Below are 57,671 nucleotides of genomic sequence, written 5' to 3'. Positions count from 1 at the left end.
TTCACATCGGCTGCCATCAGCCGGTTGCGTTCGTTCAGTTTGGCATTGCTCTGCTTGAGTGTGGCCACCTCTTTTTCCAGTGTCGCCACATGACGCAGACTGCCCTCACCAAACCACAGCCGGGCCTGCAGGCCAACAAATACCAGAGCCAACAGAGCAATCACAATCTGACTGGCGGGAGACAGCTGCATGGCCTCCCGCTTGCCAGATTCCGTCCCTGCCCTGCTGGTTCTGGTATCCGGCATCATTTAACCGAGGAACTTGAACTCTTTGCGACCATGGTAGGCAGCACGCCCCAGTTCCTGCTCGATGCGGATCAGGCGGTTGTACTTGGCCACCCGGTCGGAGCGGCACAGAGAACCGGTTTTGATCTGCCCGGCGGCCGTAGCCACAGCCAGGTCGGCAATGGTGCTGTCAGCAGTTTCACCACTACGGTGGGAAATCACGGCGGTGTAACCGGCATCCTTGGCCATCTTGATGGCATCCAGAGTTTCGCTGAGAGAACCGATCTGGTTGAACTTGATCAGGATGGAGTTGGCCACACCCTCATCGATGCCTCGCTTGAGGATTTTGGTGTTGGTTACGAACAGATCGTCGCCTACCAACTGAATCTTTTTACCCAGCTTATCGGTGAGGATTTTCCAGCCATCCCAGTCGGATTCATCCATGCCATCTTCAATGGAGATGATCGGGTAACGGTCGCACAGCTCAGCCAGATAGCTGGCGAACTCTTCAGAATCCATGCTGCGCCCTTCACCGGCCAGCACGTATTTACCGTCTTTGTAGAATTCGCTGGCTGCGCAGTCCAGGGCCAGGGTCACGTCATCACCGGCCTTGTAGCCAGCAATCTCGATGGCTTCCATGATCGCTTCCAGAGCCGCCTCGTTGCTGGGCAGGTCCGGGGCGAAACCACCTTCGTCACCCACTGCGGTGTTCAGACCACGCTTTTTCAGCACGCCTTTCAGGGCGTGGAAAATCTCGGCGCCATAGCGGATTGCTTCAGCCACCGTGGGAGCCCCCACCGGCTGAATCATGAACTCCTGGATATCCACGTTGTTATCCGCGTGCTCGCCACCGTTGATGATGTTCATCATCGGTACCGGCAGGGAGTATTCGTTGTCATCGTCCTGCAGGTCGGAAATGTACTCGTACAGGGGCTTGCCCTGATCCACTGCAGCGGCTTTGGCTGCAGCCAGAGACACTGCGAGAATGGCGTTGGCGCCGAACTTGGCTTTGTTCTCGGTGCCGTCGGCATCGATCATGGCCTTGTCCAGGGCCTTCTGGTCGCCGGCTTCCATTCCTACCAGCAGTTCCCGGATGGCGGAGTTCACATTGCCAACGGCCTTGGTAACGCCCTTGCCCAGGTAACGGGCCTTGTCGCCATCACGCAGCTCCAGCGCTTCGCGGGAACCGGTAGAGGCACCACTGGGGGCACAGGCACTGCCGGAGGCGCCGGATTCCAGAATCACATCAGCTTCGATGGTGGGATTGCCACGGGAGTCGAGAATTTCGCGGGCTTTGATGTCAACGATCTTGGACATGACAGTCAATCTCTCTTCAATCAGTTGTTTTCAAAGGCAGGCAGTGCCTTGACGGTATTATCCAGGGTTTGCATTCGTGTCAGGAATGGCTCCAGACGGTCCAGACGCAGGGCGCAGGGGCCATCGCATTTGGCATTGTCCGGGTCCGGGTGGGCTTCCAGGAACAATCCGGCGATGCCCTGGCTGATGCCGGCAAGACCGAGTTCAGCCACCTGAGCACGACGACCATCGGCGCTGTCCGCACGACCCCCTGGCTTCTGTAGGGCATGGGTCACGTCGAAAAACACCGGGTAGTTGAATTGTTTCATGATGCCAAAGCCGAGCATGTCCACCACCAGGTTGTTGTACCCGAAGCTGGAACCACGCTCACAGAGGATAAGCTGGTCGTTACCGGCATCCTCGCACTTGTGCAGGATATGACTCATTTCGTGGGGAGCCAGGAACTGGGGCTTCTTGATGTTGATGATGGCCCCGGTCTTTGCCATGGCCACCACCAGATCCGTCTGCCGGGCCAGAAAGGCCGGCAACTGGATGATATCCGCCACCTCGGCCACCGGTGCCGCCTGATAGGGCTCATGCACATCAGTGATCACCGGACAATTGAAGGTTTGCTTGATCTCTTCAAAGATCTTCAGCCCCTCTTCCATCCCCGGCCCCCGGTAGGAGCTCAGCGAGGAACGGTTGGCCTTGTCGAAGCTGGCCTTGAACACCCAGGGAATGCCCAGCTTGCTGGTCACTTCCGCATAGGCTTCCGCCACCTGCATGGCCAGATCACGGGATTCCAGCACATTCATGCCGCCGAACAGAGCCATGGGCTTGTCGTTGGCAAATTCCAGCTCGCCTAGCTTGATGGTCTTCTGCATAACAGGTCCTTAGTGTGCTTTCTGTTCCGCCAGGGCCGCAGCCACATAGCCCCTGAACAGACCATGCCCATCACGAGGCGTGGACGTAAACTCCGGGTGGAACTGACAAGCCACAAACCAGGGGTGGTCTGCCACCTCGATCACTTCCACCAACTCGCCATCCGTTGAACGGCCAACAATCTTGAGGCCGGCGGCTTCCAGTTGCGGCAAGTAATTGTTGTTCACTTCATAGCGATGACGATGGCGCTCGATAATACTGGTATCACCATAGCACTCGGCGGCACGGCTGCCCGCCTCCAGAATACATTCCTGGCCACCCAAACGCATGGTGCCACCCAGATCGGATTCCTTGGAACGCTGTTCCTTGCGACCGTCTTCCGTGGTCCACTCGGTGATCAGCCCTACCACCGGGTCCGGCGTATCCGGACGCAGTTCGGAGGAATGCGCGTTTTCGATACCGGCCACGTGACGGGCGTATTCGATTACTGCCAGTTGCATACCCAGGCAGATGCCCAGGTACGGCACCTTGTTTTCACGGGCATAACGGATGGCAGCGATCTTGCCTTCCGTGCCGCGATCGCCAAAGCCACCGGGGACCAGGATGGCATCCAGGTTTTCCAGCACCCCAGTGCCTTCGCGTTCAATATCTTCCGCATCCAGATAAAGGATATTCACCTTGGCCCGGTTGCTGATGCCAGCGTGGATCAAGGCTTCATTGAGTGACTTGTAGGCATCGACCAGCTCGATGTACTTGCCCACCATGCCGACGGTGACTTCGCTTTCCGGATTCAGCTGGGCTTCTACCACACGATCCCATTCGCCCAGATCCGGCTCCGGCAGATCCAGGCCGAACTTCTCCACCACAATGTCATCCAGGCCCTGTTCGTGCATGCCACGGGGCACCTGATAGATGGTTTTGCAATCCGGGGAGGAAATCACCGCCCGCGCTTCCACATTGGTAAACAGGGCAATCTTGTCGCGGGCACTCTGCGGAATCGGGTCATCTGCCCGGCACACAAGAATATCCGGCTGCAGGCCGATGGAGCGCAGCTCCTTCACGGAATGCTGGGTGGGCTTGGTCTTGATCTCACCTGCAGTGGCGATATAGGGCACCAGAGTCAGGTGCACCAGCAAGGACTGGCTGGAGCCCAACTCCACACGCATCTGCCGTGCCGCTTCCAGGAATGGCAGGGACTCGATATCCCCGGCGGTACCACCGATTTCCACGATGGCAACGTCCGCATCCCCCGCCCCTTCGCGGATCTTCAGCTTGATCTCGTCGGTAATATGGGGGATCACCTGCACGGTGGCACCCAGGTACTCACCGCGGCGCTCCTTGTCCAGCACGTCCTGATAGACACGGCCGGTGGTAAAGCTGTTGCGACGACTAAGGCGAGTGCGAATAAAACGCTCGTAGTGACCCAGGTCCAGGTCGGTTTCGGCGCCGTCTTCGGTCACGAATACCTCACCGTGCTGGTAAGGGCTCATGGTGCCGGGATCCACATTAATATACGGATCCATTTTGATCAGGGTGACGTTGAGGCCGCGGGCTTCCAACAAAGTGGCCAGGGATGCTGAAGTGATCCCCTTACCCAAAGACGACACCACACCGCCGGTGACAAAGATGAAACGTGACATGCACTCACCAGATTGCTAGTGGGTTGGTAGCACTCTCACCAGTGTAACCGGCACCAATAAAAAAACACCCTGCACGCATGACACGGGCAAGGGGCTTTCTGAATCGGGTTGGCCAGCTACGCAAGTGATGGTTGAACACCTGAAAATTCAGGGGCTTGCGCTACATCAGGACGGGAGAAAATGTTAACAGAAGGCGCCCCTCGCCTCAATCGGAATCGCTCTCGGGAGCGTAAAAAGTGGTGCCGGCTGATGCACGGCGCAGGACTATCCTGAAGGACTCAGTCGTTATTTCATCTACCGGTGCCACTTTCGATGCTCAAGGAGTTGCGGGTGCGGGTTGCGAAATGGGAAACCGGCCCGGCCTTTGGTAACTCGCAACTGCCATCCTGGGCAGGTCTGAATTAGCCAGGCTGCGCCAGGTGATCGGAATTCCCCCCCGTGCCCCCGGTGTCAGTCGCCCTTACAGGCGGCCAGCACCTCGGAAAACGGCGCCCCCATCTGTGAGCCGAACGACGGGTGTCGGGCCAGGCGGGCTCGGCTGGCTCTGGGGCTGGTGATGCCGCAGAGAAAGCGGGCCAACTGCCGGGGCGTGGTCAGGGCCTGGTGGTTTTCCTCACGCATGGCGTGAATCACTGCCGGGTCCGGTGCACGGTGGCGACGGGACGGCAACTGCGGCTGTTCGCCGAGGCAGGCGCTGCACTGGCCGCAGGGCTGCGCGAGAGTCTCGCCGAAATAGCCGACCAATGCCTGCTGGTGACAATCACCACTCCCCGCCCAGTCACACACCTGCTGCAAGCGCTGGATATCGCGCTGCTCACGCAGGGCAAACTGCTCCTGCATCCGCACGATCAAGGGCTCACTTTCCGCTGGCGGGTTGAGCATTCGATACCCCTGACGCACACCGGCCACCCGTAGCTCGATCATCTGCTGCTGTTCCAGATAGTTCAGGGCATTGAGGATCCGCAATCGATCATCGCCCAGTGTCTGGGCGGCGTCGATGGGCCGCAAGGTCAGCCAAACTCGACCCTCCTTACCAGTGGCAAACAGGCGATCCAGAAAAGCGGCCCGCTCCGGGTTGAAGCCGGCAAGAATCTCTTCCCTCGAACCCTGGAAAGCCACCTTGTATTCGGTATAGAACGGCGCCGTAGCGCGGATCACCCCTTCCAGTTCCAGGTAGGTCAGCAAGGTGTTGATGACCAGAGGCCGCACATCGAACTGCCCGGACAACTCATGAACGGCAAGGTCGAATTGCCCCGGCTGCGACAACAGCCAGCGAATCAGGGCAGCCAGCGACTCACCGTCCGGTGTATCCCCATAGGTGAAATTCTCCAGCACCGTCAGGTCATCCCGGTTGGCAAGCAGATGGCAATGGGAGGATTGTCCGTCGCGACCGGCCCGGCCAATTTCCTGCATATAGTTTTCCAGGGATTTGGGCAGGTTGTAGTGATAGATCGCGCGAATGTCGGCCTTGTCGATCCCCATGCCGAAAGCGATGGTGGCAACCACGATGTCGGTCTCCCCGGCCATGAACGCCTCCTGCACCTGATGGCGGGGCTCATCTTTGAGCCCGGCGTGGTAGGCCTGGGCATTAAATCCCTGTGCCTGCAAAAAGGCCGCCACCGTCTCGGCGGTCTTCTGCAAAGTCACATACACGATAGCGGGTTCAGCAGGCCGACTGGTGAGCTGATCCAGCAGGTACTGATCACGCTCGGCAGTACGGCAAGGGCGCACCGCCAGGGCCAGATTGGGACGAAAAAAACCGGTCTGAATATGATCCGCCCCGGCGATGTCGAAACTATCGCAAATCTGCTCTGCCACCTGCGGGGTGGCCGTGGCGGTCAGCGCCAGCACCCGGCCCACCTTGAGATCCCGGGCCAGCTGCGCCAGCTTCAGATAGTCGGGTCGAAAGTTATGCCCCCACTCGGACACACAGTGCGCCTCATCCACTGCCATCATGCTGATAGACAGGCGCTTCAACCGGGCCAGGAAACGCTCATTGGCGAGACGCTCCGGCGCCACATAGAGCAGCTTGATAGTGCCTTCGTCGAGACCTTGATAGATGGCCTGCAACTCTCCGGCGTCGACACTGGAATCCAGTCGTGCTGCCGGAATATTCAGGCGATTGAGCTGGTCCACCTGATCCTTCATCAGCGCAATCAACGGCGACACCACCAGCGTCAGCCCATCCAGCATCAATGCCGGCAACTGGTAACAGAGGCTTTTACCGCCGCCGGTAGGAAACACCGCCAACGCCGAGCGGCCAGCCAGCAGCGCGTCGATGACTGCCTGCTGACCGGGACGAAAGGTCGGGAGCTTGAATGTTTGTTGCAGTAATTGTTGCGCGTCTTGCATGGATACTCTTTTGGCTAATCAGGCGAAGTTCGGGGCACGCTGGCCAGGGTCATGGCTGCCTGCTTGCAGGCCCATAATCCAAAGGTACAGACCTGAAGTCCCCTGCTATATCAGTCAGCGTTGATCAAATCTGTAGGACATTGGCCAATCTGGAACGCTTCGTAGGGTGCACTGAGCCTAAGGCGAACTGCACCGTAAAACAGGCTGAAGGCCTCGCGGAGCAACCATCACTTCACATGGCTAACGAGAGTCCGGCAACAAAAACCATTCTTCACAGCTTGCTGCCTCTTCGCCATCCGCCAACCCTACCAGCGGCACCGATACCAGCGTCTCGCCCCGGTATAACAGTGGCCACTGATGACGCTGCCAGGGAGGCACGCCGGCCGCTCGCCACAGTTCCTTGATGCGCTGGTGCATGCCATTACGCAACAGACGGGCGCCACCAGTGAAGGGGCGCAGGGTGAGGTCACCAGGCGGGCGCATCAGGCTTACCCCGCCCTCCTCGGCCGTGGTCGCCAATCGCCAGAATGGCAGCGGGGGCGGGGGCGAGTCCGCCGACCAGAGCAACTCGCCCTGCCAGGGCGCCAAGGCGTCGCGGGGAAGCAAATACAAGGCCCCCTGAAACAAGCGCACTGCCCAGTGCCCCCATTCCACCCTGGCCTGGCTGTCTTGGGCGGCACCCCGCAGGGCCAGCAACTCGGCCAACACAGCTGCACTGGGCGCGCTGGCACCGCGACGATGAAGCCACCAACGTAACAGGTTTCGCTGCCGGGGCGGGCCTAATGCTGCCAGTGCCGCCAGTGGAAACTGTTCACTAACCCCACCGGCGTCAGCATCCTGTTGCGCCCTTTCGTCCAGCAACTCACGGGCATCGCCCATGTGCTGGGCAGTTCGGGCCAGAATTTCATCGGCCCCGCGCCAGCGCTGACGCAGGGCCGGTAAAATGCTGTGGCGCAGATAGTTACGGCGCAGGGATTGATCCTGATTGCTGGGATCATCCTGCCATTGCAGCCCCTGCTCATGGGCATGGCACTCCAAAACAGATCGGGGTTGGTCCAGCAGGGGACGCCATACGGCTATTCCCTGACGATGATCCAGGGCACGCATGGCGGCAAGCCCTTGCACACCCGCGCCACGCAGCAAGCGCAGCAGCAGGGTCTCGGCCTGATCATCGCGGTGGTGGGCGGTAATCACGGTGGCACCATCCCGGTGGGCGTCAGCAAACAGGGCCTGGTATCGCGCTTGCCGGGCCCCGGCTTCAATGCCCTTGCCGGCCTCCACCCGCACAGCGATTACCTCACAGGGCAACCCCATGGCTGAGACGACCTGCTGGCAATGTGCCGCCCAGTCACCGCTGTCAGGCTGTAATTGATGGTTGATATGAACCACTCGCAGGCGCGAGCCAAAACCGGCTTCCACCAGCAGGTGCAATAATACGGTGGAATCCAGGCCGCCACTGAAGGCAAGCAACAACGGCCCCGGTGGGGCCTGCTGTGCCAGATCAGAAATCAGGGGAAGGTTTGCCATTGGGAATCAGATTATCACGCTTGCCGGAACCGGGTTTTAGCAAAAAGGCGCCGCCGCCTTCGCTATGCAAACCTAGCTTCCCACAGCAGCGTGACGGGCGGCTAGAGGACGGCCGGCAGACGGTTATTCGTCGGCGGTAGCGCTGACGACATTGCCGTAGCTCATCAGCCGGTCGTAGCGGCGCTCCACCAGTGCTTCAACCTCCAGAGTCTTGAGCTCATCGAGTTGCTTGACCAGCGCCTTGCGGATGGCATCCGCCGCCTGGTCATAATCACGATGAGCGCCACCCAGCGGCTCCTTGATGACCTGATCGACGATACCCAACTCGTGGAGTCGGCCCGCGGTGAGGCCCATGGCCGCCGCGGCTTCCGGGGCCTTGTCGGCGCTGCGCCAGAGAATAGAGGCGCAACCTTCCGGGGAAATTACCGAATAGGTAGAGAATTCCAGCATCTGCAGGTGGTCACAGACACCGATGGCCAGCGCCCCGCCAGAGCCGCCCTCACCTACCACCGTGGCGATGATCGGTACTTTCAGCTGGGACATGACGCGCAGGTTGCGGGCAATGGCCTCGGACTGGCCGCGCTCTTCCGCATCAATTCCCGGGAACGCCCCGGGAGTATCGATAAAGGTAAGAATCGGCATTTTGAAACGCTCGGCCATCTCCATCAGACGCAGGGCCTTGCGGTAGCCTTCCGGCTTGGGCATGCCGAAATTGCGACGCACCTTCTCCTTCACTTCGCGCCCTTTCTGGTGACCGATCACCATCACCGGCTGACCGTTCAGGCGGGTAATGCCACCAACGATGGCCGGATCATCGGCAAAGGCACGGTCCCCATGCAGTTCATCGAAATCAGCGAAAATCCGCTTGATGTAATCCAGCATGTAAGGCCGTTTGGGGTGACGGGCCAGTTGCGAGATCTGCCAGGCACTGAGGTTGCTGAAAATGTTCTCGGTAAGCGAAATACTCTTTTCCTGCAGCTTGGCCACTTCCTCGGAAATGTTGACCTCGCTGCCACTACCTACCAATCGTAATTCCTCGATCTTCGCTTCCAGATCTGCGATGGGTTGTTCAAATTCGAGGAAGTTCGGGTTCATATCTCTGAGCCTGTTTATGGTGTTTTGCTGGCAACGCCGGGAAAAATCGCCCTCTCTGGCGCATGGCTGGCAGAATCGTCATCCCTGATCCCGCCGGAATTGGCCTGCACAAGTGTAGCCGTAACCGGATGACAAGGTCGAGACGCGAAGCCCACGGCTAGGTTGCAAACTGTTTCAGGGAATAAATCAGCTTCTAGCTTTTAGCTCGCAACTAGAGGCTAGTAGCTAGAAGCTGCTGTTAATACTCCATCCGCACTGCATCTTCGCCGAACTGCACTCGCAGCTCCTCTACCAGGGACTCGTGGGGGCTGATTTTCCAGGCCTCGCCCATCCAGAAGCTGGCAGCGGCGATGGGATGGTCCAGATCCAGCAGCACCGGGGTGCTCCCTCCCTGGTACGGAGCCAGCGTCTGTTGCAGGCGTCGGGGCAGCCCGTCGGATACCGGCACCGCCACACGCAGTCGCCGGGCGAAGGTTTCCCGGGCCTGGCGCATGTCCATGATTTCATCGGCGATGAGATTGAAACCGCCAGTATAGTCATCGTTACGGACACCGCCCTTGAAGATCAACAGGGCATCCTTTTGCACAAGATCCCCGTATTCAGCAAAGGTCTTGCCGAACACGGAGACTTCAACACGCCCGGTCTTGTCATCCAGGGTGACGAACGCCATACGCTCGCCGCTGCGCTTGCTGCGGGTTATACGCAAAGCCACCACCAGGCCGGCCACCGTTGCGGCCTCGCCTTTACCGGTGGGTAGCAGCGAGTTGAGCCTGGCGGAAACGAACTGGCGCACTTCGCTCTCATACTGATCAATGGGGTGGCCGGTGAGAAACAGCCCCAGGGTGTCACGCTCGCCGTTAAGACGAGTGTCGTCGTTCCATGAGCGGGCCGGTTTCCATTCCACGGCCGTGGCTGGACTTTCGTCCACCGCACCGAACATATCCATGATGCCGGCGGCCTCATTACGGGCATCCTGGTCGGCGGCGGCGATGGCATCGGGCAAGGTCGCCAGGATCGTGGCGCGGTCATGGAAGCTGGATCGCTTGTCGGAGGAAGGGGGGCCCAGCTTGTCCAGCACCCCGGCTCGCACCATGGCTTCCAGGGAGCGACGGTTGATCTTTTTCAGGTCGATACGGCGGCAGAAATCGAACAGGTCCTTGAAGCCACCACCGTCGGCGCGGGCGGACACAATGGCCTCGATAGGCCCCTCGCCCAGTCCCTTGATGGCGCCCAGACCGTAAACGATGTCGCCTTCCGGGTTCACCGTAAAACGGTAACCGCAGGAGTTCACATCCGGCGGCAACACCTGCAAGCCCATGGTCTTGCACTCGTCGATGAAGGTCACCACCTTGTCGGTGTTCTGCATATCGGCCGAGATGGTAGCGGCCATGAATTCCGCCGGATAGTGAGCCTTCAGCCAGGCGGTCTGATAGGCCACCAGTGCATAGGCAGCCGAGTGGGACTTGTTGAAGCCGTAGCCGGCAAATTTTTCCACCAGGTCGAAGATCTTCATGGCCAGGTCCGGGTCAACGCCCTTGCCCTTGGCACCCTCTTCAAAGATGACCCGTTGTTTGGCCATTTCTTCCGGCTTTTTCTTGCCCATGGCCCGACGCAGCATGTCCGCACCACCCAGGGTGTAGCCAGCCAGCTCCTGGGCGATCTGCATCACCTGCTCCTGATACAGGATGACCCCGTAGGACGGCTTGAGAATCGGCTCCAGCCATTCGTGCTGGTACTGCGGATCCGGGTAAGCCAGCGGCTCGCGGCCGTGTTTACGGTTGACGAAGTTGTCCACCATGCCGGATTCCAGTGGCCCCGGCCGGTACAGGGCCACCAGTGCAATGATGTCTTCAAAGACGTCGGGCTTGAGCTTCTTGATCAGCTCCTTCATGCCCTGACTTTCCAGCTGGAATACGGCGGTGGTATCGCCTTTCTTGAGCAGGTCGAAACTGGGCGAATCATCCAGCGGAATATGGTCGATGTCGAGATCATCCAGCCCTTCCCGCTGACGTTTGACGTTGGCAGCCTTCACCGCCCAGTCAATGATGGTCAGGGTCTTGAGGCCGAGAAAGTCGAACTTCACCAGCCCGGCGGATTCCACATCGTCCTTGTCGTACTGGGTTACCAGGTTGGTGCCGTCTTCCTCACAATAGAGCGGCGCGAAGTCGGTCAGCTTGCCCGGTGCAATCACCACGCCCCCGGCGTGCTTGCCCACGTTCCGGGTCAGGCCTTCCAGTTTCAACGCCATTTCCCAGATTTCGTTGGCGGAGTCCTTGTCGGAGTTCTCGTCGCTTTCCAAAAACTCGCGCAGGGTTTCTTCCTGCTCAAACGCCTTTTCCAGGGTCATCCCCGGGGTGGGCGGGATCATCTTGGAGAGCCGGTCTGCCAGGCCATAAGGCTTGCCCTGCACCCGCGCCACGTCGCGCACCACCGCCTTCGCCGCCATGGTGCCGAAGGTGATGATCTGGCTCACCGCATCACGGCCGTACTTGTCGGCCACGTAGTTGATCACCCGGTCGCGCTTCTCCATGCAGAAATCCACATCGAAGTCAGGCATGGATACCCGTTCCGGGTTAAGGAAACGTTCGAACAGCAGGTCGTAGCCAATGGGGTCGAGATCGGTAATCTTGAGGGCATAGGCCACCAGCGAGCCGGCACCGGACCCCCGCCCCGGCCCAACCGGCACCTCGTTGTCCTTACCCCACTGGATGAAGTCGGCAACGATCAGAAAGTAGCCGGGAAAGCCCATCTGGTTGATGATATCCAGCTCGAACTTGAGCCGGTCGTCATAGTCTTTGCGCTTGCTCGGGTACTCCGGGTCATTTCTGTCCAGCAACACCGCAAGGCGGTCTTCCAGGCCATCCCGGGAAAGCTTTTCGAAATATTGCTCAATGGTCATGCCATCCGGGATCGGGAAGTCCGGCAGGAAGTTTTCGCCCAGGCGAATATCCAGGGTGCAGCGACGGGCGATTTCGACGGTGTTTTCCAGCGCTTCCGGCAGATCGGAAAACAGCGCCGCCATCTCATCTTCCGATTTCAGGTACTGCTCTTCGGAATACTTCTTGGGCCGGCGCGGATCCTCCAGGGTGTTGCCATCATGGATGCAGACGCGGGCCTCATGGGCCTCGAAATCCCCCCGGCGAATAAACCGTACGTCATTGGTCGCTACCACTGGCAGAGCCAGTTCTGCCGCCAGAGCCACGGTGGCGTGCAGGCAATCTTCATCCCCCGGCCGGGAGGTGCGCTGGACTTCCAGGTAGACACGATCACCATAAACAGACTGCAGCCAGCGAGCCTGCTGGCGCGCCAGGTCGGTTTTTTCGGCCAGCAACAACTGCCCCACTTCACCCTGGCTGGCGGCGGACAGCACGATTAACCCCTCATGGAGTTCTTCCAGCCATTCTGCCTTGACCAGAGCCCTGCCCCGGTCCTGATTGGTCTGCCAGGCGCGGCTGATCAGCAAGGTCAGGTTCTGGTAGCCCTGTTCGTTCTGTACCAGGAAAGACAGCTTTGCCGGCTCTTCGATATGGGCGCTTTCCACCCACAGATCCGCCCCCATCAACGGCTTGACCCCAGCATTCATGGCTGCGGAGTAGAACTTGATCATGGCGAACAGATTGGAATCATCCGTCACGGCCACCGCCGGGATGGCCTGGCTGGCACAGGTCTTGATCAGTTCCTTGACCCGCACGACCCCGTCCACCAGGGAATAATCGGTGTGCAGGCGCAGGTGGACAAAACGGGGGTCACTCAATGGGGTGTTCCTCAGTGTTGCTGTGTTCGTAACGTATTTCGGCAAGCCGCCCCGGTCAGTGCCAGGTCAAACATGGACGCCGAGAATTCTGGCCACCGGCGCAAAGGAGCGGCGGTGTTGAGCCAGAGCACCATGTTGTTCCAGCGCGGCCAGATGCACCTTGGTTGGGTAACCCTTGTGGCGATCGAAGCCATACTGGGGATGTTGCTGGTGAAGCTGCTGCATTTCCCGGTCGCGAGCCACCTTGGCCAGAATGGAGGCTGCGGAAATGGCTGGCACCCGGCCATCACCTTTCACCACCGCCTCTGCCGGACAGACAAGCTCGGGGACGCGGTTACCGTCCACCAGCACGGCGTGCACGTCAAGAGGCAAGGCAAGTACCGCACGCTGCATGGCCAGCAAGGTGGCATGGAAGATGTTCAGCTCATCAACTTCTTCCGGTTCAGCGCGCCCCAGCGACCAGGCCAGAGCATGAGACTTTATCTCAACTTCCAGCTGCAACCTTTTCTTTTCACTGATTTTCTTGGAGTCAGCCAGACCGGGGATCGGGCGCGCAGGATCCAGCACCACTGCGGCGGTCACCACCGCTCCCACCAAGGGACCGCGACCGACCTCATCCACACCGGCCACTCGCATACCCGGCTGCCAGCGAAACACGGAAGGAATGAAAGGCTCGGCCAGGGCGTATTCGGAAAACGGATCCATCAGCTGCGCTCCAGCAGTTGGCTGACCGCATCCGCCGCTTTTTCACTGGCACCACCACGCAGCTGTTCGTGCACGGCACGGAAGCGGGACTTGAGGGCATCAGCCTGATCCGGGTTATCGAACCAATGGCCCACGGACTGCACAATGGCGTCGGTGGTCAGGCCGTCCTGGATCAGCTCGGGGACCATTTGTTCGCGACAGAGCAGGTTGGGCAGCGACACGAATTCGCTCTTCACCAATCGACTGGCGATGGCATAGGTAATGCTACCCACCCGGTAGCCCACTACCATGGGTTTACCCACCAACAGGCCCTCAAGGGTCGCTGTACCAGAGGCCATCAGAATCACATCTGCCGCCGCCATCACGGTACGGCTTTGCCCGTCTACCAGGGTGACCGGCAAATCCGTCGCTGTATCCAGCAATGCCTGAATCTGTTCACGGCGGGCACTATTGGCTGCGGGAATCACAAAGTGCAGATCCGGCCGCCGAGCATGCAGGGCCAGCATGGCATCCAGAAAGGCGGGCATCAGCTGCCCCACTTCCCCGCCCCGGCTGCCTGGCAAGACTGCCAGAATGTCGGCACTTTCCGGCAGACCAAGCTCGGTACGCGCCGCCGGGGTATCCGTTTCCAGGGGTACACGGTCCGCCAGGGGGTGGCCCACAAACGCCACCGGCACCTGGTGTTGCTCGTAAAAGCGCGCTTCGAACGGCAGCAAGCAGAGCATCAAGTCGATGCTGCGCTTGATGCCCTTGATTCGGCCCTGCCGCCACGCCCACACCGAAGGGCTCACGTAATGGACGGTTTTCAGACCCTGTGCGTGGAGGCGTCGTGCGATGGGGAGAGTGAAATCCGGCGAATCAATGCCGATGACCACATCCGGGCGCTGTTCGAGCAGGAAGCTCACTAGCTGTTTGCGCAGGCGCAACAGTTCCGGCAGATGCGCCAGCACTTCGGTAATTCCCATCACCGAGAGCTTTTCCATGGGAAACAGGCTGGAGAGACCAGCGGCGGCCATTTCCTCGCCACCGACACCGATAAATCGGGCCCCCGGATAACGAGCCTGCAGGCCCTGCATCAATCCTGCACCAAGAATATCGCCGGAGGCTTCTCCGGCGATCAGGGCAACAAGCGGAGCGTCCTTGCTGGCTTCCATCTCAGCGGGTGATACCGCGTTCGGATGCCTTGAGCGAATCAATAAGCAGTTGCAGCTCGTCGGAGGCTTCCATGGCTTCCATCTCTGCCAGAGCCTGCTCCAGGGTCAGCCCCTGGCGATACAACACCTTGTAGGCGGTACGCAGAGACGCGATGGTCTGTTTGGACCAGCCACGGCGTTTCATACCCTCGAAATTCATGCTGCGAGCCTGGGCCGGGTTTCCGGACACCATCACGTAGGCGGGAATATCCTTGAGTACCAGAGAGCAACCGGAGGTCATGGCATAGGAGCCAATCTTGCAGAACTGATGAACCCCTGTCATGCCACCCAGAATCACGCCATTACCCACATGGGCGTGCCCGGCAATAGAGGCATTGTTGGCGAAAATGCAATCATCACCCACCATGCAGTCATGGGCTACATGCACATAGGCCATCAGTAGATTACGGCTGCCGATCCTGGTCAGGGAATTGTCCTGAATGGTACCGCGATGAATGGTCACCGACTCACGGATCACATTGTCATCACCGATTTCCAACCGGGTTGGCTCACCCTTGTACTTCTTGTCCTGGCAGTCTTCACCCACGGACGCAAATTGGAAAATATGGTTGTTCTTGCCAATGGTGGTCGGTCCCTTGATGACCACATGAGAGGCAATGACGGTACCGGAACCGATTTTTACATCGGGGCCGATGACCGTATAGGGGCCGACCTGCACATCCTCTGCAAGCTCCGCGGCCGGATCGATAAGGGCGGTCGGATGTATCATGGAATTTTCGCTTTATTCTGCTGTAAATACAGGGAGTATACGCCAAACCGTTATGGCATATGCCGCCCGACTCAGACCTTCTGTTCAGCCACAAGCATTTCGGCACTGGCGACGATCTTGCCGTCAACCTTGGCCTCACAGGCGAACTTGAGGATGTTGCGTTTGGTCATGATGAACTCGGCACTAAGGTGCAGCGTGTCACCCGGCACCACACGACGCTTGAAGCGCGCGCGGTCAGTGCCAACCAGCAAATAGATAAAACCGTCGCCAGGTTTCTTGTTCTCGGTAACAAAACCGAGGATTCCCGCCGCCTGAGCCATGGCCTCGATGATCAGCACACCCGGCATGATCGGTTCATGGGGAAAATGACCATTAAAGAAGGGCTCGTTAATGCTCACGTTCTTGATCGCTTCAATGCGCTTGCCGGGCTCCACATCAAGAACACGGTCAATCAGCAAAAAAGGGTAACGGTGCGGCAGGTATTCCCTGACCGCCTGAATATCCATCATCATGTGTTCCACACAGGCAAGTGCCGCAATACGCGGTCGTTAATCGCTTGAACGTTCCAGTTTGCGCACACGGCGAGCCAGATCATCAAGATTTCGGAAGCGAGCCACATTTCGACGATAGCGACTCTGGGTATCCACGGGTAACGCTGAGCCATAAGTACCAGGCTCTTTGATGGAACTCGACACCAGTGACATGGCCAGTATCTGCACCTTGTCACAGACTTCGATATGCCCGGCAATCCCGGCAGCCCCGCCGATCAAGCAGTAGGCGCCGATTTTGGCAGAACCGGCAATACCGGCTTTACCCGCGATAGCCGTATGGTTCCCGATCACCACGTTGTGGGCAACCTGGATCTGATTATCCAGAATCACACCATCACCAATCACAGTGTCTTCAATGGCACCCCGATCCACGGTGGTACCGGCGCCGATTTCCACATCTGCGCCGATGATGACACCGCCGACTTGATGCAGCTTGGTCCAGCCGCCGCCATTGAAGGCGAAGCCGAAACCATCGCCGCCAATCACGCAATTGGCATGTATGATAGTGCGCGGGCCCAGTGTCACACCATGATAAATTGTAACATTTGGCCAGATCTTGCACTGATCCCCGATCACCGAACCGGCGCCCACCACGGAATTGGCCATGATCACGGCCCCCTCGCCTACCGTTACACCGGCATCGACCACCGCATTGGGGCCGATGGAGGCGGAATCGGCAATCCGGGCCTGCGGATCCACCACGGCAGAGGGATGAATGCCCGGGGTTGCTACCGGCGCGGTTTCGAAAAAGGCACTGGCCCTGGCAAAACTCAGATACGGATCTTTCACGATCAACGCAGCCACCGGGCAGAACTCCCGCTGGGACTCGGGGATCAGCACCGCAGCAGCCCGCGTCTGCTCCAGGAAGCTGCGATATCGGGGATTCGCCAGAAAGGTCAGCTGGCTGTCCGTGGCAGATTGTATTGTACCCAGACCGTCCACCGGCTGGTCGGGATCTCCGACCAGCTCGGCGTCCAGCTGCCGGGCCAGTTCACCGAGAGTCAGCATTACTTCATCTTGTTCAGTTGTTTGGTTACCGCTTCAGTGATATCCAGATCCGGCTTGGTGTAAATCACTGCCTGGGCGCTGACAACCAGATCCAGGTTTTCTTTCTTGGCCACTTCGGCAACGGCACTTTGCAGCTTCGGCTCCATTTCCTGCAGCAGTTCACGCTGGGCATCGTTGGCACGCTTTTGCAGTTTGCGCTGCAGGCTCTGGATCTCGATCATTTTCTGCTGACCTTCGGTCTGCATCTGCTCTTGCTGCTCGGAAGACATGGTCATGCCTTCTTTCTGCATTTTTTCCTGCATCTTTCCCACTTCCTGACGCAGGCTGTTGAGACGCTGCTCATCGGCACCCAGCTCTTTTTCCAGTGCACTCATGCGGGATTTCACGTTGTCAGCAGCCTGCAGCGCACCGATGGGGTCAATCACGCCCACACGACTTTCAGCCATGGCGAGTGCCGGCAACATTACAGCAAAAACAGCAATCCATTTTTTCATCATTATTAAACTCCTAAAAAGTCTGTCCCAGAGAAAATTGGAAAACTTCCGTATCATCGCCGGACTGGTCATTCAGTGCCTTGGCGAGGTTGAAACTGAGCGGGCCAATCGCTGTCAGCCAGGTCAGGCCTACCCCCACGGAAGTACGCAGGTCTGTAGCTTCGAAGTCGGCCACAATGTCACTGCGTTCGGTTTCAAACACGTTGCCCGCATCGGCGAACAGGAAGGTTCGCACGCTTCGGGATTCCGGCGCAAACGGCGTCGGGAAGATCAGCTCCAGGCTGGCCTCGGTGAGCAAGTTGCCACCGATGGGATCCGGGTCCGGGTCACGGGTGCCGTTGAGGAAAAACGCCAGCCCTTCAGAGCGCGGGCCCAGGGAACGCGATTCATAGCCCCGCACCGAACCGATGCCACCGGAGTAATAGTTCTCGAAGAACGGCAATACGGCATCGTCACCGTAACCATCCCCGTAAGCCACATCTGCCCGGGTACGCAATGTCCATCGCTGAGTGATCGGGAAATATTTCTGGCCGTTCCAATTCAGTTTATAGAAGCCATAGTCCGAGCCGGGGACGGCAACTTCCAAGCCAAGGCTGCTGGACCAACCGCGATCCGGCAACACACCTCTGTTCAGCGTGCTGGTCTGCAAGGAGGCATTGAGCTTGTACTCGTTAAACTCGGTACCTTCCTTCTCCAGGAAGTTGAAAATATCCACGGCAACGAAATCACCGGTGGTGATATCGGTTTGCTCATAGGTGCCACCGAAACTCAGCCGTGAATATTCAGAAATCGGATAACCGAAGGTCACCGAGCCACCCAGACGATCGGCCGCGTAGGAGGCTACCGAGGTTTCATCAAAATCAATTTTGGAATAGAACAGGCTGAAACCACGGCTCACACCGTCCAGGGTGTAGTACGGGTTGTAATGGGAAAAGCTGTAGGAATCGCGGATATCCGAACGGCTCAGTGCAAAAGACACCCGGTTACCGGAGCCACGCCAGTTGTTCTGGGTGACATTGGCACCAAAGATAAACCCGGAGGCATCGGAGAAACCCACATTGGCGCCGATGGAGCCAGAAGGCTGCTCTTCCACCTTGTATTCCACATCTACCAGGTCTTCGGAGTTCGGCACACGGGGAGTGTCAGCTTCCACCACACTGAAGTAGCCCAGACGCTGCAAGCGCTGCCGAGACAGGTCCACCAGGGAGGTATTCGCTGGCGCCTGTTCAAACTGGCGAAGCTCACGACGCAGCACTTCATCATCGGTTTTAGCGTTACCGCTGAAGTTGATACGGCGCACGTATACCTTGCGCCCAGGCTCCACATAGAACGTCACGTCGACGGTGTTGTCTTCATCGTTGGCGTTGTGGTCACGGCCGTTGACCTCGGCAAAGGTATAACCCTCATTGCCAAGACGGCGCTTGAGCAGATCATTGGTGTAGGTCACCAACTGCTGGCTGAACACCTGCCCTTTTTTGACGATCAAGAGGGGCTCGAGCTGCTCCTCGCCCACCACCAAATCACCTGCCAGGCTCACTTCATTGACGGTGTACTGCTCACCTTCCGCCACATTGACCGTGATAAACACGCTGCGACGGTCCGGAGTCACGGACACCTGGGTGGATTCGATAGAAAAATTGATGTAGCCACGATCAAGGTAATAGGAGCGCAACCGCTCCAGGTCACCGCTCAGTTTCTGCCGGGAGTATTTGTCATCACCCTTGATGAACGACCAGAAGCCGGTGGAATTCAGTTCGAAATCTTTCAGCAGTTCCTCGTCATCGAACAGATCGTTGCCGACGATATTGATATCGCGAATACGAGCGGCCTTGCCTTCGTAAATCTCGATCTTGAGTCCGACCCGATTACGAGGCAGCGGCACCGATTCGGTCTTGATATCGGCACCATAACGACCCTGGCTGACGTATTGGCGCTCCAGCTCACCGGCGATCGCCTGCAATGTGGAGCGCTGGAACACCTCGCCTTCGGCAAGACCGGCTTCGGTTAGCCCCTTGCGCAGGTTTTCCTCGTCGATGGACTTGTTGCCTGATAGTTCGATGCGGGCAATGCTGGGACGCTCCGCGACCACCACTACCAGATCATCGCCATCGCGACCCAGCTGAACATCCTCGAAGTTGCCAGTGGCAAACAGACGCTGAACCGCATCAACGATCTGATCGCGGTCCACCGTGTCACCTGCCTGAATCGGCAATTCCGCATAGACCCGCTCCACCGGCAGGCGCTGAAGCCCTTCCACACGTACATCGTGCACCTTGAACGGCACCAAGGATTCCGCGTTCACCCAAGGTGCCAGACACAGGCAGGCTACCGCCAACAGGCCCTTCAGGGGGCGGTTTAGTTTGTCCCCAAATATCATGAAAACTGCTTCACCAAGTCGTTGTAAATGGCCAGTAGCATAAAGCTGATCACTAGCGTCAGCCCTACTCCTTGCGCGGCCATAAGAAACCGCTCCGGTAAACTGCGACCGCGAATCATTTCAATGATTCCAAAGAAAATCCAGCCGCCGTCCAGCATGGGTACCGGGAGCAGATTGATAATACCGAGTGTGATGCTCAGATAGGCCAGCAGCGCCAGAAAACTGGCAATGCCATAGGAAGCACTCTCCCCAGCCACCTGCGCAATGGTAATGGGGCCGCCCAGATTATCCAGGGACAACTTGCCAGTCACCAATTTTACCAGGCTTGCCCAGACCACTTCGCTCTGTTCCACAAAACGTTCGGAGGCCGCCACAATGGCACCGCCCGGGCCGAATTGCTGCTGGTAAATTCCGCCCATGGCTACGCCGATACGGCCGAAACTCCGCTCTCCTTCTGTCACTGTTTCCGGGGTGACAGCAAAACGCCGTACTGCCCCGTCTCGCAGCACAGTGAGCTCCAGAGTCTGCCCTGCAGACGCCATGATGGTTTCCTGCCAGGCCTGCCAGCCGCTGAGCGGCTCGCCGTCCAGTGCTATCACCTGATCACCGACCAGCAAGCCGGCCTGATCTGCAGCACTACCCCCGACAACCTCGCCAATCAACACCGCCTGACTGATGCCAAGTGCATCCAGTGGCAGCTTTTCCAGGTCCGCAGACCAGGGCGACGTATCCAGCTCGCGCACCGCCGTATCACCGGATGCGGTGGCTACTGTCACCGGAAGTTTTTCCTTTTCTCCCAGATGCAGGATTAATTCGTTGTAGAAAGGACGCCAGCCCTCAACAGCGGTACCACCCGCCTCCAGAATGCGATCTCCAGGGGCAAAGCCGGCCTGTTCCGCCACCGTCCCCGCTGCCACCGGCCCCACCACCGCCTGCATGCGACTCTGGCCGAAGCCGACCATCAGCAGCCAATAAATGAGCAGGGCTAGAATAAAATTGAATACCGGGCCAGCGGCATAGGTAATCACCCGTTGCCAGGCCGGTTTGCTGGAAAACTCGCCCGGATCACCTTCGGCAGTTTCATCTTCACGAGCATCCAGTGGCTTCACGTAGCCACCCAGAGGGATCCCGCTGACGACCCATTCAGTCCCTTTTTTGTCAGTAAACCGGAACAGCTTGGGGCCAAAGCCCACAGAAAAAGTCAGCACACGAACGCCAAAAGCACGCATGGCCAAAAAGTGACCCCACTCATGGAAGGCCACAATAATGACGATGGTGACTACAAAAGCCAGAAGCGTCAGCATTCGCGTTCCTTGATCAGTCGGCAGGCCATTTCACGAGCCTGGCGGTCGATTTCCATCACAGCATCCACATCCGTACAGGCGGGTGAAGCCTGCTTTTCCAGTGTCAGTTCCACGACCGCCGGGATGCCCATAAAGTCCAGCCTGCCAGCCAGGAAAGCGGCAACAGCTTCTTCGTTGGCCGCATTCAATACTGCCGTGGCTGTGCCTCCGGCGCGCATGGCATTCCTCGCCAATCCCAGGCAGGGAAAACGCTGCAGATCCGGCGCCTCGAAATTCAGTCCGATGAGGGCAGAAAAATCCAGGCGCTGGGCGCCGGATTCCACCCGCTCTGGCCACGACAAACCGCAGGCAATGGGTGTTCTCATATCCGGTGTACCCAGTTGAGCCAGCACCGAGCCGTCCCGGTAGGCCACCATGGAATGCACCACGCTCTGCGGATGCACCACCACATCGATCATGTCCGGGGACACGTCGAACAACCAGCAGGCTTCAATGAATTCCAGGCCCTTGTTCATCAGGGTGGCGGAATCCACCGAAATCTTTGGGCCCATGTCCCAGTTTGGATGCTTCACTGCCTGCGCCGGCGTCACCGCCGCAAGCTCGGCGGCACTGAATTCACGGAACGGACCGCCGGAGGCCGTCAGCAACAGACGCTCCACACCGGCATTAACGCCCTCATCCGGCAAACACTGGAAGATGGCGTTGTGTTCGGAATCCAGTGGCAGCAGCGTGGCTCCGTGACGCTTTACCGCATCCATAAACAATGAGCCGGTGACCACCAAGGCTTCCTTGTTGGCCAACAACACTCGCTTGCCGGCCTCCACCGCCGCCAGGGTGGGCCTGACCCCAGCCGCCCCGACGATGGCGGCAACCACCGTATCCGCATCGGGATGGGCCGCCAGATCCGCCAGAGCCGTGGGCCCGGACAATACTTCAACTTGAGACCCGGCCTCGGCCAGATGGTTCCTGAGCGCCGCCGCCGCTGCCGGGTCAGACATGGCGGCAAAACGCGGCTGGACTGTCTGGCACAGCTCGGCCATCAGCTGCCAGCGGGAACTGGCCGTGAGGGCAAACACCTCATAGCGTTCCGGATGTCGGCCCACCACATCCAGGGTCTGCTGGCCGATACTGCCAGTGGCACCAAGAATAGTCAGACGCTGTCTGGCAGAGGGTGTCACAGACTGCCTCCCGGCAGGGAAAACCAGTTGAAACCGGCCAGAGCAATGGGCAGGGCCGCAGTCACACTGTCGATGCGGTCCAGCATGCCGCCATGGCCGGGCAGGATGGTGCCACTGTCCTTGAAGCCGCGCTCACGCTTCACCATGCTCTCGAACAGATCACCCAAAGCGGATGCCAGCACCGTCAGCAGGGCCACAATCATCAGTGGCAGCAACTTGGCATCGAGAAGACCGGCCGCATAGACACCCGCCACCACTGCCAACGCCAACGCCACACCACCGGCAAGTCCTTCAATGGTCTTGCCGGGGCTGACCAGTGGCGCCAGCTTGTGTTTACCGAAGGCTCGGCCGGCAAAATAGGCGCCGGTATCCGCGGCCCACACCCAGAGCAGGATGAACATCAGTGCCCACGGGCCCGCCAGACCCAGCGCACCCTCGTCCTGGAGTTGTACGATTGCTGCCCAGGAAGGCACCAGCAACAGCAACCCGACCAGAGCCATAAGGGCCGGGCGGTACCAGACACGGGCATTGCCCGGGTAACCGATAACCAGAATCAGGGCCAGCAACCACCAGACAGGAATAGCATTGAGTAACCAGGCAGGGCGATAGATCTCTGCCAGGGCCATCACCACACCAAGACCGATGACCCAACCGCTACGAACCGCGGCTGACACCTTTCCCATCATGGCCGCCCATTCCCAGCCGGCCATCAGGAAGAACACACCGGCCACCAGAGCAAACGGCAATCGGCCAAGCCCGAAGACGGCGCCCAACACAATGGGCAGCAGGATCAGCGCTGTAATCACGCGCAGTTTCAACATTCTTATTCTCCTTTCAATCCGGCCACTTCTTCACCAGAGCGTCCAAAACGACGCTGGCGGCCGGCATAATCCTGCAAGGCGGCAGCAAAGGCGTCCGCATCGAAATCAGGCCATAACAACGGGGAAAAAAACAGTTCGCTGTAGGCCAGTTGCCACAGCAGAAAGTTGCTGATGCGCTGGTCGCCACCAGTGCGGATCAGCAGGTCGGGCAGAGGTAGATCGGCCATGGCCACATGCTGCCCAAGGGCTTCGGCCGTGATTTGGTCGGACGTGATGCTGCCCTGCTCCACCTGAATCGCCAGCTGACGGGCCGCCTGGGCAATATCCCACTGACCACCGTAATTCACCGCGATGACCACCGTCATGCGAGGGTTATCACCGGTCAGCGCCTCGGCTTCTGCCATGCCCTTCTGCAGGTCCTCGGCAAAAGCACTGCGATCACCGATAAAGCGGATACGCACACCGTGGCCATGCAGCTCTTCCACTCGACCGCCCAGGGCCTTGAGGAACAACGCCATCAGGTGGTCCACTTCCCCTTGGGGGCGACGCCAATTCTCCGAGCTGAAGGCAAACAGGGTCAGCGCTTCGATACCCCGCTCAGCCGCACTGCGGATAATAGTCTGCACCGTGGCTTCACCGGCACGATGCCCTTCTTCCCCCGGCAGCCCCTGCTTGCGGGCCCAGCGATTGTTGCCGTCCATGATAATGGCCACATGCCGGGGGAGTTCGCCTTGATGGGAATCGATATCCGGGGCACTGGAGTGGATGTTTTCGCTGGCCATACTGCATCCGCCAAATAACAAAAAGCGGGCTGACGCACACCTGAATCCTTGGCTTCAGGTCACAGCCCGCATCCGTGAACGATGACCGGTTGTATTAAACGGTCATCAATTCCTCTTCTTTCTCTTTCAGCACGCGATCCACTTCCACCACCATCTTGTCGGTGAGCTGCTGGATCAGCTCTTCGCCGCGACGCTCTTCATCTTCGGAAATTTCCTTTTCCTTGAGCAGTTCCTTCAGGTCATTGTTGGCATCACGGCGAACGCTACGCACAGATACCCGTGCCTGCTCGGCTTCAGCCCGAACCACCTTGACCAGATCCCGACGGGTTTCTTCCGTCAGCGGAGGCAGTGGCAACCGGATCATGCTGCCAGAGGTAGAGGGGTTCAGGCCCAGGTCAGAGGTCATGATGGCCCGCTCGATCTGCGGAATCAGGCTCTTGTCAAAGGGAGAGATGGTCAGGGTGCGCCCCTCTTCCACGGAGATGTTGCCCAACTGCTGCAGCGGGGTCGCCGCGCCGTAGTAATCTACCGTTATATTGTCCAGCAGACTGGGGTGGGCACGACCGGTGCGCACACGTTTCAGCGCGGTATCCAGCGCAGCCAGGCTCTTCTTCATGCGGGATTCCGCATCTTTGCGAATATCGTCAATCACCGTTATTCCTCGCCTTTCTTTTCAGCAGAGCCTGGAAAGCCTCGAGAGGCCAACCAGACCCTTGTTATGCAACGTCCGCAGGGCGGACAACAAAAAACTTCCAACAGCGTCAGCCGGGGATTAACCGGCCTCTACCAGGGTCCCTTCGCTGCCACCCAACATCAGGTTCAGCAGCGCACCCTTCTTGTTCATATCAAACACACGCAGAGGCATGGAGTGATCGCGGCACAGACAGATAGCCGTCAGATCCATGACTCCAAGCTTTTTATCCAGCACCTCGTCATAGGTCAAGGTGTCATACTTGATGGCCGCCGGATTTTTCTGCGGATCATCACTATAGACCCCATCCACCTTGGTGGCCTTGAGAACCACATCGGCACTGATCTCGATACCGCGCAGACAGGCCGCAGAATCGGTGGTAAAGAAGGGGTTGCCGGTGCCGGCACAGAAGATCACCACTTCTCCATTCTTGAGATGGCGATTTGCATTACGGTGATCATAATGCTCCACCACCCCGCTCATGGGGATCGCCGACATCAGGCGAGTGCGGATATTGGACCGCTCCAGTGCATCACGCAGCGCCAGGCCGTTCATCACCGTCGCCAGCATGCCCATATGGTCACCTGCCACCCGGTCCAGACCAGCGCTTTGCAACGCCGCGCCGCGGAACAGATTACCACCACCCACTACCAGGCCTACCTGGACCCCGATACCGACGAGCTGACCGATTTCCAGGGAAATCGCATCCAGTACTTTGGGATCAATCCCGAAGCCCTCGTCACCCGCCAGCGCTTCACCGCTCAGCTTGAGCAGAATCCGGTTATAGCGCGGCGAGCGCTCCTTGTTCGTCGGCATGTCTTGTTCTCCACCACTCATAAGAAAGCGCCACCCATGAATACCCGCTTTTACACTGTTACCGGCCTGGCAGCTGCTGCCAGTCCGGCCTTTACGCTGCGCTCATCCCGCGTCGGTATAAGGTCTGCTAGCACAGTACCGCCCCGCACGATGGTTGCAAGCGCTTTTCCCTGAATCGCCCGTAACAGCCTGTCAACAGGCGAAAAAAACGCCCTGCTGATCTCGCCAGCAAGGCGTTCTTTGGTCATCGATAGTGCTCAACCTCAGCCTTTGGCCGCAGCCTGTACCTCGGCAGCAAAATCGACTTCTTCTTTCTCAATACCTTCGCCCACAACCAGACGCTCGAAAGCGACGATCTCGGCGCCAGCACCCTTCACCAGGGCACCTACAGAGGTATTGGGGTCCTTCACGAACGGCTGATCCAGCAAGCTAACCTCTTTCAGGTACTTGTTGATCCGGCCGCCGAGCATCTTCTCGACGATCTCAGCCGGCTTGCCTTCCATATCAGGCTGGGCACGGATGATCTCTTTCTCTTTTTCCAGCACTTCAGCCGGAACCTGATCACCGCTGATCACCATCGGGTTAACCGCAGCCACATGCATGGCCACATCTTTACCCAGCTCGGCATCGCCGCCCTTCAGGGCCACCAGTACACCGATACGACCGCCATGGACGTAAGCGCCGATGGCGCCTTCTGCTTCCAGCTTGGCCGCACGACGGATCTGGATGTTCTCACCGATCTTCTGAACCAGCGCCTGACGCGCCTCTTCAACGGTGGAGCCATCTTCGAGCTTCAGCTCGCCAATTTTGGCGGCGTCAGTTTCGCCAGCAGCCAGAGCTGCGCCAGCGACTTTGTCACAGAAACCCAGGAAGTTGTCATCACGAGCAACGAAATCGGTTTCAGAGTTGATTTCCACCATGACAGCCACGGTGTTGGCCTCGTTGGTCGCAACCACGACACCGCCTTCCGCGGCGGTACGACCGGCTTTCTTGGCCGCTTTGGCCTGACCGGACTTACGCATATCATCAATGGCTTTTTCGATATCGCCATCCGCTTCCACCAGCGCCTTCTTGCACTCCATCATGCCAAGACCGGTACGCTCGCGAAGCTCCTTAACCATTGCAGCAGTTACAGCAGCCATGATTATCCTCTCAATTTGGTAAGTTAATACAGGCAGGCCGCAGGGGGCCTGCCTCGACGGATCAACCTTCGGCTTTCTCGCCTTCGGCCTCGTCGGCTACCTCGACGAATTCGCTTTCACCACCGGTCTGGTTCTGGGCGTACTGCTTGCCTTCCAGGATGGTGTCGGCCGCCGCTTTCACGTACAGCTGAATCGCACGGATGGCGTCGTCGTTACCCGGGATCACGTAATCCACGCCATCCGGGTTGGAGTTGGTGTCCACTACCGCTACAACCGGAATACCCAGCTTGCGGGCTTCCTGCAGGGCAATGTCTTCGTGATCCACGTCGATCACGAACAGGGCATCGGGCAGGCCGCCCATGTCCTTGATACCACCGATGGAACGCTCAAGCTTGTCCATCTCACGCTTGCGCATCAGGGCTTCTTTCTTGGTCAGCTTGTCAAAGGTACCGTCCTGGAACTGGGCTTCCAGCTCGCGATACCGCTTGATGGACTGACGGATGGTTTTCCAGTTGGTGAGCATGCCGCCCAACCAACGGTGATCAACGAAGGGCATACCGCAACGCTGAGCTTCTTCGCTCACCGCTTTCTGCGCTGCACGCTTGGTACCAACAAACAGGATCTTGTTGTTGCTGGCAGCCAGCTTGTTCAGGAACGCCATGGCGTCGTTGAACAGAGGCAGGGTCTTTTCCAGGTTGATGATGTGAATCTTGTTACGGGCGCCAAAGATGTAAGCGTTCATCTTCGGGTTCCAGTAACGGGTCTGGTGGCCGAAGTGCACACCGGCCTTCAGCATATCGCGCATAGTTACGCTGGACATTGTTAATACTCCACTTTGGGTTAGGCCTCCACGCCCCCGCATAAACCCAACCAGCACCCTTAAACAGGAATACCAGCACCCGGAGCTATGTGACGGGGCATGTGTGATTTCCTTCCCCACCCAACGGCGGTTACAATGCGGCACTTGTTGCCACAGGGCCGACAGTGAGCGGGAAAGCGCGCGCTTTATACCACACACGCCCTTTGCGGGCAACGCCAAAGGCGCATTGCCGGCACAGAGAGCACCGCCTCTCGCCCGCTCAACCCACTGAAATAGCTGGAGTTTCCTCAAGTCTCATGAATGTTGTCATCAAAACCCCCGAACAGATCGCCAAAATGCGCGAAGCGGGCAAACTGGCCGCTGAAGTCCTGGAGATGATCGGCGAGCACGTCAAGGCGGGGGTCACCACCGAGGAACTGGACCGCATCTGCCACGATCATATCGTCAACAAGCAGCAGGCCATCCCCGCCTGCCTGGGTTATGGCGGCGCGCCGGGTCGCATTCCGTTCCCGAAATCTGTCTGCACCTCAGTGAACCACGTGGTCTGCCATGGCATTCCCAATGACCGCAAAGCCCTCAAGAACGGCGACATCGTCAATATCGACGTCACCGTGATCAAGGATGGCTGGCACGGCGATACCTCCAAGATGTTTTATGTGGGAGAGCCCTCGGTACTGGCCCGCCGGCTGGTAGAAACCACCCGCGAATGCATGATGGCCGGCATCAGAATGGTCAAACCCGGTGTCCGTCTGGGTGATATCGGCCACCGCATCCAGAAAATGGCCGAGGGTGAACGCTTCTCGGTGGTACGCGAATACTGCGGCCATGGTATCGGCGAGGGCTTCCATGAAGAGCCCCAGGTGGTGCATTACGGCAAGCCTGGCACGGGTCTTGAATTACAGGAAGGTATGGTGTTCACCATTGAACCCATGATCAATGCCGGCAAGGCCGCCAACAAGCTGCTGCCGGACAACTGGACCGTGGTCACCAAGGATCGCAAATTGTCTGCTCAGTGGGAGCACACCATCGCGGTAACCGCCGATGGTTACGAAGTTCTCACCGCCCGCAGCGAAGAGACCGATTTGTACTGACACGGGCCGCCAACCGGTTTCCTGCCAGTCACCGTAACGGTGACTGGCATGCCCGCAACACCACCACAGGACATTCATGACCTTCTCCCCTGCCCTGCCCCAGGAACAACTGTTTGAGGCCCTCCAGGAAAGCGCCCAACCGGGCCAGTATGCCCGCCAGTATCTTGAGCAGGGTCAGGAGCGCCTCAACCTGGCCTTTGCCTCCACCGACATTACCGAACTGGTCCGCGCGCGGGCCGATCTGGTGGACCAGGTAATGATTGCAGCCTGGTCCCTGTTCGGACTCACCGACCGGGATGGCGTGGCACTGGTAGCCGTGGGCGGCTATGGCCGGGCCGAGCTTCACCCCTGTTCTGATGTGGACGTGCTGGTGTTGATGGCTGACAGTCCGGATCAGACCCTGCGCGACTGCCTGGAGCGTTTCGTCGCCTTCCTGTGGGATATGGGCCTGGAAATCGGCCATGCGGTGCGCACTCTGGATGAATGCGTGGATCTGGCCCGGGAAGACATCACCGTTGCCACCAATATCATGGAAGCGCGCACCCTGGGTGGCAGCGACACCCTTCGCCTACAACTGGAAGAGCGCACCGGCCCCGAGCACATGTGGGACTCCGCCGCCTTCTTCGCCGCCAAGTGGCAGGAACAGGTAGCCCGCCACAAACGCTTCAATGACACCGAATACAATCTGGAACCGGATCTGAAGAATGCCCCCGGTGGCCTGCGCGATGTGCAGATGATCGCCTGGGTGGCCAAACGCCACTTCAATGCCGACAGCCTGGAAGCCCTGGTGGATGTGGGCTTTCTCACCGCTGAAGAATACGGCGTGCTGCGCAAGTGCCTGGATTATCTCTGGGAGGTGCGCTGGCAATTGCATGTGCATACCGAGCGCAACGAAAACCGGCTGCTATTCGATCATCAGCGCCAGCTCGCCACCCGCCTGGGCCACGAGGATTCCAGTGCCAATCTGGCGGTAGAACATTTCATGAAAGGCTTCTACCGGGTGGCGCTGGCCCTGTCGGTACTCAACGAGATGCTGCTGCAGCTGTTCGATGAGGTGATCCTGCACAACGAGAAGCCGGATCAGGTGCGCCCACTCAACCGCCGCTTCCAGGTCCGCAATGACTACCTGGAAGTGACCAGCCCGCAAGTCTTCGAGAAACACCCCAGCGCCCTGCTGGAAGCCTTTGTGCTGATGGCCCAGAACCCGGAGCTTAAAGGGATTCGTGCCTCTACGGTTCGCGCGCTGATCTACAATCGTCGACAGATCAACGAGGCCTTCCGCAACGACCCGGAAAACACCGGCCTGTTCATGCAGTTGCTGCGCAGCCCCCACGCCCTGTTCTCGCAGCTGCGGCGCATGAAACGCTACGGCATCCTCGGCAAATACCTGCCAGAGTTCGGCGGCATCATCGGCATGATGCAATACGACCTGTTCCACATCTACACCGTGGATGCGCATACCCTGCTGGTAATCAAGAACATGCGCCGGCTGCGCTATGAAGACCTGCGCGAGGAATTCCCCTTGGCCAGCGAGGTGTTCTATCGCCTACCCAAGCCGGAACTGCTCTATGCCGCCGGTCTTTACCACGACATCGCCAAAGGCCGTGGCGGCGACCATTCCGAACTGGGCGCGGAAGACGCCATTGCCTTCTGCCAGCGTCACGGGCTCACCGCCTGGGACGGCAAACTGGTGGCCTGGCTGGTGAGAAGCCACCTGATGATGAGCGTGACGGCCCAGCGCAAGGACATCTCCGACCCGGACGTGGTCTACGAATTTGCCCGCAAGGTGGGCGATCTGGTGCACCTGGATTATCTCTACGTGCTCACCGTCGCCGACATCAACGCCACCAACCCCACCCTGTGGAATTCCTGGCGCGCCTCCCTGCTGCGTCAGCTCTACACGGAGACCAAGCGTGCCCTGCGCCGGGGCCTCAACAACCCGGTGGAAAAACAGGACTGGATCGACGAAACCCGCGATGCGGCAATGAAAATGCTCACCGAGCGGGACCACGACCCCAGGGCAATCGAAAACCTGTGGGCCAATATCGGCGACGAATACTTCCTGCGCGAAACACCCCGGGATATCTCTTGGCATACCGAAGCCCTGCTGGACCGGGATGACCCGGAAGACCCCCTGGTGCTGATCCGCGAATCCAGCCAAAGCGTGCTGGCCGGCGGCTCGCAGATATTCATCTACACCCCGGACACCCGCAATCTGTTCAGCGCCACGGTGAACGCCCTGGACACCCTGGGCCTGACCATCATGGACGCGCGCATCATTACCAGTGCCGACGGCTTCAGCCTGGATACCTACATCGTACTGGACGAGAATGGCACGCCCATTGGCGAGGACTGGCCGCGTATCGAGCAGATTCGCAAGACGCTCACCGAGACCCTGAAGCATCCAGAACGCTTCTCCTCCACGGTGAGCAGACGTATGCCTCGTCGACACAAACATTTCGACGTGCCCACCCAGGTACTGATCAGCAACGATATCGTCAACGACCGCACCGCCGTGGATATCCAGACCCTGGATCGCCCCGGCCTGCTCGCCCACATCGGCCGCATCTTCATGCGCTTTGAGTTGCTGGTGCAGAATGCCCGCATTGCCACCCTCGGCGAGCGCGTGGAAGACGTCTTTTTCATTACCGATCTCGATGGTGACCCGGTTTCCGACCCGGCCCTGTGTCAGGAGCTGCAGGAAACCCTCATCAAAGAACTCGACGACAAGAACAACGGAAACTCCTGACCCTATGAACCCAGATCTGGAACGGTTGCACCCTTACCCGTTTGAAAAACTGAAACTCCTGTTCAAGGATTTGCCCGCATCGGACAAGTCGCCCATTGCCCTGTCTATTGGCGAACCCAAGCATCCCTCGCCGGACTTTGTGCAACAGCTGCTGCGCGACAACAGCGCCCTGCTGTCGCGCTACCCGACCACCGCCGGCATCCCGGAACTGAGCGACGCCATTGCCTCTTGGCTCAAGCGCCGCTTTCACCTCAACAGCGTGGATGCCGCCAGCCAGGTACTGCCGGTGAATGGCACCCGGGAAGCCCTGTTTGCCTTTACCCAGGCTGTCATCGATCGCCAGCGCCAGCCTCTGGTACTGATGCCCAACCCCTTCTACCAGATCTATGAAGGCGCCACCTTGCTTGCCGGTGGCGAGCCAATGTACCTGCCTTGCACCGACGACACTGGCATGCAGCCGGATTTTGATGCAGTCAGCGAAGACACCTGGATTCGTACCCAGCTGCTGTTTATCTGCACACCCGGCAACCCCACCGGCGCCACGCTCACCAAGGCCCAGCTCAAGGCGCTGATACAGCTCGCGGACAAGTATGATTTCGTGATCGCCTCAGACGAGTGCTATTCGGAAATCTACCGGGACAAGCCACCCGCCGGTCTGCTTCAGGCCTGTGCGGAGCTGGGCCGTGATGACTATCGCCGCTGCGTGGTGTTCCACTCCCTGTCCAAACGCTCCAACCTGCCCGGCCTGCGTTCCGGCTTCGTGGCCGGTGACAGCGAAATCCTCAAGGGTTTCCTGCGCTATCGCACCTACCACGGCTGCGCCATGCCCATTCATCATCAGCTGGCCAGCATCGCCGCCTGGAATGATGAAATCCACGTGGAAAAAAACCGGGCTTTGTACCGGGAAAAATTCGACGCGGTACTGGACATTCTCGGCGGCCCACTTAAGGTATCCGCCCCGGCCGCCGGCTTTTACCTGTGGCCGAAAACACCGATTTCCGATGAAGAATTCGCCCAACGCCTGCAAGCGGAGCAGAATGTCACCGTACTGCCCGGCCGCTACCTGTCACGTACAGTGAATGGCAAAAACCCGGGCAAGAACCGGGTACGCATGGCACTGGTAGCACCGTTGGAAGAATGTGTGGAAGGGGCGAAACGCATCAAGGCGTTGCTGGATACGCTGTAAAAGGTAGCTACAAGCCACAAGCTTCAAGCTGCAACACGGATCAGGATGATCTCAACCTGAAGCCCCCTGCCCGCGCACAAATACACAAGTGAAGCGCGGCGATAACGCTGAAGTGCTCTGCGGCACATCCCGCGTTGAGGCTTGTAGCTTGAAGCTTGTTGCTCGAAGAGGAAAACACATGGAACTAACCATCTTCGGTATCAAGAACTGCGATACCATGAAGAAAGCCATGAAATGGCTGGATGACAACGGCATCGTCTATCACTTCCATGACTACAAGAAGGAAGGCGTGCCCGAGCAACGTCTTCGTCAGTGGCTGGAAGCGCTGGGCTGGGAAACCGTTATCAACAAGCGCGGCACCACCTGGAAAAACCTGGACGACGCGGTAAAGGAATCCATGAACACGGAAAAGGCGATTACCGTGGCGACGGAGAATCCGTCCATCATCAAACGCCCGATTCTGCAAAACGACAATTTCATCCTCGCCGGTTTCAAAGCCGACGAGTGGAAAGATACTTTGAATTAAGAAACGTCAGACGCCTGACGTCCGACGCATTAGAGAGGACACCATGAGCAACTTTTTCGCCATCGCCCTGGGCTGCGGCACCAAGAACCGCAACGACAACTGGCTGGAAGTGTTTTATCCCGATCCGGCTCTCAACCCGGATGACAAACTGGTCGAGGTCATTCGTGAAGAACTGGGTTATCAAGGTGGCAATGCCGCCATCGAACTGACCCACCGTCAGGTGCAGCACATTGCCCGCGAATGGCGTGAAGCCGGCTTCGAGCACGAAGCCAGCTATGCCGTCGCCTTCCAGGAGTCCGATCGTCCGGTGGTTCTCACCGTACTGGAAACCGATGCGGAGCCGGCGTCCACCCCGGAGGCCTACCTGAAGCTGCAACTGATCTCTCACCGCCTGGTGAAGCCCCACGGCGTCAACCTGTCTGGCATGTTCCCGCTGCTGCCCAATGTGGCCTGGACCAACGAAGGAGCCGTGGACCTGGACGAGCTTCCCGAGCGTCAGCTGCTGGCTCGTCTGAATGGCAAGGTGCTGGAAGTGAACAGCGTGGACAAGTTCCCCAAGATGACCGACTACGTGGTGCCCAAGGGCGTGCGTATTGCCGACACCGCGCGGGTCCGTCTGGGCGCCTACGTGGGCGAAGGCACCACCATCATGCATGAAGGCTTTATCAATTTTAACGCCGGCACCGAAGGCCCGGGCATGATCGAAGGCCGCATTTCTGCCGGCGTTTTCGTCGGCAAGGGCTCCGACATCGGCGGTGGCGCCTCTACCATGGGCACCCTGTCCGGTGGCGGTAACATCATCATTTCCCTGGGCGAAGGCTGCCTGCTGGGCGCCAACGCCGGCACCGGCATCCCCCTGGGTGACCGTTGCACCATCGAAGCCGGCCTGTACATCACCTCCGGCTCCAAGGTGCAGCTGCTGGACGACAAGGGTGAAATCGTGGACACCGTGAAAGCCCGCGACCTGGCTGGCCAGTCCGACTTGCTGTTCCGTCGTGACACCCTCAGCGGTGCCGTGCAGTGCCTCACCAACAAGAGCGCCATTGCCCTGAACGAAGAGCTCCACAAGCACAACTGAGGCACCAAGCCACGACCGGGCCACCTGTAGGAGCACCTCTCGAGGTGCGAACAAAGGCCAGAAGCGAGTAACGAGGTACGAGTTGCGAAAATCAAAACCGGTTTTGCCGTTCGCTTCTCGTAACTCGTGACTCGCAACCACCCTTCGCACCTCGAGAGGTGCTCCTACAGCGGCTTTGAATCACCGATACTGGAATACCCATGTCCCGCACCCTCGACTACACCAAAGAACTCATCCGCCGTGCCTCCGTCACTCCCGAGGACGAAGGCTGTCAGGACTGGATGATTGAAAAACTGGAAGCCCTTGGTTTCCAGTGCGAAACCCTGTGGTTCGAGGAAGTGCGCAATCTGTGGGCACGGCGCGGTACGCAAGGGCCGGTGTTTGCCTTTGCCGGTCACACTGACGTGGTGCCCACCGGGGATGTGGCGGCGTGGAAGTACGACCCTTTCACTCCCACCGAGGAAGGTGATCTGCTCTATGGGCGCGGTACCGCGGACATGAAAGGCTCCATCGCCGCCATCATGGTGGCCATTGAGGATTTTGTGGCAGCCCATCCGGACCACAATGGCAGCCTGGCGCTGTTGATCACCGCCGATGAAGAAGGGCCGTCAGTGAACGGCACCGTCAAGGTGGTCGAGCATCTGCAGGCCCGCAATGAACACATCGACTATTGCCTGGTGGGCGAACCCTCCTCCACCAACACCGTGGGCGATGTGATCAAGAATGGTCGCCGGGGTTCCCTGGGCGCACGGCTCACCGTCAAAGGCATTCAGGGGCACGTTGCCTACCCGCACCTGGCCCGCAACCCGGTCCACGATGCGGCACCGGCCCTGGCCGAGCTGGCCGCTACCGAATGGGATCAGGGTAACGATTTCTTTCCGGCCACCAGTTTCCAGATTTCCAACATCAACGCCGGCACCGGGGCCACCAATGTGATCCCCGGCACCTGCCAGGTCATTTTCAACTTCCGTTTCTCCACGGAACTGACCGATGCCCTGCTGCGCGAGCGTACCGAGGCGGTGCTGGACAGACACGGCCTGGATTACGATCTGCAGTGGACCCTGTCCGGGCAGCCGTTCCTTACCGATCGTGGCGCCTTGGTGGACGCTGCCGTCACCGCCATCCATGATGTCACCGGCCTCGACACGGAACTGTCCACCGCCGGCGGCACCAGTGACGGGCGCTTTATCGCCCCCACCGGCAGCCAGGTGGTGGAGCTGGGTCCTACCAATGCCACCATCCACAAGGTGGACGAACATACCAGTATCAGTGAGCTGGACACACTGACCAGGATCTACACCCGCTTGCTCGAAAAGCTGATGCAGTGAATCGGCAGCAGAAATAGGGATCAAGCCGACCTCTCTTATGGCACCTGTAGGAGCACCGCTCGAGGTGCGAACCGCACGTCAGCAAGAACCTATCGATAGCTTCGGGGTTCGACAGATTCGGAAAGGCACTGAAAATCATGCCCCTCGCCTGGGCTCGGGTTCGCACCTCGAGCGGTGCTCCTACAGCATCCCACCATTATCCGTTACCATGCTCGCTAACGTGACACTGCCAGGGAACAACAATGTGGCTGCATGAAATTCCGGTTGGCGGACTGCTGATCAGCCCCATGGTGCTGTTCGTGCTGCTGGGCATGATGCTCACCCTGTTGACCTTCCTGCTGCTGCGTAAACTGGGTTGGCATCAACAACTCTGGAAAAGTGCCTGGGTCTATCTGTCACTGTTTATCTGCTTTGTCGCCCTTTCCTTACGAGTGCTGAGCCAGGGATAACGCATGCAACAACCACTACGTATTCTGCTCACCGTGGTTCTGGTCATTCTCGCCCTGCTGGCCGGTAACTGGGTGTGGAATTATTACCTCTATGCGCCCTGGACCCGCGACGGCAAGGTGCGCGCCGAAATCATTACGCTATCCCCGGATGTGTCCGGCTGGGTCCGCGAGCTGCACATTCGTGATGACCAGGCCGTACAACAGGGCGATCCCCTGTTCCGGATTGATGACATCCGCTACCGGGCAACACTGGCCCGGGCCGAAGCCCAACTGCTCCACGAGCAGGAGTCCTTGCGCCTGGCGGAACATCAATACGAACGGCGCAAACGCCTGCACGCCGGCAACAGCATCAGCCGTGAAGAACTGGACAGTGCCCGTATCGAGGCCCAGCTTGCTGCCGCCAATGTGGCGCTGGCCGAGGCAGAACTGGCCAGCGCCAGAATCAACCTGGAGCGAACCAGTGTGGAAGCTCCCGCAGACGGCACCATCGTCAACCTGACCCTGCAGCAAGGAAACTTCGTTAATCAGGGCACTCCGGTAGTGTCCATGGTCAAGGCCGGCAGTTTCTATGTCACCGGCTACTTCGAGGAAACCAAACTACCCATGGTGAACGTGGGCCAGCGTGCCACAGTGGTACTGATGAACGGCGCCCGCAAACTGCGCGGCAAGGTCACCAGCGTGGGCCAGGCCATCGCCAACGCCAACACTCAGACTGACGGCCAGCTATTGCCCCAGGTCCAGCAGACTTTTAACTGGGTGCGCTTGGCCCAGCGCATTCCTGTGCATATCGAGCTGGACCACATTCCCGATGACATTCTGCTGGCCGCTGGCATGACTGCCACCGTGCGCCTCCACGAGCGGGACACCAAGAGCGCCCCATGAAACTGGATCCGCGACTGGCCGTTCTGCTCACTCCTGACCGCCAGTCTGTCCTGTTTGCCGCCAAGGGGGTCATCGCCATGGCCCTGGCACTCTATCTGTCCATGCTGCTGCAACTGGACCGGCCCTACTGGGCGCTGATCTCCGCCGTGTTCCTGCAAGTCCGCCCGGAAACCGGGCTGGTGATTGAAAAAGGCTTCTGCCAGATCGGCGGTACCCTGGTAGGCGGCGCCATGGGGCTGCTGATCCTGGCCTGGTTACTCCCCTACCCGGCCCTGGCCATTGGCGCACTGACCTTGTGGATCGGCATCAATGCCGGCGCTTCCGCCTGGGTCCGTCAGGCCAATTTCATCTACGGTTTCGCCATGGCGGGCATCACCGCCACCCTCATTGTCGTGCTGGCCATCGCCGACCCGGCCAATACCTCCAGCCTGGGCATCTTCCACATTGCCAACGCCCGGGTCAGTGAGATCATTCTCGGCGCCGTCTGCGCCACCCTGGTGAGCAGCTTGCTGTGGCCTGTACGAGTCAGTGGTCTGCTCAAGGAGCATGCCCGCACCGCCCTCAATCAGACACTGGCCTATCTGGAACTGGAACTGGACCCGACGGGCACCCACGCCAAACGCCATAATCAGGTGGATACCCTGCTGCAGGGCATTTTTGCCCTCAGTGATGACAGCAGCGCCGTTCACTACGAGGGCAGCCATGGCCCGGGGCGGGCCCGGGCGGCCACGGTGATCTGCCACAAAACCCTGTCACTGGTAGCCCGCATCCGCGTGATCGGGCGCCTGATGCGCAACCACGATGACCTGCTCACCCCGGCCCTGCGCGACCTGCTGGATGCCTTGCGCACCGCCTTCCAGCGCATGCGCGAAACCAGCTCCGCCGAGCAGGCCATGAAAGAAGCCCAGACCCTGCGCCAGCAACTGCGCGAAGCCCGCGGCGAGCAAGCCGAGGATGCCCCGCCTCTGCAGCGGCGCTTCTTCCAGGTCAGCCAGAACCTGACAGCGGATCTGATTCTGGCCCTGGAGGCCAACCGTGCCCTGCATTTCAGCCATGAAGTGCAACTGCGACCGCAGGGCCTGCGGCCTTACCGGGATCTGCAGATCGCCGCCGCCGTGGGCCTGCGCAGTGCGCTGGTGTTTGCCCTTGCTGCCGGGCTCTGGGTAGGCACTGCCAGCCCAATGGCCATCATGCTGATGATCATGCCGGTCATGTTCACTATTTTGTTTGCACGCCTGCCAGAGCCGGATCTGGTGCTGAAACGGGCCACCTTCAGTTCCGTGCTGGCCGCACCGGTGGCCCTGTTTTTCACCCTGCCCCTGCTGGCCCTCAATAACGGCAACTTTCCCCTGCTCATCCTGATTCTCGGCGCGCCTCTGTTTGTCGGCCTGCTGGCCATCAGTAAACGCCTGACCCTGCCCCTGGGGCTGGGCTTTTGCACTCCCTATATCATTCTGGTGCAGCCGGGCAACGCCATGGATTTTGATGTGGCCCGGGTGGCCAGTAACGGCCTGGCAATCACCGCGGGAATCGCCATCGCCTTCCTCATGTTCCGTCTGATTACGCCACCCAATGGCCCCAACCTGCGCCGCCGGCTGATCCGCCAGACCGCCACCGACCTGACGTTGATGGGCAATCCCTCTGCGGCCACATCAGGTGCTGCCAACATCAATGAGGAATGGTTCAACGCGCGCATGGCCGATCGCCTGCGCTGGCTGACCATCTGTGACAAGGCCCTGCCCGAGGCCCAGCGCCACTTCACCGATCTGGGCCTCACCGGACTGAACCTGGGCCAGGTCTCCCTGTGGATTCAGAGTCGCCTGCGCAGCAATGCCCCACCGGCGCTGCTCGACAGCGCCGATCGCTGGCAACTGGCTCTGGCTGCTGCCTACCAGTCCTGTTCCCGTGGCACCGTCGACGAGGGCTTTCGCCAGCAATCAGAAAGGCTCAAAGTGGATATGGAGAACGCTGGCAACCTGGCTCAGCGCGACAGGGAGCTGATTGCCGGCGCCTTGGAGCGTATTGCCCTGACCTTCGAGCGCATGGCGTTCCGGCTGACGGAAGCACAGCAAAGCCGTGGTGTCACGGCCTGAAATCGGCCCGAACAGCACTAGCCACAATGTCTACTCTGTGTTTACCTATGTGCCTTTCCCGGAGCCAGACACTGGCCCTCTCAGAACAGCCCGCAGGCCGCCTTTGCGACCTGCCGTGATGGAGACTTCCTCACATGACCGCGCAAGAAAAACTCGATAGCAAAACCGTACTGGACACCAACCCGGCCACCGGCACCGCCGTGGCCGAGCTGAATGAAACCGACCTGGCCAAATTGCCCGAGATCATGGCCAAGGCCCGTGAAGCCCAGGCGATCTGGGCGGCCAAATCGTTCAAGGAACGGGCCCGCCACATCACCATGATGCGCAGCTATATCGTGGACCGCGCCGACGACCTGGCCCGCACCGTCAGCGAAAGCAACGGCAAGACCCTCACCGATGCCCTGGCCACCGAAGTACTGCCCTCCGCCCTGGCCTGTAAGTGGTATGCAAACAACGCGGAAAAATACCTGAAAGAAAAAAACCGCCCCGGCGGCAGCATCCTGTTCTTCAACAAGAAGACTCACATGCTGCGTGTCCCTCTGGGCGTGGTGGGCATTATCAGCCCCTGGAACTATCCGCTGTCCATCCCCTTCGGTGAAATTGTCATGGGCCTGATGGCCGGTAATGCCGTACTGCTGAAAGTGGCTGCCGCCACCCCGGCAGTTGGGCGCGCCATCGAGCAGATCATTGCCGCCGGTGAATTGCCTGAGGGTCTGTTCCATCACATCGTCGGCTCCGGCTCCAAAGTTGCCACTGGTTACTTTGAGAATGGCGTGGACAAGCTGTTCTTCACCGGCAGCGTCCCCGCCGGCAAAACCCTGATGGCCCAGGCCGCTGAAACCCTCACTCCGGTGTCCCTGGAGCTGGGCGGCAACGACCCCATGCTGGTGCTGGAAGATGCGGATCTGGAGCGGGCCACCAACGGTGCCGCCTGGGCCGGTTACCAGAATGCCGGTCAAAGTTGTGGCGGTGTGGAACGGGTGTATGTGGTGGACGCGGTCTACGACCAGTTCGTGGATCTACTCGCCAAGAAGACCCGCCAGCTGCGTCACGGCGTAGGCTGCAACGATTTCAATGTGGATATCGGCAGCCTGACCACTGCCGGCCAGCTGCGCACCGTGCAGCAACACCTGGAAGATGCCCTGGCCAAGGGCGCCCGTATCGAAGCCCAGTCCCGCCCGGTAGGCAACGTGGAAAACGGTTTCTTCCACCCGGCGACGCTGCTGACCAATGTCACCGACGACATGCTCACCATGTGCGATGAAACCTTCGGCCCCCTGATTGCCGTGCAACGCGTGGCTAACGAAGAAGACGCCATCCGCAAGGCCAACGAATCCAAGCTGGCACTGACCTCCTCCGTGTGGACCAAGAACAACAAGCGTGGCCGCGCCATTGCTGCCCGTCTGCAGTCCGGGGTCACCACCATTAATGATCACCTTTACAGCCACGGCCTCTCCGAAACCCCCTGGGGCGGCTGGAAGGAATCCGGCATCGGCCGCACCCACGGCCCGGAAGGCCTGGAGGAGATGACTCAGGCAAAAGCAGTCAACTGGGACATCCTGCCTTCCAAGCGCAACATCTTCTGGTACCCCTTCGACGAAGCCACCTACAACGGCATCAAGAACGCCCTGCACTTCGTCTTCCCCAAGGGCATAGGCCAGATGCTCAGCGCTTCACTGAAACTCACGCCCTTCCTGGTGAAGAAGATGTTTACCAAATGGAAAACGGATTGAGGCAGTGAATAGTTAATAATGAACAGTTAACAGCGGCGCGGTTTTCGCGCCTTCTGAACTGAAAACAAAGAGGCCGCGCCCATGATCTGGGCGCGGCCTCTTACGTTTCAAAGCAATAAAACCTATTTAGCGAAACTGTTCACTATTAACTGTTAACTATTCACTGATCTTATCTAACCACTCCTGATCCGGCGCATACCACCACGAGCCCATCACCGGGCGAGTGTAGTCCAGCAGGCGGTCTTTGACGGTATCGTCGGCGATGCCGTACATGCGGCGAAGCAGGTAGTCGTAGCGATCCAGTTCGCAACAGAAGGCCAGGAAGTACAGGCCGTGTTCACTGCTGTCGCCGTACGGTACCGAGCGACGCCACATTTTCTGGGGGACACCGTCCCGATCAACATCCGTGCGCCCTACATGGGAGTCCGGCGGCATGCGTTCTTCGTCGAACTCCACCGCGTCTTCCTTGGTACGGCCAAACACATTCTCCTGATCGCTCACCGGCAGCTGATTGAATGTCTTCAGGTCGTGGACCCATTTCTGGGTCAGCACCCAACTACCACCGGCACCAGGATGCGGCTCGGCAATAAAGGCCGCCTTTTCTGCCTTGTCGCCGATAGGGTTACCGATACCATCGACAAACCCGGTCAGGTCACGCATGTCGTGGTAGACAAAGCTGTTCAGCTCCAGTTGCGTGGAAAGCAGCTCGCCCACGGTATCGCGTACCTGCATGCCGGTATCGAATAGATCACCGCGCTCTTTCGCCTGCACCCAGACCCACAGATCCCCCTGGGTTGCCGGCACATGGCCTTCCAGGGAGAACGGCGGGAAGCTGAAGCGGGTGTCCAGTTGCTCCCAGAGGGCTGGCCCGAACGCCATCAACACCGGTGTCTTTTCACTTTTCAGCGAATTCAGCTGGTGCAAAGCGGTTCTGACTGCCTGCATCTCCTGGCCACTGCCAAGGCAGAATTCGAAGAACAGATGATGTTGATAACTACGATCAAAAATCCCCGTTTGCGGTGTCGACACCGTTAACTCCTTAGTCCTTATCAATAAACTGCCAACAGTCTAGCAAGGCTACCTGACTTGTTCCCGTGAATATAACGGTATACTGGACCATGGTACGAGTTGGCAGACGCAATTCTGAAACAAATTGAAATATGCGCTGGTGTTCCCTGCCCAGGGCTTTCGCTACACTTGCGGCACACTAGTTAACTGAATCCGACTATGACACCTTGGCTTGGCCTGGATCGCCTGGGCTTCTTCCTGATCCGCATTTTCCTGCGTTTGTGCACACGTGCTAACGCGCTGCCTTCCAACCCTGACGAACTGCAACTTGCCCCCAATACCCCGGTGGTCTATGTGCTGCGTGATCGCTCTGCCGCCGATGCCGCAGCAGCGGATCAATCCGCACGACAATTGGGCCTTGCATCTGCACTGCATGGGTTGACGCTTGGCAAAAGCCACCTGAGCCATAGTTACTTCCAGCTGTACCGGCGCAAATTCAGTAATGGCCGGCAGCGAACACCCGTGTCACCGCCACGGCTGGAAAAACTGGTCAGCGCACTACGCGCCAATCCCGAGGCCGATGTACAGCTGGTGCCGGTATCGGTGTTCTGGGGCCGCCGTCCGGAAAAGGAAAGCTCTCTGTGGCGCATTCTGTTTTCCGACAACTGGTCGCCGGCGGGTTTCATCAAGAAATTCTTTATCATCGTCACCCAGGGCCGGCAGTTGTACGTCCATTTCAGCAAGCCCATGTCCCTACGCACCCTGGTGGATCAGTGCCCCACGGACGAACAGACCGTGCGCAAGGCCTCCCGCATTCTGCGTGTGCATTTTCGCCGTCAGCAGGAAGCCGCCATCGGCCCGGATCTGTCGCACCGTCGCACCCTAACCAATACCGTGGTGGACTCCATCCCGGTACAGGAAGCCATCCGCGCCGAGGCCCAGCGCCAGGAAACCAGTATCGAGAAGGTGGAAGCCAAGGCTCGCCATTACGCCATGGAAATCGCCGCGGATTACTCCCATACGGTGATTCGCTCCCTGGAGTTATTCCTGAACTGGGTCTGGAACCGACTGTATGCCGGGGTCAGGTTGTATAACATGGACAACCTGACCAAAGTGGCCGGCGATCACGAAGTGATCTATGTGCCCTGCCACCGCAGCCACATCGACTATTTGCTGCTGTCCTTTGTGGTATTCCGCAATGGCTTGGTGCCACCGCACATCGCCGCCGGCATCAACCTGAATATGCCCATCGTCGGGACTATCCTGCGACGCGGCGGTGCGTTCTTCATGCGCCGCAGCTTTCGTGACAACCCCCTGTACGCCACCGTCTTCAGCGAGTACCTGCATACCATCACCGTGCGTGGTTATTCCATCGAGTACTTCGTGGAAGGTGGGCGCAGCCGTAGCGGCCGGATGTTGAAGCCCCGCACCGGCATGCTGGCCTTGACTCTGCGCAGCTTCCTGCGTGATGCCCGCAAGCCGATTGCCTTTGTGCCCGTTTATGTGGGCTATGAAAAGGTGATCGAGTCCGGCTCCTATATCGGTGAGCTGCACGGCAAGAAAAAGCAGAAGGAATCCGTGGGCGGGCTGATGAAATCCCTGGCGGTGCTGCGCAGTCACTTCGGCCAGGTGCATGTAAATTTCGGTGAGCCCATCAAGCTGGTGGACTTCCTCGACGAGCATCACACAGCCTGGCGCAGCGAGGACTTGGCTGCCGATGAAAGCCCAGCCTGGTTCAAGCATGTGGTCAATGAACTCGGACAGGAAGTGGTGGAATCCATCAATGCCGCCGCCGTGGCCAACCCGATCAACCTGCTCAGCCTGGCCCTGCTGGCGTCGCCCAAGCACACCATGGATGTGGCCCAGTTACGCCAGCAGCTGAACCTGTACATCGCTCTGCTCAAACAGGCCCCCTACAGTGAAAGCGCCTCCATCGCCACGGATGATGCCTCCGCTATCATTCAGTACGGGCTAGACAACGAGTTCCTGGAGCGTATCGAGCACAAGCTGGGTGACGTGGTGACCACCGATGAAAAAACCGCCCTGCAGATGGCCTACGTCCGCAACAACAGCCTGCACCTGTTTATTCTGCCCGGCCTGATTTGTTCGCTGGTGATGAACGCCCGCTCCATCAGTATGAACACCCTGCAGAGCATGGTGCATCTGCTCTACCCCTTCCTGCGCAATGAGTACTATCTACACTGGCAGGACGGCGACGACCTGTCCCGGGCGGTGAGCAAGACGGTGGATGTGCTGGAGAAGGAACAATTGATCAGCCGCGAAGACGACTGTCTGCACGGGGCTCCGATTCACACCCACGAATCCGACATGCTGGACCATCTTGGCCAGACCGTCATGCCGTCTCTGGAACGCTACTATCTGACCATTCGTCTTCTGGTGCAGTATGGTTCCGGCATGCTGACCGCCAATCAACTGGGCGAACTGGCTCATCAGACGGCACAACGGTTGTCGCTGCTCTACGAATTCAACTCACCAGAATTCTTCGACAAGGTGGTACTGAAAAACTTCATCAGCCAGCTGTACGGTACCGGCCTGGTCACTACTGACGACGCTGGCGCGTTGGTCTTTGACGAAAAACTGGAATCCCTGGACGATGAAGCCCGTCGCATCCTCAGCCCGGATATCAGCGACGCCATTCAACGGGTGACGCGGGTGACAGACATTGAGCACCTGGTAGAGCCGGCCCCCTCTGTTTCCTGAGGCCGGCAGCAATAGCCGACAAAAAATACCCGCCATTTGGCGGGTATTTTTATTTCCTGGCAACACCGCTAACCGCTAGATGGCAATGGAAGCACCCAGGCTGTAGTTGATGCTCTGCAGATCCATTTCCAGTTCCCGGGACAGTGCCACCGCGCCACCAACCCCATTGGCCGTATCACCACTCTCCACGGTACCGGCATCCACATAGAAAATGGAGAAATCCACGGAGGCTGCATCACTGAGCCAGTAGGCAACACCCGCACCAAATTTGAAGGCAAATTCGGTGCTGTCACCGTCTTCAATGGTTGCAGAGCCGCCACTAACGGCAACGGTCATATCCTCCAGTTCGTTATCGGCAAGGCCGATACCCGCCCCCACATAGGGGTCAAAGGCTCCGGTGCCGCGGTCATTCATGAAGTGGTAGTAGCCATTGATCATGAGAAGATGGCTGGTGGTCTTGGCCTCGAAAGTCCCCGCCTCTGAAACCCCACCGGAGCTGACGGTAACGCCATCGTCTTCCTTGGACGCCAGAGAGAAATCCAGTGCAACTTCTGCGCGCAGGTTGGGGGAAAGCCAGGTACCTCCGGCTACGCTCAGATAGTCCGCATTCCCCGGGTCATACCCATCGATGTTGAGTGTCTGGTCAGGGGGACCGGCCACCGTAAAATCCATATCCTGTTCATCGTAATCGGCAAGGCTATAGGCAAACCGCAGATAGTTATCGGCCATGGCCGATACCGGCAAAACCAGAGGCAGTGCCGCAGTCAACGCAAGCAAACGGAAGGTATTCATGATTGGATCCTCATGTTTGAAGTGTCATTCCTTAACACCGGAACATCAGGTGCGCCTTTGACGCTATCAAAGCGACATCATTGTGTCTATTTTATGATCAATTCATGAAAGCGTTACGCGGCAGGGTTCAGTGCTCGATGATTCAGACTACTCATAGACATCAAAACGAATAGCCTTGCCGGTAATCTGATGATGGGGACTGCGTTTTGCCAGCGACTCTGCCTTGCCAGGCCGTTTCACCACTACCCGATGCGGGTTGAGTCCAAGTGCCCACTCCAGCAACGCCGCTTCCTCGCGGTGATCCGGATACGCTGCCAATTGCTGGAGCCATTGCAGGTCTTTTTTTACCGCTGCACTTTTGTCCCGTGATGGAAACATGGGATCAAGATAGACCGCATGCAGCGGTGGCAAGGTGTGCGCACCCGCATCGGCGCAGGGTAGCAACTGCATGGCAGCAGCGAGCTCTGCAGGCGCCCGCCGCAGCCCGTCAGCGAGCATGGCATGGAGAATCGGCGAGCGTTCCGCCAGCAATACCGGGAACCCGGCTGTGGCAATCAGGGCCGCATCCCGGCCCAGGCCGGCGGTAGCATCCAGAACCGTAAAGGTGTCGTCCCGGGTTTTTCCCAGTGCCTTGATCAATCGTTCGTGGCGGACTCGCTCCGCTGTCAGCCGGTAGCCCTGTTTGCCATCATTGAAGCTCACGCTCAAGGGCGTTTCCCGCCCTTGCGGTCGCCACAGGCTGAGGCGCTCTTCGTGCCAGCCCAGCACCAGTGGCAGGCCCAGTTGCACAGCTCTGTCAGCCTCTTCTACCGGCGTACCGGGAAGCCCTTCAGGACACCCGGGCAACAGGCCCAGCACCGCCCCTACCATGGAATCAGGCCAACCACGCCAGCAGCGCAACACCAAGGATCAGGCGGTACACCACAAACGGCAACATGCCGATGCGCTCAAGCAGACGAATGAAGAATACGATGGTCAGATATGCCGTAATCGCACTGACCACCGCGCCCAGGGCCATCAGCCCCCAGTCCACCGCTACCTGCTGCTCGACAAGATCCTTTGTCTTGAGCAATCCAGCGCCAAGGATGACAGGAATGGAAAGCAGGAAGGAAAAGCGTGCTGCATCCTCGCGCTGGTAACCCAGCGCCAATGCCGCCGTGATGGTAATACCGCTTCGCGAGGTACCGGGAATCAGTGCCAGGGCCTGAGCCAGACCGATAAAAACCGCACCAATGACTCCCAGTCTTACAAGACTGAACTGACGCTTGCCGAAGGCATCGGCAGCCCACAGCAGCGCGCCAAACACCAGGGTAGTAACGGCAATTACCAGTGCAGAACGCAACTCCCGTTCAATCCAGTCATCACCAAGAAAGCCGAACACCACCGCGGGAATGGTAGCCAGCACTACCAGCAGCCCCAGTTTCAGATCGTCGTTCATGGTGCGCTGGGTCACCGCTTTGCCGGCACCGCCAACCATGGCAAAAAGATCCCGCCGGTAGTAGGCCATCACAGCCATCAGGGTGCCCAGATGCACGGCCACATCAAAGGCCAACCCCTGATCAGGCCAACCCAATACCTGGGATGGCAGAATCAGATGAGCAGAACTGGAAATGGGAAGAAACTCGGTAAGTCCCTGTATCAGGGCAAGCACCAGGGCCTGGAACCAATCCATGGAATGTCCTTGTTGAATGGTACGTCAGTGACGAGAACGAGTTGCGAGGGGCGACGATCAAGACGGGAGTGGCGCGTCGAAATGCGCGTCCCGTCACTCGCAGCGTTTTACTCTTCTGTGGCGGTGATTTTGTAACCCTGCAAAAACTCCGGGGGCATGCGACGGGGCTTGCCGGAATCCAGTGCCACACACACCCAGCGGGTACGGCCGCGCAGCAGAGTTCGCCCGTCTGATTCGCGAACGATCTGGTAACGGCGTGTGATACTGATGCGCTGGTCGTTTTCCACAATCCAGGTACCGATTTTCAGGTGCTCGCCTTCAAAGGCCGGTGCCAGGTAATCCACTTCGGTATGCCGGGCCACCATGCCCCGGTTGAGCTTCTGGTACAGATCCCAACCCAACCCGAGGCTGGCGGTATGGTCCCAGGCAATTTTCTCCATGAAACGCAGGTATTCGGTGTTGTTGACGTGCCCCATCACATCGATGGCTTCGGCTGGCACAATCACCGCCAGTTCATGGACATTGGGAAGGTCCCAGTTGATCATCGTACTGCTCCCTGAATTACCTGATCGCGAAGATAGACCGGCTGTGCCAGTTCTGCACTCACCCCCTGACCGCGCTGGAAACCGGATAATGCCAGCTGCGCCACCGCTTTCGCATGGGGATGCACGTCGACCTCACAGTGACTTGCGCCATAGGCCTTGCAAAGGGCCTCACGATAAACCAGCCCGGAGCCGACAATCAGCCAGTCTTTTTGCGGCAGAGAGGGCAAGGTGTCCGGGTGAAACAGCCCGTCGTCGAACACGGTTCTGGCAACGCCACCCTCACAAGTATAGGCGCCCAGATAGACCTCACCCATGCGCGCATCGAACACCGCGACCACATCCCGGTGTGGGATCGTATCCTGAGCGCTGAGTGCACAGGCCGCCAGAGTGGACACCCCGATCACCGGCAAGTCCGCCGCAAAGGCCAGGCCCTGAGTAACCGCAGCCGCGACACGTACCCCGGTAAAGGCACCGGGACCATGGCCAAAGGCAATGCCGTCCAGCTGGCCAAGCGACAGTTGCGATTGCGCCAGCAGTGCCTCCACCATCGGCAACACCCGTTCGGTTTGACGCCGTGGCGCCTGCTCGAAATGTTCAAGCACCTCGTCGCCATCCATGATGGCCACCGAACAGGTTTCACCGGCGGTTTCCAGAGCCAGAATTCGTGTCATGATTCTATCTGTTCCGTTGTCTGCCCTTCTTGTTGCCGGGCAAGGTAATCAAAAAACCGTTGTACCACGTCCAGCTTCCGGGTGCGGGTCATGTTTGGCAGACTGTTTACAAAGAGCTTTCCGTAACTGCGCGTCAGCAAGCGAGGATCCGCCACCACCAGCAGGCCGGTGTCCTTGGGATCACGAATCAGACGCCCGGCTCCCTGGCGCAATGCCAGCACTGCCTGGGGCAGCTGATAATCGCGGAAGGCATTGCCACCATTGCGATTGATATGTTCGATACGTGCCGCCGCCACCGGGTCACCCGGCGAGCCGAACGGCAGTTTATCAATAATCACGCAGCTGAGGGCCTCACCGCGCACATCAATGCCTTCCCAGAAACTGCTGGTGCCCAACAGCACCGCATTGCCTTTTTCCCGGAAACTGTCCAGTAACTCCCGCCGACCGGACTCCCCCTGCACCAGCAAGGGGTAATCCAGACGGGGACGCAACAACTGGGCCGCTTCCCGTAATGCTCTGTGACTGGTGAAAAGGAAAAAAGTGCGGCCCTTGGCGGCATTAATCACCGGCACCATGGCATCGCAAAGCGCGGCGGTATAGCCCGGGTCATTCGGCGCCGGCAGACCGTCAGGGGCATAAAACACCGCCTGGCGTTTGAAATCGAACGGGCTTTCCAGCCGCAGGGTGGTAGCCGCGTCCATGCCTAAGCGCTTCTGGATATGCTCAAAGCGCCCGCCCACAGACAGGGTCGCCGAGGTAAGCACCCAGCTGCACGGCTGGCGCTCACGCTGGGCACGCAGCTGGGCTGCCACGGACAGGGGCGTGCTATGCAGCACCACAGTCCGTTTGAAGGTTTCGAACCAGTACACCCGGTTGGGCTGTTCCCCTTTCAGGTAGGCCGCCAGGCAATCTACCTGCTCACTGGCACGGCGGGCACAGGCTTCCATGCCCCGGCTTGCCTTGGCGAGGGGGCCGAGGAACATTTCCAGATCACGCAGGGCGTCCAGCAGGGTCTCGCCCGCTTCGATGACAGACTCTTTCTCCGCCACTTCGGACCAGGGCTCGCGGCGCTCGCCGTCTCCCAGACTCAGACGCAAATCCAGGCAGCCCTTCTCCACCGCTGCGATCAATTGGTTCAGACGCGCCAGGTCGGCCGTGGTCTGTCCGGCTTCGGACAAACTGTCGCGGCCCAGTTCCTGGACCTGCCGTGTGCTGAGAGTATCGCCGAAAAAGGCGGCAGCGATTTCCGGAAGCTGATGCGCCTCATCGAAGATCACCGTATTGGCACTGGGCAGCAGTTCCGAGGCCGAACCGTTACCGCGCAGGGCAGCATCGGCAAAGAACAGATGATGATTGACCACCACCAGGTCCGCTTCCTGCGCTTCCTTGCGGGCCTTCATCAGCGGGCATTCCTGGTAATTGGGGCAGTCGGTACCCAGGCAATTGTCGGCGGTACTGGTGACCCAGGGCCATACCGGCGCGTCTTCAGGAATCTGTTGCAGCTCGGCGATATCACCGGTTTTCGTGCGACCAGCCCAGTGAGCCACGATCTGCAATTGCTCGGCGGTTTCCCGGGTCAGAAAACGGGCCTCTTCCTGATGCAGGGTCATCCGGTAGGGGCAGAGATAATTGGCGCGCCCTTTCAACAAGGCCACCTTGCGCGGCAGCCCCAGAGCCTTCTTGACCAGCGGCACATCCTTGAAAAAAAGCTGATCCTGCAGGCTCTTGGTGCCTGTGGACACCAGTGTTGGCCCCTCTGACAACAGGGCCGGCACCAGGTACGCCAGAGTCTTGCCGGTGCCGGTTTCCGCCTCGACCATCAAGGTCCCGCCGGTGCCGATGACCGCATCCACTGCATCCGCCATGGCCAGTTGCGGTTCACGGGGGTGATAGCCCGGCAAAAGCGGCGCAAAGCGCGTCAGATCGGTAAGATGGTTACGGGCGCTGGTCACACGATGTCCTGAGGATGTCAGAAAGGAAGCAAGCGACAGAGCATAGCATTAGACGCCACAAGCAGCACCTCCCACGCGACGCGGAAAACCCGCCAACGGATGGTTTCTGTGCTCAGACATCCCATCATCAATGGAGGCACCCCATGGACTACACCCTGATCATTCTCGCCGGCGGCCGGGGAAAACGGGTCGGCGGCGCCGACAAGGGATTACTGGAGGTGGACGGCAAGCCGCTGATCGCTCACCTGCTGGATCACCTGGCGCCCTCCCCGGCCCGTATCGTGATCAGTGCCAACCGGAATCAGGCCACCTACCGGCATTGGGCCGATCAGGTGGTCAGTGATGAACGGGACGGGTTTCAGGGGCCAATGGCCGGTCTGGAAGCGGCGCTGGATGCCAGCCAGGGGCTCTGTCTGTGCCTGCCCTGCGATCTGGTCCAGCCTCCCGCCTCATTGCCCGGCGACCTGCTGAACAAAGCCGGGCCGGACCATGTCTGTGTCGCCCAGGATCCGATCCGCCGCCAGCCCCTTTGTCTCGCATTGCATGCAGAAAAGTGGCGGGAGTCGCTGCGCACCTATCTGGATAACGGTGGCCGCAGCGCCTATGGCTGGCTGGATCAACTGCCCATACATCCGGTAGCCGTGGCCACACCATTGCAGAACCTGAATCACAGCCTGCATGGCAAGGATAGCTGATAGATCGCCCCACCCGCAGATACCGGCTTTCTTGTGAAAGCGCATCCCCAAAAACAACAATGCCCGCACGAGGCGGGCATTGTCAGCAAGCGATAAACCTGGCGATCAGGCAGTCACTTCCTGGATCTGCTTCATCAGGGCAACCTGGTCAGCAGAAGGCTGGGCGGTTTGCAGCGCCATCAGCTTGCTCATGTCGCCTTCGATACGGATCTGGCCGCTCATGAAGCCCTGCATACCAGCGGACTGGTCGCCTTCAATGAAGATGCGCTTGGCAAGATCAGCCGGCAGGATCATGGTAGTCGGCGCGTCAGCGTGATGACCTTCTTCGATCATGCCACCGACCAACGCCATTTCCTTGTCGCCACCATCGCCGGATACAGTGATGTTGATTACCAGATCTGCCAGGGCAGCCGGGGTTTCCACATCACCGGCACCGTCACGGATCTCTTTTACTTTCGCAAACCACTCGTCAGACAAAAATTCCAGGCTCATTCTTATATCTCCTTAACCTATCGTTGTGGCTTCGACACCCCGTGTAATCAGGCATCACCATTCAAACAAGCGTTCGAAACTTACCCGTACCTTATAGAAAGGCCCGGGGGGTGGCAATAGCCGTACAAGCGTCTATCGGGGACAAAAAACCCGGCGCAAGGCCGGGCTTTTTTGCGGTTGTCATGCAGGGGTAATCAGAGGTCGTAACCACGCTCTTCGTGCAGCGCAATATCCAGCCCCTGGGTTTCTTCGTCCTTGTCCACACGCAGTTCCGCGAACAGGCCGATCAGCTTGAGCAACACCCAGGTCACCACAGCGGTATAAACGAACGTGGCGACCACGCCCAATGCCTGCACCCCGAACTGATCCAGCATGGTAAATTCCGGCTTGGCAAAACCGTAACCGGAGAACAGGCCCAGTTCCGTGGAAGCAAAGATACCGGCAAACAAGGTACCGAGAATGCCGCCTACCCCATGCACCGGGAACACGTCCAGGGAATCATCGATCTTCAGTTTGTGCTTGATAAAGATGACCGAGTAGAAACAGATCACACCCGCAGACAGACCGATCACCAGTGCTGCCGCCGGCCCGACGAAACCGGACGCCGGGGTAATGGTACCCAGACCCGCTACCATGCCAGTGGCGATGCCCAGTGCCGAGGGCTTGCCGAATTTTTTCCACTCCATGGTGATCCAGGCCAGAGAACCCGCCGCTGCGGAAATGTGCGTGACCAACATGGCCATGGCGGCGTCGCCGCCGGCAGCCAGTGCAGAACCACCGTTGAAACCGAACCAGCCTACCCACAGCATGCCGGCACCGGTCAACGTCATGGTCATGTTATGGGGCATCATGCCCTGCTCCGGAAAGCCTTTGCGACCGCCCAGTACCAGCGCCGCAACCAGCGCCGCCACACCGGCAGTGATATGCACCACGGTGCCGCCGGCAAAGTCATACAGGCCCAGGTCGGCCAACCAGCCGCCGCCCCACACCCAATGGCAGACAGGAACATACACACCCAGCAACCAGAGCACGGAAAACGCCAGCATGGGCCCAAAGCGCATGCGCTCGGCAAAGGCACCCACGATCAGCGCCGGAGTGATGATGGCAAACGTCATCTGGAACAGGCCGTGCAGGCTTTTCGGCAGCGTCCCCTCCAGAGTGTCCTTGCCGATACCGGCAAAGAAAGCGTGATCGAGACCACCGATCCAGGCATTCATGCTGCCGCCATCGGAGAACGCCAACGAGTAGCCGCAGATCAGCCATACCAGCGATACCGCACAGGTAATGGCAAAGCATTGCATCAACACGGAGAGTACGTTTTTGCTACGCACCAGGCCGCCATAGAACAGGCTCAGGCCTGGAATGGTCATGAACAGCACCAGCGCAGTGGCCGTCAGAATCCAGGCGGTGTCACCGGTGTCGAGGCCATCGGCCAGGGCCAGGGACGGAAACATCAACAGTACAGCAAGCAGTTTTTTCATCGTGGCCCCCTTAAATGGCTTCGTTGCCGGTTTCACCGGTACGGATGCGGATTACCTGTTCCAGATCACTGACGAAGATCTTGCCGTCACCAATCTTGCCGGTACCCGCGGCCTTCATGATGGCTTCGATGGCCTGATCCAGGTCCTCTTCGCGCACCGCCAGCTCCAGTTTTACCTTGGGCACGAAATCGACCACGTACTCTGCACCCCGGTACAGCTCCGTGTGGCCCTTCTGGCGACCGAACCCTTTGACTTCAGTAATAGTCATGCCCTGCACCCCAACCTGGGCCAGCGCATCGCGGACTTCGTCCGCTTTGAACGGCTTGATCACCGCTGTCAGCATTTTCATGGTTGTCTCCTGATCCACGTGCAGCCAGCCAGCGGCTGCACCAACACAATACGTGCCGAAAAGTTTGCACCGGCATAGCGCATACAAGAATCAGGCCAGCAATATTGCTTTTTAATTTCAGTCACTTGGCTGCAGCGCACCCGAAATATGCACCACAATAGACCTAATGCACCACGCAAACGCACCCATTTAATGCATTTTGGCATGCCAAGATGATGCAGCGAGGAAGAATCCAGAAAAAAAAGACATGCAGATGCACCAGCAAGACGCAGTGCATCGACGTGCGGGGGGGGGGATTCAGCAAGGAGAGAAGTGCCACGCCTGCCCGGCCAGGGGGAGGCGTGGCGACAGATCAATACAGGTAATTGAACATCTTGCGGCGGTATTCGCTGGCAAGCGGGTCCCCCTTGGGCAGGCACTCGAAGACTTCCAGCAGCGCGCTGCGGGCAATGCCGTCGCGGAAATCCCGGTGCTCGCTCAGCAGTTGCAGCAGCGCCTCCAGGCCCGCCTGAAACTGGCCGGCCGCCGCTGCCTGCAAGCCAAAGGCATAGAGATCTTCCGGGTTGGGCTGATCGCTGATGCGTTTACGGAGCTCTGCCAGAGAGAGGCTCTCGCCTTCCAGTTTTTCCAGCAGAGCAAAGCGGGCACGGAACGGCCGTAATGGCTCCACATCCTCGGTTACCTCCGCCAGCAGCGACTGCGCCTCGTCCAGACGCCCATCACCCAGCAGGTATTCCACCAGCATGGCACGGATCGCGTGCTTGTCCGGGCTCTGCTGCAAGGTCTGGCGCAGTGCCGCTTCTGCCTGGTCACCATGGCCGGTCTCAATAGCCATCCGGATCTGCTCAATGAAGCCCTCTTCCTGCTGTTGCTCGGCAGCTTCCGGGTCCACCACAGGAGCCAGCCACTGGCGCAACGCCCCCTCCGTCTGGGCACCATCCAGCTCGCTGACCAATTGCCCCTGATAGACCAGTTTCAGGCTGGGCAGACTGCGCACCCCGAACTGGCTTGCCAGCATCTGCTGCTCATCGGCGTTGACCTTGGCTAGCATCACCTTGCCCTGGTACTCATTCACCAGGCGCTCCAGAATCGGTGCCATCTGCAGGCAGGGCTGACACCAGCTCGCCCAGAAATCCACAATCACCGGCACCTGCCGCGACTGTTCAAGAATTTGCTGAATGTTCTGTTCAGTTGCTTCAATGATGTAGTTGTTCGGTTGCAACGCCTTGCTCCTGAAAGCTTTAAAACTGGGTGCGATTGTAAGGTATGACCGCCATTAAATCCGGTTAAATCCTGTGCAACTGATCACTTTCACGGGTTAGACTCAAAACAGTAAGGTCTGCAGGGCTTCACGCCATGTACATGACCTGTGAGTACGCTGGATTGTATTCAAAACAACCCGGGTCCAGGCGGGCTCGGGTTCACGGCAAAGGAGATCACCATGCTTAGCCTGTTGGCTATTGTAGTGTTAATTGCCACGCTGATGACCCTGTTCTATCAGCGCATCAGTCGCGGCATCGGCAGCGCAGTTTTTGTGGTTGTCTGGCTGTTGAGCGCCTTCCTGGCCCCCTGGCTGGTTCATCCGGTTTCACTGATCCTGCTGGCCGCCGGCGTTGCCCTGCTCAACCACGTCGACCTGCGCCAAAAGTTCATCACCAAGCCGGTCTATAACGCCCTTGGCAAGGTCATGCCAGCCATCGGCGACACCGAGCGCGAGGCTATTGAAGCCGGTACCACCTGGTTCGAAACCGATCTGTTTTCCGGTCGCCCGGACTGGGAAAAATTCGCCCATATCCAGTTTTCCACGCTCACCGAGGAAGAGCAGTCGTTTGTGGACAACGAGGTCCAGGAACTGTGCGACATGCTGGATGAGTGGAAAATCTTCCACGAGTTGAGAGACCTGCCTGAGGAAGTCTGGGATTTCCTCAAGCACAAGGGCTTCTTCAGCCTGATCATTCCCAAGGAGTACGGCGGCAAGGCATTTTCTCCCTATGCCCAGAGCCGCATCATGAGCAAGATCGCCACCCGCTCATTGACTGCTGCGGTCACCGCCATGGTGCCCAACTCTCTCGGCCCCGGTGAACTACTGGCCGAATACGGTACCCAGGAACAAAAAGACCGCTGGCTGCCCGGCTTGGCCAAGGGCGACGAGATCCCCTGCTTCGGCCTCACCGGCCCGGAAGCGGGCTCCGATGCCGGCGCCATCCCGGATACCGGCGTAATCTGCAAGGGCGAGATTGACGGCAAGGAAGTGCTGGGCATGCGCCTGAACTTTGCCAAGCGCTGGATCACCCTGGCCCCGGTGGCCACGGTGGTAGGTCTGGCCTTCAAGCTCTACGACCCGGAGAAACTGCTCGGCGACAAGGAAGAGCTTGGCATCACCTGTGCGCTGATCCCTGCTGACACTCCCGGGGTGGAAATCGGCCGTCGCCACTACCCTGGCTCTCCGTTCATGAACGGCCCCATCAATGGTAAGGATGTGTTCGTACCGCTGGACACCATCATTGGCGGACCGGACATGGCAGGTCGTGGCTGGCGCATGCTGATCGAGTGTCTGGGTGCCGGTCGCGGTGTCTCCCTGCCCGCCCTGGCCACTGCCAGCGGCGAAGTCGGTTACCGCATGACCGGTGCCTTCGCTCGTATCCGTCGTCAGTTCAACACTGCGGTGGGCCAGTTCGAAGGGGTGCAGGAAGCCTCTGCCGAAGTGGCCGCCATTGGCTACACGCTGGAAGCCTACCGCCACCTGGTGACCCGTTCACTGGAAGACGGCGCACCATCAGTCGTTACCGCCATGGCCAAGTACCACGCCACGGAAATGATGCGTGAGCTGATTAATCACGGCATGGACATCGCCGGCGGGCGCGGCATTCAATTGGGTCCGCGTAACTTCCTGGCCCTCCCTTATCAGTCCACGCCAATCGCCATCACCGTGGAAGGGGCGAATATCCTCACCCGCTCGCTGATGATCTTCGGCCAGGGCGCCATGCGCTGCCATCCGTACCTGTATGACGAATTGCAGGCGATTCAGGCGGAAGACAAGAAACAGGGGCTGCAGGATTTCGATGCCCTGTTCTTCTCCCATGCCGGCCACACCCTGGGCAATATCAGTAGCGGTATCATGCAGGCGCTTGCCGGTCCCTACCTGTCCGAGGCACCGGGCAATGCGGACGCCTTCAGTGCACCCTGGTATCGGCTGGTGAACCGCTATAGTGCGGTGCTCTCCAGTACTGCAGATATGGCATTGGCCCTGCTGGGTGGCGATCTGAAACGTCGCGAGCTGCTCTCTGCGCGGCTGGGCGATGTGCATAGCCAGTTGCTGATCGCCTGTTCCATTCTCAAATACCACGCCACCCTGCCACGGGACGAGGCCAACGACGCCCACGCCAGCTATGCGCTGCGCCGGTCGTTCAGCAAGGCCCATGACGCCCTGGATGCCTTCTACCGCAACTTCGGTTTCTTCGGCGTGGGCTATGCGTTGAAAGGGTTGTTCTTCCCGTTCGGTCGCCCCTGCAAGGCTCAGGCCCCAAGCGACGACCAGATCCGCACTCTGGGTGACATGATCATGGCGCCCAGCTCGGTGCGCGATGCACTGGCAGAACCGGCCTATATCTCCCAGGACCCGGAAGATGCCATCGGACGCGTGGAAGCCACCTTCAACAAGCTGCTGGAAGTGGAGCCGGCCTACCTGGCGTTCCTGAAAGCCGACGGCAAGGGACAACTGGAAGGCAACAGCGTGCTGGAAAAGCTTCAGGACGCGGCCAGCAAAGGCATCATCGACGCCGACCAGGTAGAGCCGGTGAACGAATACGATGCCATGCGCTACGACTGCCTGCTCACCGACGCCTTCGATATGGACCTGAAGGACGTCAACGTGCATGCAGAACGCCCGATGATGTAAACCCAACCAGGCGGAGGGGCCGAAATGCCCCTCCGCTTTTCCTTCCCCATTCTCCGAGCCCCCGTAGGAGCTATGCTTGTCCCCCAAGGGGGATCTGCGACATGCGAACCGAGCATAGCGAGGCGGCAGAAATCAACATTTATCCGCCATCGTTTCTGGAGAGACCTGTCGAGCTCTGAGATTCCTGATCGCCCTCCGGGCGATATCCGCGCAAGCGCGGTTCGCCATGCAAGCATAGCTCCTACATCGGCTTCGTAGCAGTAGCCTCCGTGGACTTTTGGCAAGTAGGGAGAGCCCTCCAACGCCAACCGGTGCACACTTTCACAAAAAGCCACAAAGTCGGGTCAGCGGGGGAAATGCTGTTTTTTTCAGCAGTTATTCCGCTGTCATCCCCATATCACGCAGATTTAACATTCATATCACCCTTTTGGCGCTTTTACGGATCGCCGCTTTCGTCTAGGCTTTGCCAAAATTACGCCCCACCTGGGCCCGGCGTATCTCTTGCGCCTATTGCCCCTCGGACAACAGGTCAGGAATGACAGCAGTCGTCGAAGAAAATACCGTTCTCGAGTTCAAGGGCCGCATGTTGATGATGACGGTCCTGCAACTGAAAAACCTGGATGCCAACCTGCTGCATCAGGAAGTCAGCCAACGGCTGGAAGATGCCGCCCAGTGGCTGCAGGAAGCCCCGGTGGTGATTGACGTGAGTCAGGACCTGGAGGTGGACCCGGTAGCCCTGATGGCCGCGGTGGACACCCTGCGCAGCCTGGGCGTGAACCTGGTGGCCCTGGCTCGCACGACCGGCATTGATAGCGATACCGCCGCCATGCTTGGCTTGGGTACTCTGAGTCTGTCCGGTGGCCGCGATGTGCCGCGCCGCAGCGAGCCCGCGCCACAG

48 protein-coding genes (2 of these 48 cut by a window edge) are annotated in these 57,671 nt (G+C 59.0%); 14 read left to right on the top strand and 34 right to left on the bottom strand.

Annotated elements, in window-relative coordinates; all coding sequences use genetic code 11:
* From ACMG4N_RS10360 to rpsB, 23 genes are all read right to left on the bottom strand, one after another.
* Positions 1-191, bottom strand: partial view of an FtsB family cell division protein gene (locus tag ACMG4N_RS10360; RefSeq protein WP_297763305.1) — the 5' portion only. 115 nt of this gene lie to the left of the window's left edge; the window shows 191 of its 306 coding nt (coding positions 1-191); the start codon lies at positions 189-191; its stop codon lies beyond the left edge, outside the window.
* Positions 192-248: 57 nt separating this feature from the next.
* Positions 249-1,541 carry a phosphopyruvate hydratase gene (gene eno, locus ACMG4N_RS10355; protein ID WP_297763302.1) on the bottom strand — a complete coding sequence of 431 codons (1,293 nt, stop codon included), beginning with the start codon at positions 1,539-1,541 and terminating at the stop codon, positions 249-251.
* Between the two features lie 20 nt (positions 1,542-1,561).
* Positions 1,562-2,404 (bottom strand): 3-deoxy-8-phosphooctulonate synthase, encoded by an 843-nt coding sequence (gene kdsA, locus ACMG4N_RS10350; RefSeq protein WP_035244635.1) that lies wholly within the window; start codon positions 2,402-2,404, stop codon positions 1,562-1,564.
* A gap of 9 nt (positions 2,405-2,413) precedes the next feature.
* Positions 2,414-4,042, bottom strand: a complete 1,629-nt coding sequence (locus ACMG4N_RS10345; protein WP_297763294.1) for a CTP synthase — start codon at positions 4,040-4,042, stop codon at positions 2,414-2,416.
* Positions 4,043-4,492: 450 nt separating this feature from the next.
* Positions 4,493-6,394, bottom strand: coding sequence for an ATP-dependent DNA helicase RecQ (locus ACMG4N_RS10340; protein WP_414431566.1), 1,902 nt, complete (start codon positions 6,392-6,394; stop codon positions 4,493-4,495).
* 240 nt (positions 6,395-6,634) lie between these two features.
* Complete coding sequence (gene tilS, locus ACMG4N_RS10335) at positions 6,635-7,921, bottom strand: tRNA lysidine(34) synthetase TilS (RefSeq protein ID WP_297763288.1); 1,287 nt, start codon at positions 7,919-7,921, stop codon at positions 6,635-6,637.
* A gap of 123 nt (positions 7,922-8,044) precedes the next feature.
* Positions 8,045-9,016, bottom strand: coding sequence for an acetyl-CoA carboxylase carboxyltransferase subunit alpha (locus ACMG4N_RS10330; protein WP_297763285.1), 972 nt, complete (start codon positions 9,014-9,016; stop codon positions 8,045-8,047).
* Between the two features lie 238 nt (positions 9,017-9,254).
* Positions 9,255-12,770 carry a DNA polymerase III subunit alpha gene (dnaE, locus tag ACMG4N_RS10325; protein WP_297763283.1) on the bottom strand — a complete coding sequence of 1,172 codons (3,516 nt, stop codon included), beginning with the start codon at positions 12,768-12,770 and terminating at the stop codon, positions 9,255-9,257.
* 66 nt (positions 12,771-12,836) lie between these two features.
* Positions 12,837-13,475 (bottom strand): ribonuclease HII, encoded by a 639-nt coding sequence (gene rnhB, locus ACMG4N_RS10320; protein WP_297763281.1) that lies wholly within the window; start codon positions 13,473-13,475, stop codon positions 12,837-12,839.
* Positions 13,475-14,629, bottom strand: coding sequence for a lipid-A-disaccharide synthase (lpxB, locus tag ACMG4N_RS10315; protein ID WP_297763278.1), 1,155 nt, complete (start codon positions 14,627-14,629; stop codon positions 13,475-13,477). Before lpxB ends, rnhB begins: the two co-directional genes overlap by 1 nt.
* Before the next feature lies 1 nt (position 14,630).
* Positions 14,631-15,398 carry an acyl-ACP--UDP-N-acetylglucosamine O-acyltransferase gene (lpxA, locus tag ACMG4N_RS10310; RefSeq protein ID WP_297763275.1) on the bottom strand — a complete coding sequence of 256 codons (768 nt, stop codon included), beginning with the start codon at positions 15,396-15,398 and terminating at the stop codon, positions 14,631-14,633.
* Between the two features lie 71 nt (positions 15,399-15,469).
* Complete coding sequence (gene fabZ, locus ACMG4N_RS10305; RefSeq protein ID WP_297763273.1) at positions 15,470-15,910, bottom strand: 3-hydroxyacyl-ACP dehydratase FabZ; 441 nt, start codon at positions 15,908-15,910, stop codon at positions 15,470-15,472.
* 36 nt (positions 15,911-15,946) lie between these two features.
* Positions 15,947-16,957, bottom strand: a complete 1,011-nt coding sequence (gene lpxD / locus ACMG4N_RS10300) for a UDP-3-O-(3-hydroxymyristoyl)glucosamine N-acyltransferase (protein WP_297763270.1) — start codon at positions 16,955-16,957, stop codon at positions 15,947-15,949.
* Positions 16,957-17,454 carry an OmpH family outer membrane protein gene (locus ACMG4N_RS10295; protein WP_297763266.1) on the bottom strand — a complete coding sequence of 166 codons (498 nt, stop codon included), beginning with the start codon at positions 17,452-17,454 and terminating at the stop codon, positions 16,957-16,959. Before ACMG4N_RS10295 ends, lpxD begins: the two co-directional genes overlap by 1 nt.
* Before the next feature lie 10 nt (positions 17,455-17,464).
* Positions 17,465-19,828 (bottom strand): outer membrane protein assembly factor BamA, encoded by a 2,364-nt coding sequence (bamA, locus tag ACMG4N_RS10290; protein WP_297763263.1) that lies wholly within the window; start codon positions 19,826-19,828, stop codon positions 17,465-17,467.
* Positions 19,825-21,132: an RIP metalloprotease RseP gene (gene rseP, locus ACMG4N_RS10285; protein ID WP_414431561.1), complete on the bottom strand. Its 1,308-nt coding sequence runs from the start codon at positions 21,130-21,132 to the stop codon at positions 19,825-19,827. The genes bamA and rseP overlap by 4 nt, the downstream gene beginning before the upstream one ends.
* The gene (gene ispC, locus ACMG4N_RS10280) at positions 21,126-22,310 is read right to left on the bottom strand and encodes a 1-deoxy-D-xylulose-5-phosphate reductoisomerase (protein ID WP_297763257.1); all 1,185 of its coding nucleotides are present in this window, start codon (positions 22,308-22,310) and stop codon (positions 21,126-21,128) included. Before ispC ends, rseP begins: the two co-directional genes overlap by 7 nt.
* Positions 22,307-23,131 (bottom strand): phosphatidate cytidylyltransferase, encoded by an 825-nt coding sequence (locus ACMG4N_RS10275; protein WP_297763254.1) that lies wholly within the window; start codon positions 23,129-23,131, stop codon positions 22,307-22,309. Before ACMG4N_RS10275 ends, ispC begins: the two co-directional genes overlap by 4 nt.
* 2 nt (positions 23,132-23,133) lie before the next feature.
* On the bottom strand, positions 23,134-23,913 hold the full coding sequence (gene uppS / locus ACMG4N_RS10270; protein ID WP_297763251.1) for a polyprenyl diphosphate synthase: 780 nt from the start codon (positions 23,911-23,913) through the stop codon (positions 23,134-23,136).
* 94 nt (positions 23,914-24,007) lie between these two features.
* On the bottom strand, positions 24,008-24,565 hold the full coding sequence (gene frr, locus ACMG4N_RS10265; RefSeq protein ID WP_414431559.1) for a ribosome recycling factor: 558 nt from the start codon (positions 24,563-24,565) through the stop codon (positions 24,008-24,010).
* Between the two features lie 120 nt (positions 24,566-24,685).
* Positions 24,686-25,420, bottom strand: coding sequence for a UMP kinase (gene pyrH, locus ACMG4N_RS10260; protein ID WP_272962864.1), 735 nt, complete (start codon positions 25,418-25,420; stop codon positions 24,686-24,688).
* Between the two features lie 263 nt (positions 25,421-25,683).
* A complete protein-coding gene (tsf, locus tag ACMG4N_RS10255) occupies positions 25,684-26,562 on the bottom strand; it encodes a translation elongation factor Ts (RefSeq protein ID WP_414431557.1) in 879 nt (292 codons plus the stop codon).
* A gap of 61 nt (positions 26,563-26,623) precedes the next feature.
* Positions 26,624-27,382: a 30S ribosomal protein S2 gene (gene rpsB, locus ACMG4N_RS10250; RefSeq protein ID WP_414431556.1), complete on the bottom strand. Its 759-nt coding sequence runs from the start codon at positions 27,380-27,382 to the stop codon at positions 26,624-26,626.
* A 296-nt stretch (positions 27,383-27,678) separates the two neighbouring features.
* Between rpsB and map the strand changes: the two genes are divergently transcribed.
* The 10 genes from map to ACMG4N_RS10200 all read left to right on the top strand — a co-directional run bounded on the left by map (position 27,679) and on the right by ACMG4N_RS10200 (position 40,497).
* Positions 27,679-28,473, top strand: a complete 795-nt coding sequence (gene map / locus ACMG4N_RS10245) for a type I methionyl aminopeptidase (RefSeq protein WP_414431555.1) — start codon at positions 27,679-27,681, stop codon at positions 28,471-28,473.
* A 76-nt stretch (positions 28,474-28,549) separates the two neighbouring features.
* Entirely contained in the window at positions 28,550-31,222 is a 2,673-nt protein-coding gene (locus ACMG4N_RS10240; protein ID WP_414431554.1) for a [protein-PII] uridylyltransferase, read from the top strand.
* A 4-nt stretch (positions 31,223-31,226) separates the two neighbouring features.
* On the top strand, positions 31,227-32,408 hold the full coding sequence (gene dapC / locus ACMG4N_RS10235; protein ID WP_414431553.1) for a succinyldiaminopimelate transaminase: 1,182 nt from the start codon (positions 31,227-31,229) through the stop codon (positions 32,406-32,408).
* A 178-nt stretch (positions 32,409-32,586) separates the two neighbouring features.
* Entirely contained in the window at positions 32,587-32,934 is a 348-nt protein-coding gene (locus ACMG4N_RS10230) for an ArsC family reductase (protein WP_297763227.1), read from the top strand.
* Between the two features lie 43 nt (positions 32,935-32,977).
* Positions 32,978-34,012 carry a 2,3,4,5-tetrahydropyridine-2,6-dicarboxylate N-succinyltransferase gene (dapD, locus tag ACMG4N_RS10225; protein WP_297763224.1) on the top strand — a complete coding sequence of 345 codons (1,035 nt, stop codon included), beginning with the start codon at positions 32,978-32,980 and terminating at the stop codon, positions 34,010-34,012.
* A gap of 200 nt (positions 34,013-34,212) precedes the next feature.
* On the top strand, positions 34,213-35,340 hold the full coding sequence (dapE, locus tag ACMG4N_RS10220; protein ID WP_414431551.1) for a succinyl-diaminopimelate desuccinylase: 1,128 nt from the start codon (positions 34,213-34,215) through the stop codon (positions 35,338-35,340).
* Between the two features lie 242 nt (positions 35,341-35,582).
* Positions 35,583-35,789, top strand: a complete 207-nt coding sequence (locus ACMG4N_RS10215; RefSeq protein ID WP_297763221.1) for a DUF1656 domain-containing protein — start codon at positions 35,583-35,585, stop codon at positions 35,787-35,789.
* 3 nt (positions 35,790-35,792) lie between these two features.
* Positions 35,793-36,671 (top strand): efflux RND transporter periplasmic adaptor subunit, encoded by an 879-nt coding sequence (locus ACMG4N_RS10210; RefSeq protein ID WP_414431549.1) that lies wholly within the window; start codon positions 35,793-35,795, stop codon positions 36,669-36,671.
* Positions 36,668-38,764, top strand: coding sequence for an FUSC family protein (locus ACMG4N_RS10205; RefSeq protein WP_414431548.1), 2,097 nt, complete (start codon positions 36,668-36,670; stop codon positions 38,762-38,764). Before ACMG4N_RS10210 ends, ACMG4N_RS10205 begins: the two co-directional genes overlap by 4 nt.
* Positions 38,765-38,898: 134 nt before the next feature.
* Positions 38,899-40,497 carry an aldehyde dehydrogenase family protein gene (locus tag ACMG4N_RS10200; RefSeq protein ID WP_414431547.1) on the top strand — a complete coding sequence of 533 codons (1,599 nt, stop codon included), beginning with the start codon at positions 38,899-38,901 and terminating at the stop codon, positions 40,495-40,497.
* 156 nt (positions 40,498-40,653) lie between these two features.
* Here ACMG4N_RS10200 and ACMG4N_RS10195 read toward each other — a convergent pair whose 3' ends face one another.
* Positions 40,654-41,526 carry a Dyp-type peroxidase gene (locus ACMG4N_RS10195; RefSeq protein ID WP_414431545.1) on the bottom strand — a complete coding sequence of 291 codons (873 nt, stop codon included), beginning with the start codon at positions 41,524-41,526 and terminating at the stop codon, positions 40,654-40,656.
* A 198-nt stretch (positions 41,527-41,724) separates the two neighbouring features.
* Between ACMG4N_RS10195 and plsB the strand changes: the two genes are divergently transcribed.
* Positions 41,725-44,226, top strand: a complete 2,502-nt coding sequence (gene plsB, locus ACMG4N_RS10190) for a glycerol-3-phosphate 1-O-acyltransferase PlsB (protein ID WP_414431544.1) — start codon at positions 41,725-41,727, stop codon at positions 44,224-44,226.
* Positions 44,227-44,301: 75 nt separating this feature from the next.
* Here plsB and ACMG4N_RS10185 read toward each other — a convergent pair whose 3' ends face one another.
* From ACMG4N_RS10185 to ACMG4N_RS10160, 6 genes are all read right to left on the bottom strand, one after another.
* Complete coding sequence (locus ACMG4N_RS10185; RefSeq protein WP_414431543.1) at positions 44,302-45,018, bottom strand: outer membrane beta-barrel protein; 717 nt, start codon at positions 45,016-45,018, stop codon at positions 44,302-44,304.
* Between the two features lie 147 nt (positions 45,019-45,165).
* Positions 45,166-45,888 (bottom strand): class I SAM-dependent methyltransferase, encoded by a 723-nt coding sequence (locus ACMG4N_RS10180; RefSeq protein ID WP_414431541.1) that lies wholly within the window; start codon positions 45,886-45,888, stop codon positions 45,166-45,168.
* Between the two features lie 4 nt (positions 45,889-45,892).
* Positions 45,893-46,690: an undecaprenyl-diphosphate phosphatase gene (locus tag ACMG4N_RS10175; protein ID WP_414431539.1), complete on the bottom strand. Its 798-nt coding sequence runs from the start codon at positions 46,688-46,690 to the stop codon at positions 45,893-45,895.
* A gap of 107 nt (positions 46,691-46,797) precedes the next feature.
* Complete coding sequence (locus ACMG4N_RS10170; protein WP_414431538.1) at positions 46,798-47,235, bottom strand: acyl-CoA thioesterase; 438 nt, start codon at positions 47,233-47,235, stop codon at positions 46,798-46,800.
* Entirely contained in the window at positions 47,232-47,906 is a 675-nt protein-coding gene (tsaB, locus tag ACMG4N_RS10165; RefSeq protein WP_414431536.1) for a tRNA (adenosine(37)-N6)-threonylcarbamoyltransferase complex dimerization subunit type 1 TsaB, read from the bottom strand. The genes ACMG4N_RS10170 and tsaB overlap by 4 nt, the downstream gene beginning before the upstream one ends.
* The gene (locus ACMG4N_RS10160; RefSeq protein ID WP_297763196.1) at positions 47,903-49,858 is read right to left on the bottom strand and encodes an ATP-dependent DNA helicase; all 1,956 of its coding nucleotides are present in this window, start codon (positions 49,856-49,858) and stop codon (positions 47,903-47,905) included. Before ACMG4N_RS10160 ends, tsaB begins: the two co-directional genes overlap by 4 nt.
* A 143-nt stretch (positions 49,859-50,001) precedes the next feature.
* Here ACMG4N_RS10160 and ACMG4N_RS10155 point away from each other — a divergent pair, with 143 nt between their 5' ends.
* A complete protein-coding gene (locus ACMG4N_RS10155; protein ID WP_414431534.1) occupies positions 50,002-50,553 on the top strand; it encodes a molybdenum cofactor guanylyltransferase in 552 nt (183 codons plus the stop codon).
* A 105-nt stretch (positions 50,554-50,658) separates the two neighbouring features.
* Here ACMG4N_RS10155 and ACMG4N_RS10150 read toward each other — a convergent pair whose 3' ends face one another.
* The 4 genes from ACMG4N_RS10150 to ACMG4N_RS10135 all read right to left on the bottom strand — a co-directional run bounded on the left by ACMG4N_RS10150 (position 50,659) and on the right by ACMG4N_RS10135 (position 54,097).
* Positions 50,659-51,045, bottom strand: coding sequence for an SCP2 sterol-binding domain-containing protein (locus ACMG4N_RS10150; RefSeq protein WP_035244687.1), 387 nt, complete (start codon positions 51,043-51,045; stop codon positions 50,659-50,661).
* Between the two features lie 194 nt (positions 51,046-51,239).
* Entirely contained in the window at positions 51,240-52,526 is a 1,287-nt protein-coding gene (locus ACMG4N_RS10145) for an ammonium transporter (RefSeq protein WP_297763187.1), read from the bottom strand.
* Between the two features lie 10 nt (positions 52,527-52,536).
* Positions 52,537-52,875: a P-II family nitrogen regulator gene (locus ACMG4N_RS10140; protein ID WP_035244689.1), complete on the bottom strand. Its 339-nt coding sequence runs from the start codon at positions 52,873-52,875 to the stop codon at positions 52,537-52,539.
* A gap of 352 nt (positions 52,876-53,227) precedes the next feature.
* A complete protein-coding gene (locus ACMG4N_RS10135; protein WP_414431533.1) occupies positions 53,228-54,097 on the bottom strand; it encodes a tetratricopeptide repeat protein in 870 nt (289 codons plus the stop codon).
* 219 nt (positions 54,098-54,316) lie between these two features.
* On the opposite strand from ACMG4N_RS10135, the gene ACMG4N_RS10130 reads away from it, so the two are divergent.
* Positions 54,317-56,773: an acyl-CoA dehydrogenase gene (locus ACMG4N_RS10130; RefSeq protein WP_297763179.1), complete on the top strand. Its 2,457-nt coding sequence runs from the start codon at positions 54,317-54,319 to the stop codon at positions 56,771-56,773.
* A 535-nt stretch (positions 56,774-57,308) separates the two neighbouring features.
* Positions 57,309-57,671: the beginning of a septum site-determining protein MinC gene (gene minC / locus ACMG4N_RS10125; RefSeq protein WP_414431531.1), read on the top strand. 363 nt of this gene lie beyond the right edge of the window; 363 of the gene's 726 nt are visible here — the first part of the coding sequence; its start codon is at positions 57,309-57,311; its stop codon lies beyond the right edge, outside the window.

Origin of the sequence: Alcanivorax sp. IL2 (assembly GCF_047495475.1) — a bacterium.
Taxonomy (GTDB): Bacteria; Pseudomonadota; Gammaproteobacteria; order Pseudomonadales; family Alcanivoracaceae; genus Alcanivorax.
Note: the sequence above shows the minus strand (reverse complement) of the source record. Positions and strands in the feature narration are given on the sequence as shown.

Bases quoted from the DNA above. Each gene is read 5' to 3' on its own strand.
- eno (WP_297763302.1), bottom strand. From the start codon at position 1,541: ATGTCCAAGATCGTTGACATCAAAGCCCGCGAAATTCTCGACTCCCGT.
- kdsA (WP_035244635.1), bottom strand. From the start codon at position 2,404: ATGCAGAAGACCATCAAGCTAGGCGAGCTGGAATTTGCCAACGACAAG.
- ACMG4N_RS10345 (WP_297763294.1), bottom strand. From the start codon at position 4,042: ATGTCACGTTTCATCTTTGTCACCGGCGGTGTGGTGTCGTCTTTGGGT.
- ACMG4N_RS10340 (WP_414431566.1), bottom strand. From the start codon at position 6,394: ATGCAAGACGCGCAACAATTACTGCAACAAACATTCAAGCTCCCGACC.
- tilS (WP_297763288.1), bottom strand. From the start codon at position 7,921: ATGGCAAACCTTCCCCTGATTTCTGATCTGGCACAGCAGGCCCCACCG.
- ACMG4N_RS10330 (WP_297763285.1), bottom strand. From the start codon at position 9,016: ATGAACCCGAACTTCCTCGAATTTGAACAACCCATCGCAGATCTGGAA.
- rnhB (WP_297763281.1), bottom strand. From the start codon at position 13,475: ATGGATCCGTTTTCCGAATACGCCCTGGCCGAGCCTTTCATTCCTTCC.
- lpxB (WP_297763278.1), bottom strand. From the start codon at position 14,629: ATGGAAGCCAGCAAGGACGCTCCGCTTGTTGCCCTGATCGCCGGAGAA.
- lpxA (WP_297763275.1), bottom strand. From the start codon at position 15,398: ATGATACATCCGACCGCCCTTATCGATCCGGCCGCGGAGCTTGCAGAG.
- fabZ (WP_297763273.1), bottom strand. From the start codon at position 15,910: ATGATGATGGATATTCAGGCGGTCAGGGAATACCTGCCGCACCGTTAC.
- lpxD (WP_297763270.1), bottom strand. From the start codon at position 16,957: ATGCTGACTCTCGGTGAACTGGCCCGGCAGCTGGACGCCGAGCTGGTC.
- ACMG4N_RS10295 (WP_297763266.1), bottom strand. From the start codon at position 17,454: ATGATGAAAAAATGGATTGCTGTTTTTGCTGTAATGTTGCCGGCACTC.
- bamA (WP_297763263.1), bottom strand. From the start codon at position 19,828: ATGATATTTGGGGACAAACTAAACCGCCCCCTGAAGGGCCTGTTGGCG.
- rseP (WP_414431561.1), bottom strand. From the start codon at position 21,132: ATGCTGACGCTTCTGGCTTTTGTAGTCACCATCGTCATTATTGTGGCC.
- ACMG4N_RS10275 (WP_297763254.1), bottom strand. From the start codon at position 23,131: ATGTTGAAACTGCGCGTGATTACAGCGCTGATCCTGCTGCCCATTGTG.
- uppS (WP_297763251.1), bottom strand. From the start codon at position 23,913: ATGGCCAGCGAAAACATCCACTCCAGTGCCCCGGATATCGATTCCCAT.
- pyrH (WP_272962864.1), bottom strand. From the start codon at position 25,420: ATGCCGACGAACAAGGAGCGCTCGCCGCGCTATAACCGGATTCTGCTC.
- tsf (WP_414431557.1), bottom strand. From the start codon at position 26,562: ATGGCTGCTGTAACTGCTGCAATGGTTAAGGAGCTTCGCGAGCGTACC.
- rpsB (WP_414431556.1), bottom strand. From the start codon at position 27,382: ATGTCCAGCGTAACTATGCGCGATATGCTGAAGGCCGGTGTGCACTTC.
- map (WP_414431555.1), top strand. From the start codon at position 27,679: ATGAATGTTGTCATCAAAACCCCCGAACAGATCGCCAAAATGCGCGAA.
- ACMG4N_RS10240 (WP_414431554.1), top strand. From the start codon at position 28,550: ATGACCTTCTCCCCTGCCCTGCCCCAGGAACAACTGTTTGAGGCCCTC.
- dapC (WP_414431553.1), top strand. From the start codon at position 31,227: ATGAACCCAGATCTGGAACGGTTGCACCCTTACCCGTTTGAAAAACTG.
- ACMG4N_RS10230 (WP_297763227.1), top strand. From the start codon at position 32,587: ATGGAACTAACCATCTTCGGTATCAAGAACTGCGATACCATGAAGAAA.
- dapD (WP_297763224.1), top strand. From the start codon at position 32,978: ATGAGCAACTTTTTCGCCATCGCCCTGGGCTGCGGCACCAAGAACCGC.
- dapE (WP_414431551.1), top strand. From the start codon at position 34,213: ATGTCCCGCACCCTCGACTACACCAAAGAACTCATCCGCCGTGCCTCC.
- ACMG4N_RS10215 (WP_297763221.1), top strand. From the start codon at position 35,583: ATGTGGCTGCATGAAATTCCGGTTGGCGGACTGCTGATCAGCCCCATG.
- ACMG4N_RS10210 (WP_414431549.1), top strand. From the start codon at position 35,793: ATGCAACAACCACTACGTATTCTGCTCACCGTGGTTCTGGTCATTCTC.
- ACMG4N_RS10205 (WP_414431548.1), top strand. From the start codon at position 36,668: ATGAAACTGGATCCGCGACTGGCCGTTCTGCTCACTCCTGACCGCCAG.
- ACMG4N_RS10200 (WP_414431547.1), top strand. From the start codon at position 38,899: ATGACCGCGCAAGAAAAACTCGATAGCAAAACCGTACTGGACACCAAC.
- plsB (WP_414431544.1), top strand. From the start codon at position 41,725: ATGACACCTTGGCTTGGCCTGGATCGCCTGGGCTTCTTCCTGATCCGC.
- ACMG4N_RS10185 (WP_414431543.1), bottom strand. From the start codon at position 45,018: ATGAATACCTTCCGTTTGCTTGCGTTGACTGCGGCACTGCCTCTGGTT.
- ACMG4N_RS10180 (WP_414431541.1), bottom strand. From the start codon at position 45,888: ATGGTAGGGGCGGTGCTGGGCCTGTTGCCCGGGTGTCCTGAAGGGCTT.
- ACMG4N_RS10175 (WP_414431539.1), bottom strand. From the start codon at position 46,690: ATGGATTGGTTCCAGGCCCTGGTGCTTGCCCTGATACAGGGACTTACC.
- ACMG4N_RS10170 (WP_414431538.1), bottom strand. From the start codon at position 47,235: ATGATCAACTGGGACCTTCCCAATGTCCATGAACTGGCGGTGATTGTG.
- tsaB (WP_414431536.1), bottom strand. From the start codon at position 47,906: ATGACACGAATTCTGGCTCTGGAAACCGCCGGTGAAACCTGTTCGGTG.
- ACMG4N_RS10155 (WP_414431534.1), top strand. From the start codon at position 50,002: ATGGACTACACCCTGATCATTCTCGCCGGCGGCCGGGGAAAACGGGTC.
- ACMG4N_RS10150 (WP_035244687.1), bottom strand. From the start codon at position 51,045: ATGAGCCTGGAATTTTTGTCTGACGAGTGGTTTGCGAAAGTAAAAGAG.
- ACMG4N_RS10145 (WP_297763187.1), bottom strand. From the start codon at position 52,526: ATGAAAAAACTGCTTGCTGTACTGTTGATGTTTCCGTCCCTGGCCCTG.
- ACMG4N_RS10140 (WP_035244689.1), bottom strand. From the start codon at position 52,875: ATGAAAATGCTGACAGCGGTGATCAAGCCGTTCAAAGCGGACGAAGTC.
- ACMG4N_RS10130 (WP_297763179.1), top strand. From the start codon at position 54,317: ATGCTTAGCCTGTTGGCTATTGTAGTGTTAATTGCCACGCTGATGACC.